Source organism: Bifidobacterium sp. LH_416 (genome assembly GCF_056357055.1).
Window position 1 is genome coordinate 287,893 of sequence record NZ_JBKEVJ010000001.1, and the last position, 57,671, is coordinate 345,563.

Here is a 57,671-nt window from a genome sequence, read left to right on the forward strand (position 1 = left end):
GACGGTCATATGCGTTTTCTTTCCTTCATTGGAACTGTGCTTACGCTGATGCTGGATGTATAAAACAGGCAATCAGACAGAGAAGACGCTTACGCTGATGAAGGGTGATGAGGGAGTCAAGACGGGAGAAGAGCGAGCTAATGGCTTGTTGCTCAGACAAAGATGGCACCATTAGGTTCGCATCACTTATTGCGGTTTTTGACAATGCAACAACCTTTATACCTTGCATCATGGGAATAAGTTGATCATGAAAAGCAGAAGCATTAAGGTAGTGTCCCAAGAAGCCCGACGCATACCTATTAATCGGTCTACAAGGAATCGTATGTAAACCTGCAAAAACCTCGTTATCGCCTATATTTCGTAGCTCTGTACACTTACCTGTCGTAAGGTCTTCAGCAGTATCAGCGATAACAACGTCACCATCTTGCAGATTGTCACATGTCAGCTTTTCAGTGGCGGCAGCATCTGCAATTCTCGGTAAATCGGAGTCTATAAAATTAAGAATCGCTCCATACTTAATCAGGACATCGCCATAGTGCACATCAAAAGCAGAGCCTTCCTCATTACTGAGTTCTGCGCGAGATAGCGTGTTGTTCTTCAGAAAAACAAACTCATCCGAGAACTTACGCTGTTCCCAAGCAGACGGGAATGCAGTAGTTTTTGAATGCGAAAGTTCTCCCTAATTGAAATAGAGAGGACTCTCCTCTGCTAGACCCCATAGTAAAAGCACTGCCAGCATTGGGCTACATCACCACGAGCATCATCCGAATCAATGTCATAACTGCCTCTCAGAAGACAATCCATCGTTCAACAGAAAGTGGTACACTTGCAAATATGCAATCTTCGGACATCCTCACTCAACTTCAGCGCATGACAGGCACAAATGCAGCGGAACTTGCTCGGCTCTCAGGCCTGAGTGAGTCGATGATTTCACGCACCTTGAACAACAAGAATGACCCATCATTCAACAAAATCGCACACGCTGCGGAAAAGTTAGGCTACACACTGACCCTTACTCCGCTTGAGGAAATTACTCTTTCGCTCCGTGATTTGCGCTTGGAGGATTTAATCAGCACCATTCAAACACATGCAAACCAAGACGATGCATGGTCAGCAATTTCTGCAAATCTGCGGCAGCTACTGGAATTCTCAGGAAAAAGCATTCCCAAAGATTCTCTTGCATCTGCAGTAAAGCAGATGCCTGATGAACGCTGGAAAGCATTCATGGGAGGGCTCTATCAGTATCAAAACTGGCCAAACGACGGTCTCACGAGCACAGACTTGAAACTATCTAATCAGTGGACCCCACTGCGTAAAATCTATGCTTCCGCCACTGAACCCAACCCAGTTTTCCTGGAATACAACGTTTATCTGCCACAGGGAGAGTTGCAATGGAAATGAACCACCAAGAACTCTTGTCCATCATTGATGAACTGGCCACCGCATGCGTGAAGGCCAACATCATGGAAGATATCGAGAAGAGAGCCGCAGAATTACTCCACAACAAGTAGATTGCTGATTCGAAACGACGACTCAAGATAAGAAAGAGTCCTCTCTGCCATAGGCAGAGAGGACTCTATGCTATGCGCTCCCCTCAGTCAGCTTTGCTGACAGCGTCCTGCAATTATTGACGGGCTACGCCCGCGTCTTGCTGGCTCGACTGTCGTCTCGCACATTGCCTGCAAACAGCTCTGCTGTTTGCTTAACGGCAATGTCCCCTCAGCGAGGGGGAGCCGAAATGTGGATTACTCCACGGTGTTGGTGGGGACTTCGATGCCGTTGCCGAACTTGACGTCGCGGGCTGCGGCCACGCGGGACGGCAGGCCGTAGATGTCGATGAAGCCGTTGGAGGACTTGGAATCGAAGCTATCGCCGGAATCGTAGGTGGCCAGCTTGTAGTCGTACAGAGAGGAGTCGGAACGACGACCAGTCACCACGGCGCGGCCACCGTGCAGGGTCATGCGAATCTCGCCGGAGACGTACTTCTGGGTGTCTTCGATGAAGGCGTTCAGGGACTGGGTTGCCGGGGAGAACCACTGCGCATCGTAGACCAGCTCGGCCCAACGCTTGTCGATATCGCGCTTGATGCGGTGCTGCTCACGTTCGAGGCAGCAGTTCTCAAGCTCCTGATGAGCAGTGATCAGAGCCACAGCGCCCGGAGCCTCGTACAGCTCGCGGGACTTGATGCCGACCAGACGATCCTCAATCAGATCGATACGGCCAATGCCCTGGGCACCGGCACGACGGTTCATCTCTTCGATGGCCTGCAGCGGGGTGACGTCACGACCGTCAATCTTGACCGGAATACCCTGCTTGAATTCGATGACCACTTCATCCTCGACCGGCGGGAAGGCCGGATCATCGGTGTAAGAGTAGCAGTCCTTGGTTGGGCCGTTCCACGGATCCTCGAGGAAACCGGTCTCAATGGCGCGGCCCCACACGTTCTGATCGATGGAGTACGGGGACTTCTCGGTCTGGGTGATCGGCAGCTTGTGTTCCTTGGCGAAGGCGATCTCCACGTCACGGGTCAGTGCGAGATCACGAATCGGGCTGATGGCCTTCAGCGTCGGATCGATAGCGGCGATGGAGACTTCGAAACGCACCTGATCGTTGCCCTTGCCGGTGCAACCGTGGGAGATGGTGTCGGCACCGAACTGGTGAGCGGCACGTACCAGATGCTTGGAAATCAGCGGACGAGAGATGGCGGAAACCAGCGGGTAAACGCCTTCATACATGGCATTGGCCTTCAGAGCCTTCATGCAGTATTCGTTGGCAAACTCGTCACGGGCATCAACCACATAGGATTCCACAGCACCGCAGGCGAGAGCACGCTGCTTAATGGTTTCCAGGCTTTCGCCGCCCTGACCGACATCGAGGGACACGGCGACAACATCCTTGCCGGTGCGCTCCTTCAGATAAGAAATGGCGACGGAGGTATCCAAACCACCGGAATAGGCCAGAACAATGCGCTTGTTATCTGCCATTGGTTCCCTTTCTAGAAGGTCAAAAAAAAACAAACTGATGTAAGTATATACAGAGCTATGCATATTTATGCATGGGCGTGTTGGGAAGAATGAATCACATGGTGATGCATTTCTTTTTCGGCCGTTCGGCCGGCTTCTCTCCCTCAGTCTCACTGCGTTCGACAGCTCCCTCATCAGAGGGAGCCAATCATCAGAGGAGTCTATTGCACGTAGCTATTTGGAGGCGAGGGCGAGGAGCCATTCGGAGCGGGTGGCGGCGGTGTCGTCATCCGTGCAGATTACTAGTACTGTATCGTCGCCGGCAATGGTGCCGAGCACGCCGTCAATCGGCTGCTTATCCACCACGGAAGCTACATATTGTGCAGCTCCTGAAGGCGTATGCACCACGATAAGGTTGCGGGCGGCGGCCACCGAAGTGACCAATCCACTCAACACACGAGCCATTTGTGCCTCTGTGCGCTCCCCCACCAGGCTCTCGCCTTCACCGGCCACAGTACCGCGCTCAACCGCGTACGCCACCGTGCCATCTTTAAGGCGCGTTTTCACCGCATGCATTTCGTCCAAATCGCGGCTTAGCGTTGCCTGAGTCACCACAATGCCCTCATCAATCAGAATCTTGGACAGTTGCGACTGCGAAGTGACGATATGCGTGGCCAGCGCCTGCTCAATGGCGCTGAGTCGAGCGGCCCTAGTAGCGGGCCGCTGCAACGACGGAGAGGATTCACTCATGCCAGCAGGCTTTCGTCTCCACGTGCCTTACCGGCCAGCCAAGTCATCAAAGCCTTCTGCGCATGCAGACGGTTCTCTGCCTCATCCCACACCACGGACTGCGGACCATCAATCACCTCAGAGGTGACTTCCTTGCCGCGATACGCAGGCAGGCAGTGCTGGAACAGTGCGTCCGGCTTGGCCAGAGCCATGAGTTCGGCGTTGACCTGGTAGTTCCAGAACGGCTTGGAGCGAATCGCGTATTCGGCTTCCTCACCCATGGAAACCCAAGTATCGGTGAAGATGCAGTCGGCGTCCTTCACTGCTTCCTTGGCGTCGGTAGTTACCAGAATGGAACCGCCATTCTCGGCAGCGATGCGCTCGGCATCAGCCACGATATCCGGGCGAGGCAGGTAGCCTTGCGGGCCGGCAACGCGCACGTTCATACCAGCCACGGCACCACCGAGCAGGTAGGAGTTGGACATGTTGTTGGCGGCATCACCCACGTAGGCAATGGTCTGATTCTTCAGGTTCTCCACACCACCGCGATGCTCAGCAATGGTCTGGAAGTCTGCGAGAATCTGGCAAGGATGGAAGTCGTCGGTCAGCGCGTTGATAACCGGATGGGTGGAGTACTTGGCCATTTCCTCCACACGATCCTGGCCGAAGGTGCGCCATACCACACCGTATGCCATGCGGTCCAGCACGCGAGCAGTGTCAGCGACCGGCTCGCCACGGCCCAGCTGGGAGCCGGACTTGTCGATGACCAGCGGGTAGCCGCCCAGTTCGGCCACGCCGATGGAGAAGCTGGAGCGGGTGCGGGTGGAAGGCTTGTCGAACAGCACGGCAACGGCCTGCGGGCCAGCGAACGGCTGCTTGTAGAAGCGATCATGATGGAACTTGATGGCAAGCTCCAAAACCTGCTTCTGCTCCTCATGGTTGAGATCATCATCGCGCAGCATGTGGCGAAGTTCTGGTGTCATATCGGTCTCCTTTAGTCGTTGGGCAGGTCGGCGGGAACGGTCTTGAGGATGGCAAGAGCTTGGTCGACGTCCTCGGCGGTGACGACCAGCGGCGGGGCGAAGCGCAGTGCATCAGGTGCAACAGCATTGACAATCAGACCGCGTTCAAGGCAGTAGTTCATGACTGCGTGGGAGCATGGGTGCTGAAGTTCAACGGCATCGAGCAGACCGCGTCCGCGAACGGATACATACAGCGGGTTGCCGGTAGCCATGATGCCTTCGCGCAGCTGCTTACCACGCTCTTCGGCATTAGCGATCAGATTATCGTTCTCAATCACTCCCAGTGTGGCCAATCCTGCTGCCGCACCCAATGGATTACCTGCAAACGTGGAGCCATGCGAGCCAGGAGTGAACAGAGATGCAAGCTTGGCACCGAAAGCAATCATGCCACCCATCGGGAAGCCGCCAGCTACACCCTTGGCGAACGTGACCATATCCGGAGTCACGCCACCAGACAAGTCCTCACGCTGGAAAGCGAACCATGCACCGGTACGGCCAATACCGGTTTGCACTTCATCAATGATGAGCAGCGCATGATTGATATCGCACATCTCACGGACGAACTTCACGTAATCGGCGCCCAAAGGCTTCACGCCAGCTTCGCCTTGAATAAGTTCCAGAATCACTGCGGCAACAGGTCCCTTGCCGTAATGTCCCTGACCGGTCTGGGCAAAGGCATCATGCAGCGCGAACTTATCTCCTGGACGTACGAATTCGATGTTTGGTACCAGCGGCTCGTACTGCTTGCGGATGCCCGGCTTCCATGTAGCAGACAACGCGCCCATCGTACGGCCATGGAAGCCATGTGTCATCGCAATAATGCGAGCGGGCTTGCCACCGACGGAAGGCAATGCGCCCGGAAGTGTGCGGCCATACAGCTTGGCCAACTTCAGCGCAGCCTCATTGCCTTCGGCACCGGAATTGCCGAAGTACACTTTGGAGCCTTCTGGAGCGCCAGCCAGCTTAACCAGCTTGGCAGCGAGCTCAATCTGTGGCTCGGAGGCAAAGTAGTTGCTGATATGCGCGGCCTTCGCAGCCTGCTGGGAAACCGCCTCAACCCACTTGGGATGCGCATAGCCAAGTGAATTCACTGCGATGCCAGCCAGGAAGTCGAGGTACTCATTGCCGTCAACATCCCAGACATGAGTGCCTTGACCATGGTCCATCACACGAAGCGGCGTACCGAATACGTTCATGTGAACCTGGGAGTACTCCCCCAGCCACTTGCTATCTTCAGCACCCAGTGTTTCCTTATGCTCAGTAGACATAGGAGCTCCTCATTTCCAGTCCGTCCTCAGGAACGACCATAGTGCCGATACCTGCGGAAGTGAATATCTCGTTCAGGATGGAGTGTGGTTTACGACCGTCAATAATGTGTGCTTGCGGTACGCCACCGTCAATGGCGCGCACGCAGGCTTCCATCTTCGGACGCATGCCGGATTCAAGATCAGGTAGCATATCGCGCAGGTTTTCCACGCCAATGCGGCCAATCAACGAATTCTTATCCGGCCAATCGGCATACAGACCGTCAACATCGGTCAGAATCACCAGCTTGTGAGCTCCAACCGCGGACGCAAGTGCTGCGGCTGCAGAATCAGCATTGACGTTCAGTACTTCAGTGGCATCTTCCTCATTTGGAGCCACAGAAGAGACCACAGGAATACGACCGGCCGAAACCAGATCTTCCACGGCGGAAGCATCCACGGATACCACGTCTCCCACAAGACCGATATCCGTAGGAGTGCCGTCGATGACCGGCTTGCGCTGGGTGGCGGAGAACAGGCCGCCATCCTCACCGGACAGGCCAACGGCCAACGGTCCATGAGCGTTGATCAAACCCACGAGTTCACGTGACACCTTGCCGGTCAGCACCATACGCACCACATCCATGGCTTCAGGCGTGGTGACACGCAAACCGCCCTTAAATTCTGACTTGATGCCCAAGGCCTTCAGCATGTGGGAAATCTGCGGACCGCCACCATGCACCACGATGGGATGAATGCCCACCTGACGCAGGAAGACCATATCTTCAGCAAAACACTGCTTCAAATGCTCGTCCACCATGGCATTGCCGCCGTATTTGACCACAATGCGCTGGCCGGCGAACTCTTCCAGCCACGGCAATGCCTCGATAAGCACTTCCGCCTTCTGATCGGCGCGCAAATCGGTATGCACGTCGAAATGGAATCCAGGTCCCTTTAATTCCGTAGCCATAAAACTATTGTTTCCCCTCACATATGTGAATAGGTAAGAAGTTGATGAAGATGTTCGTTGTCAGACCGTAGGCTTGGCCGAACGGCCTTGAGTGTGTCGGACAACGAACATCTTCATCAACTGTGAATACCCGATATTGTCAGCTTTCGTAGTCGGCGTTGATGTGTACGTATTCGTGGGTGAGGTCATCAGTCCAGACGGTGGCTTCAGCGTGTGAACCGGTGTTCAGATCGATGTCGATGTGCACTTCGCGCGGGGTCATGTCGACTTCGCTACGGTCACGACCGGCTCCGCCGTTTTCGCAAATGCGCACACCGTTGACATCCACGGTCACCTTGTTGGAGTCGTATGGCGCAACCTCTTCGGGCACAGTGCCCAAGGAGCTGACGATACGGCCCCAGTTCGGATCGTTGCCGGAGATGGCGCACTTCAGCAGATTCGAGGCGGCCACCGCGCGGCCGCAAGCAAGTGCCGCTTCCTCGCTGGTGGCTCCGGTCACGCTGATGCGGATATCGTGGGAGGCACCTTCACCGTCACCGATGATTTGGCGGGACAAGCTGGCGCAGGCTTCGCACACGAGCTTGTTGAACTCGTCCTTATCTGGCTCGATGCCGGAAGCACCGGAAGCAAGCAGCAGCACCGTATCGTTGGTGGACATGCAGCCGTCCACATCGATGCGGTTGAAGGAGTGCTCGGCTGCAACGGTCAGCGCCGCCTGCAACTGGCCAGCAGACACCACGGCATCCGTGGTGATGACGCACAGCATGGTGGCCAGCTGCGGGGCGATCATGCCAGAGCCCTTGACCATGCCGCCAATCTTCCAACCGTTGGAACCAGTTAATTCAACCGTCTTCGGCTTGGTATCAGTGGTCATAATGGCGTGCGATGCATCCGAACCGGCCTCAAGAGTATCGGCAAGCTGCTCATATGCCTTGGCAGCACCGTCCAGTACATGGTCAAGCGGCAACAGTTCGCCAATAAGACCGGTGGAACACACCGCAATATCACTGGGGTTAGTGCCAACGAGTGCCGCAACCTTCTCTGCAGTGGCTTTGGATTGGGCGTAGCCTTCCTCACCGGTGCAGGCGTTGGCTCCACCGGAGTTCAGAATCACAGCCTTGATATGGCCGTCTGCCACCATCTTGCGGCTCCACTGCACTGGTGCAGCGCAGAATCGATTCGACGTGAATACGCCTGCCGCAGCATCCAGCGGGCCGTTGTTAACGACCAACGCCAGATCTTTTTTGCCTTCTACTGCAGAAATGCCGGCTTCTACGCCTGCTGCGGTAAAGCCTTGTGCAAAGGTAACGCTCACGGTGCTACTCCAATCTTGGTCAGGCCCGCATCTTCAGGCAGGCCCAAAGCGACGTTCAATGACTGCACTGCTTGGCCGGCGGTGCCACGGTTCAGATTATCGATGGCTGCAAAAGCGTAGATGCGAGAGGACTTGCGATCAACTACCACTTGCAGATGAGCGGCGTTCGAGCCAATCACATTGCCGGTTGCCGGCAGCATGCCTTCGGGCAGCAATACCATGAAGTCCTGGTCTTCGTAGGCCTTGGCCCACACTGCACGAATCTCCTCATCGCTTAAATCTAGTGCTTTCTCGCTCATACGAGCAGAAACAGTGGCTAGAATACCGCGAGACATGGGAGCCAGAATCGGCGTGAAACCAAGCGTGAAATCGCTGGCGGCCGCAGCATTCTTGCCTGCAGCATGCGCGAAGTTTTGCAGAATCTCAGGAATATGGCGATGTGTGCCGCCTACGGAATACGGCAATGCGGATTGCAGTGCTTCAGAGGCGAGCAGATTCGTGCGCTTCAGATTCTTGCCTGCCCCGGAATATCCCACAACCAAATCAGCCACGATATCCTTAGGCTCGATCAGGCCTTCGGCGATACCCGGCTGCAGGGCCAATGTGGTTGCAGTGACGTTGCAACCCGGGCCAGCGATGCGCTTGGTGCCTGGCAATGCTTCGCGCTGACGGGCATATGAGCCATCAGTATTCTTGCCGGTGATGAGTTCCGGCATGCCGTAAGTCCAGTGTTCGTAGAAGTCACCGCCGTAGAACTCATCCCATGCGCCGCGTTCTTCAAGACGATGGTCGGCACCCAGATCCACGACCACTGCATTCAGGTCAAGCTGAGAGGCCAGCTTACCGGACGCACCATGCGGCAACGCAAGGATAATAACGTCATGGCCATTAAGCACTTCTGGCGTGGTGTCTTCAACCGTCAGCCCGGCCAATTGCGGAATGTGCGGCATGTGCTTGGCCATGGAATCCCCCACCGAGGAATGGCCAGCCACACAGGTGACTTCAAAGTCGGGGTGCGCGGCGAGAATGCGCAGCGCTTCACCTCCGGCGTATCCCGTGGCACCGGCCACAGCCACTGAATATTTCGGCATACTCATCTCTTTTCAAAACTGATGTAACCGAAATGAGTATACATGATTATGCAAACTTATGCATAGTTATGCATGGTGTGTTGGGATGAGAAGTCCTTAATTGACTTCGCCGGCACTCCCTTTTTCAGAGAGCACCGGCGAAGCAGCAAAGAATTGAGCTTATGCAGAAATGGAATCGCTCGACGGGGAACCAGCACCGCCAGTCAGCTGCTGAAGCGCTTCCTGGTACAGGCTCATAGCGTCATAACCGTTCAAAGCCATCCAAATCACAGCCAACGTGTACAGCACATTCAATATTACGGCGGCTACGGCAAGCCCGAATCCCTTCATATGGAAGGTGCGTGTACGCCACATAGCCACAATGCCCATAAGCGCTGACAGCACAGGCACCGGGAAGAACAATGCCAGTACAAACGCGATAATCGCGTATGAATCCCAGTGACCATACAGTGGGTTCTGGGACGGGTCGTTCAGATCGATGCCGTTGTAGTAATGCGGCTGGTAAGGCTTGCCGTTGGCTTGAGGCTGATTGTTCTGCCCTGCTTGGCCGTACGGCTGACCTTGTGCACCCGGATATCCGCCCGGGTAATATCCCGGTGCGTTTTGCGGCTGCGCAGTGCCAGTCGTTTGCTGTGATGCTGCGGACTGTTCAGCATCAGGTTCAGGAGCACCATAAAGATATGGATTGTAGTTGGGACCATACTGGCCAGCCATTGCACCGTATTCAGGCTGCTTGTACTGCCCGTATTGCGGTTGCTGTTGTTCTGGCTGGCTCATAGTGCTCCTTGTACTAATGATTGATGGCTCCCCTCAGTCAGCTTTGCTGACAGCTCCCCTCAAAGAGGGGAGCCGAGGGATAGGTTAGGCGCGCAGTTGTGCGCCGATCTTTTCTGCTGCGGTCACGATGGACTGGCGAATGGCGTCGCTATCCTCTGCGGAGAGCGTCTTGCTCGGGGAGCGGAAGACCACAGCGTATGCCAGGGACTTCTTGCCTTCGCCGACCTGCTCGCCAGTGAATACATCGAACAGTTCGATGGATTCGAGGTTGGCGCCTGCGGCCTCGCGAATCACAGCTTCCAGCTGACCGGCGCTGACCGTCTCGTCAACGGTGAAGGCCAAATCCTGCTTGACCGGCGGGAAGGTGGAAATCGGCTTGGCTTGAACCGGCTTGCCCGTCAGCGTGGCGAACAGGTCAGTCAGGTTCAGTTCAAAGGCTGCAGAATGCTCCGGGAAGCCCAGTGCTTCGTTGACGCGCGGGTGCAGTTCGCCAACCCAGCCGGCGAACACATCGCCGACCATCACGCGGGCAGCGCGACCCGGGTGCCACTGTGCCGGCACATCGTCGGCAGCAGGCTGATCAAGGGTGATGTTCGCACCGATACGACCGGCAATGCGGCGCACGGCTTCCACAGCATCAGACCAATCAACCGGACGCTTGCCACCAAGCCAGCCGGCATCTTCAGCAAGACCGGTCAGGATACCTGCCACATGATCGGGCTGGTCCGGCAGACCTGCGTCAAGTGCGGCAAGCTGCTCATCGGTCGGGCGAACGCCGCCAGGCAGTGCCGGGATAGCCGGAGCTTCAGGATCCCACAGGTATACGTGACCCAGCTCATAGAGAGAGACGTTTTCGATACCGCGGCGGATGTTGCGCTGCACAGTGGTGGCCAAGGTCGGCAGAATCTCACGACGCAGGTACGGGCGATCGCCATACAGCGGGTTGGCGATTTCCACGCTCACCTTCTTGGTGCTTTCCGGATCGTAACCGAAGGCCTTGTAATCCTCGTCGCCTACGAACGGGTAGCTCAATGCTTCCACCATGCCGTACTCGGCCAGTTCGTCGGCCACACGACGACGACGCAGCTGGTTCGGAGTCAGGCCAACAAGACCCTCCACCGGAGCCGGAGGCACGGTGATCGGAATCTGATCGTAGCCGACCAGTCGGGCGATTTCCTCGACCAGATCGCAAGGAGCGCCGAGATCTGGACGCCAGGTCGGCGGAGTCACGGAGAATTCGCCGTTGCCGCCACCAGCAACCGTGCAGCCGATGTCGGTGAGAATATCGGAAATACGGTTGATGTCTACGTTGAGGCCGGCTACGCGAGCCACCTCGGAAGCCTTGAAGTGAATAACCTTACGACGTGGCGTGTTGTTCACGTCGTTCGGGAATTCGCTGGGCTCACCATTGCCGTACTTGGCCAGCAGTTCGGCGGCCATCTGGGCGGCAGCCGGCTGCAGAGCGGTATCCACACCGCGCTCGAAGCGGCGGGAAGCCTCGGACGGAATCTTGTGGCGACGCGCGGATCGGGCGATAGTCACCTGATCGAAGTGAGCAGCCTCAAGCAGAATGTTCTTGGTATCAGCAGTCACTTCGCCGTAGAGGCCACCCATCACACCGGCAAGACCGAGGATGCGGGAGCCGCGCTCACCATTCGGGGAATCGGTGATCAGCAGGTCTTCGACGCTCAGATCATGTTCCTTGCCGTCCAGCGTGGTGAGCTTTTCACCCTCGTTGGCACGACGGACCACAATCGGGCCTTCAAGCTTGTCGAGATCGTAGGCGTGCATCGGCTGACCAAGATCCAGCATCACGTAGTTGGTCACGTCCACAGCCAGAGACAGGGAGCGCATGCCTGCACGAGTCAGGCGGCGACGCATCCAGTTCGGGGTCTTGGCGGTGGGGTCGAAGTTCTTCACAATGCGAGCGTAGTAACGGTCGCAACCGGGAACACCGTGAATCGGGTTCTTATCATCGATTTCAATATCGATGTCCACCTTGGTACCAGGCTGGTAGTCAGCCGGTTCCGGAGCCTTATCGTTCAGTGCGATGGCCGGGTCGGTGTACGGAGCACCGGTGGAGTGATGGTATTCGCGAGCCACGCCACGGTAGGACAGTGTGTAGCCGCGATCCGGGGTGATATTGATTTCGAGCAGCGGCTGGTCGAGGTGCAGCAGGTGCATGGCATCCTGACCGGGCTTCAATGCTTCGTACTCAGCCTCGGTGAAGCCGTATTCACGCAGCAGAATGATGCCGTTGTGGTTATCGCCCAGACCCAGCTCACGCTCGGAAGCGCACATGCCGTTGGAAATATGGCCGTAGGTCTTGCGCGGTTCGATCTTGAAATCACCCGGCAGCACAGCACCCGGCAGAGTCACGACGACTTTTTCGCCGGCCTTCATGTTCGGAGCGCCGCAAATGATGCCACGCGGCACCTTGTTACCGTTCTCGTCGGTTTCATTCCACTCATCACCGCAGTCCACATGGCACCAGTTGATGATCTTGCCGTTCTTCTGCGGTTCCGGGGTTGCGTCCACCACGTAACCGACCACAATCGGGCCAGTCACCTGGGAGGAGTGAATCTCCTCTTCCTCAAGGCCCACCTTGACAAGGTCCTTGGCGAGCTGCTCGTATGTCAGGCCTTCAGGAACCTCAACATGGTCCTTGAGCCAATCGATATCGATCATAGGCATGGCTTAAATCACTCCCCCATCACAAACTGTTCGGCGAAACGCACGTCACCTTCAACCAGGTCGTGCATATCGTTGATATCGCTACGCAGCAGCAGCGTACGTTCCATACCCACGCCGAAAGCGAAACCGGTGTACACGTCCGGGTCAATGCCAGCGGAGCGCAGCACATTCGGGTTCACCATGCCGCAGCCGCCCCATTCGAGCCAGCCCGGGCCGCCCTTCTTATCAGGGAACCACAGGTCGAGCTCAGCACTCGGCTCAGTGAACGGGAAGTAGCTCGGGCGCAGACGGGTCTTGGCCTCCGGGCCGAACATGGCCACAGCGAGCTTATCGAGCACACCCTTCAAATCGGCCATAGTCAGGTGCTTATCCACGGCGAGGGCTTCGCACTGGTGGAAGACCGGAGTATGGGTAGCATCCAGCTCATCGGTACGGAACACACGGCCCGGGCTGGCGATATACAGCGGCACACCACGGGTGAGCAGTGCACGAACCTGATCGGACGAGGTCTGTGTGCGCACCACCATGTTGGAGCCCACGAAACCGGCGGCATCCTTGGCCTGATTGCCCTTAACGTAGAAGGTATCCTGCATCTGGCGAGCCGGATGGTCAGGGCCGAAGTTCAAGGAGTCGAAGTTGTACCATTCCGCTTCGATTTCCGGACCGGAAGAAATCTGCCAACCCATGGAGATGAAGAAGTCCTCCACATCTTCCATCAGCTTGGCCAGCGGGTGACGAGCACCCAACGGCTTGCGATTCACCGGCAGAGTCATATCCACGGTTTCAGCTGCAAGCGCGGCCTTCTCGGCGGCTTCCTTGAGTTCAGTCTCCTTAGGACCGTAAGCGCGGCCAAAGTCGGCGCGCAACTTGCTCATCAGCTTGCCGGCGTCCTTCTTCTTATCTACCGGGAGTGAACCGATGGCCTTGCTGGCACGAGTCATCGCAGAATCAGCTCCTGCGTACTGTGTCTTGATGGCCTTCAGCTCCTCCAGATTGGAGGCGTTCTGGATTTTCTCGATGCCTTCGGCAACAGCAGCGGTTACCTGGTCGGCGTCGAACACCATTTGTTCTGCCACGAGAACCCTTTCGTTCGATGATTCCTCAACGCGGTTTTCTAATGTTTGCAGCGTATTTTCCAAGGTCACATTGTTTCAATATGACCCGACATAGCCAAGCTCATCAACATAACTGCAGCCGAGGTGCCAAGGTTCAATGATTCAGCTTTGCCATAAAGCGGGATGGATACGATTCGCTCGCAACGTTCGAGTATTTCCGGCTCTAAACCGCGCGCTTCATTGCCGAACAGCACGGCTTTGCTGCCGGCTACTGCAGCGGCATCAGCCAAAACCTGCGGCAGACTTTCCGGCTTGCGCTGTTCAGTACCATATACATCTGCCGCCCAAACGTCCATATTGTGGTCGCTTGCCCAGCTGAAGAATTCATCGGTTCCCATCGTGAGCACAGGAATATGGAATAGGGAGCCGACTGTGGAACGGATGACCTTGGGATTCAAGGTGTCCACACAGTCGTCCACGAAGATGACGGCATCGCAGCCGGCGGCGTCAGCAGCACGAATCACTGTGCCTGCATTGCCTGGGTCTCGCACCTGCCAGAACGCGGCAATCTGCGGATTATTGCCCAGCTCAAGATCTTCGGGCTTCACGCTCATACCGCGCACGTTGCCCACGGCAAGAATGCCCTGCGCATCCTTGCTGATATGGCGGATGACTTCGCCGGTGCAACGGTGAACGTAAATTGTGGCGTCCTGCGATTTGTCCACGATTTTTTCCAGCGTGGACGAGATGATGCGCGGATGTTCCAACGCTTGGGAGACCTCTACATATAAGTCCTGCACCACGTCCGGTCGCCACATGACAGCTTCGCGCACCGCCTGCGGACCTTCAATAAGAAAACGACCGGAGCGTTCGCGGCCTTTGGCGCGCGCAAGATCGGCGATGCGGCGCACGCGATCAGACTTGGGATTATCAAGAATCTGGGCATTAATCGGCATAGGCTTTAGCCTACCGCAAGACGTACATGGCGATTGTTATCACACGTTTTCTGAGATGCTTTAAGCCCCCTGAAAAGCGAAGTGCCAATTTCCAGTGGCGAGGGCTATGGCGAGGGCGGTGAAAGGGATGGCCAAGCAGATGGCGTAGAAAACCCAGTCAATGGCATGGAGGCTGGAGACTCGAGCCTGGGAGCGTGGGGCTTCGGAACCGAACCCGCGGGCTTCCATAGCGGTGGCAAGTTTCGTGGCACGGCGAATGGAAAGCACCAGCAAACCGAATGCCTGCGAGAGTGCACGCATAATGGCGTTGCCATCGCCTAGACCGCGGGAACGCTGAGAAAGGCCAAGCGCACGCCAATCGTCCTGCAACAGCGTGAACATACGTAATCCAGCCAGACCGCCGTACACGAATCGCGGTGAGAAATGCAGAATTTCCACCAAACCGTCAGCCAAATCAGTGGGGTCAAGACCAAGCGCCAGAATCACGCCGGGCACTGCAATAGCCGCAACACGAATCGCCGTGGCAAGAGCCAGCGGGAAGGACCCCTCGGAAATCACAATCCAGCCAACAGACCAGAGGATCTCACCGGAAACTCGCGCATACAGAAAGACGGAAATAAAACTGCCCAAAGCAGCGATCCATACCGGCCAAGTCTTGCGGCAAACGGTCCATGGAGCCACGCCACCAATCCACAGCAGCACAAATTCAATACCCAGCGCGGTAGATGCGGACACCAAATCCAAGCTGAAGAACATCGGAATGCACAGCAACAGCGCGCCAATAATACGGCTCACCGGATTAATCCGCGCCACAAACCACGATGGAGAAGCCGGTTTGACCGGTTCTACACGGGTGTCCTGCGGACTAACCGTGACGATATCCGAAACAGTATCGATTTGCTGAATTGAAGCGTCAGAATGGCTGCCGCGCTCACCTTGAACAGTAATCTGTAATGGTTCGCTCATGCTCGGCTCCCCTCTTGGAACATCACGCGACGCGCGCCCAAAGCGTTCACCAATGCCTCATCATGCGTCACCATAATCACGCATGAACCCTGATCTCGAATAGCGGCGATAAGTTTGACCATTTCAGTCCATGTGGTGAAGTCCTGGCCAAACGTCGGCTCATCCATAACCAATACCTGAGGAGCTGCGGCAAGCATGGAAGCCACCGACAGACGGCGCTTCTCGCCGCCAGACAACGTGTACGGATTAGCCTGCGCAAATCGAGTCAGATTCATGCGTTCCAGCATGGAATCAGCAATTGCGTAGGCCTCCTCCTGGCTTTTGCCCATTGATTTCGGGCCTACGGCCACTTCATCGCGTACAAAATTCGCAGCAAACTGATGCTCTGGCTCCTGGAAAACCATGCCGATACGGCCCAAAAGCTCACGGCTTTTCCAGTGAATTGGCTCGCGGCGGTCTGCACGCGGCGCAAGTTTTTCAGCAATCAGCACTTGGCCATCAACGGGGGGCAATAATCCCGCCAAAGTCAATGCAAACGTTGACTTACCCGCACCATTCGGCCCCATCAATGCGGTGACTTCACCGGGGTAAAAATCAAGATTGATACCACTGCCCAGCGCACTGCCGCGGCCAAAGCTCAAGTTCCGGCAACTCAACACCGGCGTATCGGAATCCACATCAGCAGATTGCGCGGATACATTATTGACATTCACGGCATTGGCAGCCTTAGAGCCCGGCCGATAATCAGGAATCGCACGTCCTGGCACCCAAGCGCCACCGGAAGCCAGCACATCCCCCATTGCCGCAAAAACTTCTTCTGGCTTACCGTCAGCAATCACTGCGCCCGCAGGAGAGCCTGGTTCGGGGCGGCCAAGTACGATTACGCGGTCAACCAAATCCAGCCATACATCAATATGATGCTCGACCACAACCATGGTTTGACCGGTTGCTTCCACTACTTTTTTGACCGCATCGTGGACTTCGATTACGCCCTCTGGGTCAAGATTTGCGGTCGGTTCATCCAGTAGCAGCAGACCCGGCTTCATGGCCAGTACGCCGGCCAATGCGAGACGCTGACGCTGGCCGCCAGACAAATGGCGAGTGGAGCGATTCAGATCAAGATCTCCCAGACCTACTAAGCCTAGGGATTCACGTACACGCTGCCAGATTTCCTCGCGCGGCACGTCAAGGTTTTCACAACCGAATGCGGCGTCATCGCCCAATCGTTCAAGAATAATCTGCGAGTCCGGGTCTTGGAGCACCAAGCCCACACGGCCTCGCGCTTCGCGGGCGTCCACGCCGTCGATGGTGAGCGAACCTTCCTGTTCGCCTTCCTCATCGCCGCCGAGCACGCCTGCGAGTCCAGCCATCATCGTGCTTTTTCCAGCGCCCGAAGCGCCAAGCAATAGAACACGTTCACCTGGCTGGATAGTGAAATCAACGGCACGCAACGCGAAATCCTTACGCGTTGCGTGCCTCCAGCCCCAGCCGTTGGCTTCAACGGCGGCCGGTTGTACCTGCATCAGACGCGAGCCTGAGCGCGGCCGGACTCGAAGCGGTCAAGCACGCCGGTGGCGGCAATCGCACGGGAGAGGAACCAGACCACAATGCCAGCAATCACGATGCCGGAGATGATGGAGCCCACCAGGTACCAGGTGACGCGCAGACCGTTCCAGCCCGGGTTGGTAGCCCAGTAGTAAGCCCAGCAGCCCACGCCAGCCAGAGCACCGGACAGCAGGGTGGTGCCGATGTTCCACTTCTTGTAAGCGAATACAGCGAAGGCGATTTCAGCGCCAAGGCCCTGAATGATGCCGACGATCAGGGAGCCACCGACGCCCCACTGGTTGCCCAGGGTCAGCTCAAGGAAGGCAGCGAGGGTTTCAGCGAACAGAGCAGCACCCGGCTTACGCACGATGATGGCAGCCAGCGGGCCAGCGAACAGCCAGAAGCCGTTCAGCAGACCTTCGAAGCCCGGGGTAACGCCTTCGAACAGGGTCAGCGGGACAGCGCAGACGATGTCCCAACCCCAGAAAATAACGCCGGATGCGACGGCGATAATAGCGGCGACGACAATATCGACAACGCGCCACTTGTAGTTGGCCTTAGCCACAGCCTGAGTCATGATTGTGCCTTTTCTTCTCTTCTCATGCGGCTTGGGATGTAAAACACCAAGTCACATTGGGTTCAGGCACGGGTATGTAAGAGCGACAATTCCGTGACGAACGGCATTACCCGGTCACGTTCCATCGGTCGAGACTTATGCGTCTCCTCTCAGCCGCCCAACCGGCAGCTCCCGTGTCAACTCCCCGACTATAAAACAAACCACGGTCAAAGGCAATAGAAGCGTCTGAAGATTGAGGGTTGTTTGCTTATTTTGCGGACTCCCCTCAGTCCTCTTTGCGGACAGCTCCCCTCAGAGAGGGGAGCCGGAAAGGGCCTACTTGCCGAGCTTGGCGAGCAGGAGGGCCTCGGTGATCACATTGTTCTTGAGGCCATAGAGTGAAATGGACTCGTTGGGGCTGTGGGCATTGGCCTTCGGATCTTCAGGGCCGGTGACCAGCACCTGAGCGGCAGGGAACAGTCGCTGCAATTCAGGAATGAACGGAATGGAACCGCCCTGACCCTGGTTGATCGGCTTGACGCCGAAGGCTTCTTCCATAGCTTCCAGTGCATCCTTGGTGGCCACGGCATTCGGATCCATAGCCCAGCCCATGCCGTTATCCAGCTTGGTGACCTCAACCTCGGCGCCAAACGGCGGATTGGCCACCAAGAATGCAGCCAAGGCATCCTGAGCCTCCTCCGGACGCTGGTTCGGCGCGGTACGCAGTGACAAACGGAAACGGGTCTCTGGGGAAATCACATTGAACGAGCCTTCCACCGGCTGCGCATCGAAGCCAATCACCGTCAGGCTCGGCTTGGTCCACAAGCGAGAAGCCAACGAATCCGAGCCGGCGAGCACATAAGAATCCACCACACCGGCATCAGCGCGCACGCCAGCTTCATCAACATCCTGCTGCAGACCACCAATCGGCTGTTCAGCGGCAATACCTGGCACAGCCAAGTCGCCGTTGTCGTCATACAGCGAGGAAATCAGCATGGCAGCCAGCGTATTGGAATCCAGAATCGGGCCACCATACTGGCCGGAATGCACCGGATGCTTCAAGCCGCGCACAGTCACGTCCACGCAAGTGTTGCCGCGCAGTGAGGTGGTCAGCGACGGAATCTCAGCGGACCAGTTGCCGGAATCGGCCACGATAATCACATCGGAATCAAACTCATCCTTGTGCGCGCTGATGAACGGAATGAAGCTCGGAGAACCCATCTCCTCCTCGCCTTCGATGAACACCTTGATATTCACCGGCAGATCATCGCCCAGAGCCTTCAGCGCACCGGAGTGAATGGCAATGCCGCCGCCATCATCAGCAGAACCACGGCCATACAGTCGCCCATCAATCTCAGTACCGACGAACGGCTCAGTATTCCATTCAGCAGGATCCGGCACCGGCTGCACATCGTGGTGAGCATACAGCAGCACTGTGGGAGCCTCCGGGTTCACGATGCGGGAACCGATAACTTCCCAAGCACCCGAAGTACCGTCTTCATTCGTGGCCTGCACTACCTTGGCATCAATACCGACCAGCTTCAGCTCATCGGCCACAAACTCAGCCGAACGCTTCATATGTTCTGCAGTAATGCCCTTGGCGGAAACAGACTGCAACGCAATTTTTCGATTTAGTAGGTCAACAATGCGATTCCAATCGGATTCGACGCGCGCACGCACCTGGTCCACACTCAGTTCTGCCATGTGTTCTCCTTATATATAAAGGGCGTCATTGCAATGGTTACGCCTACACAACATGTGTCTGAACGTCACCGTAACCTCAAAGCATGACATGGAACCCGTTCAAAAAAGAAGAGGCCCAAGCTCCGGTGGAGCCGGCCGAAGAGAAGAAAACCGATCCGTCCGCCAGTAAGGGCCGCCCGACCCCGAAGATGAAGAAGGCTCAGGCCGCTGGCATCCGCCCGCTGGTTCCCGCCGACCGTAAGGCGAGCGCCAAGGCTGCCAAGGCTCGTATGCGTGAGCGTGAGAACGCCGAGTATGAGGCCATGCAGAAGGGCGATTTGAACCATATGCCGAAGTCCGAGCGACTGCCGTGGCGTATTTACATCCGCGATTACGTGGACGCCCGCTTCAACTTGGGTGAATGGTTCATTCCGGTCGCTTTTGCCATTCTGATCGTGTCCATGATCGTTACTTCCACCGTGCAGAGCGCTTGGGCATCGCTGATCATGATGATTTTCATGTACGGCTATCTGGTTGCCGTCATCATCGATGTTTGGCTGATGTGGCGCAAGCTCAAGGCTAAGCTCATCGCCAAGTATGGCGAGGCATCCGTTGCCAAGGGCTCCCGCTCCTTCTCCTACGCTTGGAGCCGCTCCATTCAGATGCGTCGCTGGCGTCTGCCCAAGCCGCGTTACGACAAGCGTGGTCACTGGCCTGAGGACTAGTGTTCGCACGGCAGTCAATTAGTATGACTCTGCATGTCTTGGCATGACTGCCGATTCCTGCTGTTTTTATGATTATGGCTCCCTATGATGGGAGCCATAATTGTTATCAGGGAGGATTCATGAGCGAACAGTTCGATGTGGTGATTATTGGCGCTGGCCCGGGAGGGTATTCCACGGCCTTGCGCGCTGCAGAACTTGGATTATCAGTAGCGCTTATTGAACGAGACGCCACGGTTGGCGGCACTTGTCTGAATCGTGGATGTATTCCTTCCAAAGCGTTGATCACCGCCACGCACACTATTGATACTGTGCATCGTGCGGCAGAGCTTGGCGTCAACGCTTCGGTTGATGGCATTGATTTCGGCACTTTGCGCGATTACAAGCTCCGCATTGTGGACACGATGGTACGAGGGCTTTCCGGGTTGCTTGCGCATCGTGGGATTACGGTGTACCGAGCTTTTGCCACGTTTAACGCAGACCAAGTGGATGATAACGACCATCACCTGGTCCATTTGGCTCCCGCTTCTGGCCAGTCCGAGATTGTTCTGTATCACAAGGCCGATGTGCCTGAGCCAGCCGGTACAAGCGTGGATCTCACTGCTTCTAATGTGGTGATTGCCACTGGAGCCAAGCCCCGTCCATTGCCTAATAATCCGTTCGCCGGCGCTCTTATTGATTCCACGCAGGCACTGGAATTAAACGAGTTCCCGTCTTCCGCCGTGATTATTGGAGCCGGCGCTGTGGCCTTGGAATTCGCCTCAATGTGGAATGCGGCCGGCTGCAATGTAACACTGTTGATTCGCAAGGATCGAGTACTTTCCAGTTGGGATCGACGTGCTTCCATGACGCTGACCCGCGAGCTCAAGCGCCACGGCGTTACCATCATTCCTCATACCGGCGTGACACATGTGGATGTGGGCGCGAATCTTGGCGCAACTGTGCATTACACGCGCGACGGCGTGGACGGCGAGCAAAGCGTGTGGGGCGAAATCGCCTTGGCCGCCATTGGCCGTGACCCGATCACCGACCCGGCGTGGGGAGTTTCCATCGATAACAGTGGTCATGTCACCACCGACGCCTTCGGACGTGCCAGCAAGCCGGGAATCTGGGCCGTGGGAGATGTGACGCAAGGTCATGCATTGGCACATCGCGCATTCGAACAAGGCCTGGTTATTGCCGAAACCATTGCCGGGCAAACGGTGAAGCCGGTAGATGAGACCACCGTGCCGCAAGTCGTATTCTCCTCCCCCGAAGCCGCATGCGTGGGCCTTACCATCGACCAAGCGCAGGCGCGAGAGGATTTGGTCGAGGTTCAGGAAACCGTGTACCCGATGATGGCCAATGCGCGCATGCTGATGCGCGGTACCGCAGGCTCACTAACCGTCGTTTCCGGCTGCTTTGCCGCAGATCCGGATACACCACGTGTGCTCGGCGTGCACATGGTCTCCCCGCTGGCCTCGGATATTATCGCGGAAGCGGAACAGCTTGTAGGCAATCATGTGCCGCTCTGCGATGCGGCTCGCTTGATTCATCCTCACCCCACATTCAGCGAAACATTGGGCGAGGCTCTGCTGAAGGCAGACGGCAGACCGTTACACACGCGCTAAGCGCGGACCAGCACACCTGATACAGTTATTTGCCAGTGTGTTCATTGCAATAACATGCAGTAAAGGAAAGAGTGATGGCGGACAAGGAAGCAAAGCCCAAGAAGCAAAGCACAATCAAGCAGGTTATCCAGATCTACAAGTACACGGCCAAGGAAGATAAGGCCCTGCCGTGGCTTGAAGCTGGCTCCTTCCTGCTGCCGGTTGTCGTTATGGTCATTATTGGCCTGATTTTCAAGTGGTCTTGGCTCACTTGGATTTTCCTGATGATCACGGCTGTGATGCTGGGCCTGCTCCTCGCCACGATGATGCTGACCCGTCGTGCTGACGCTGTGGGATACAAGCAGATCGACGGCAAGCCGGGTGCTGCCATTGGCGTGCTGAGCAATATGAGCAAGGCTGGCTTCGATTTCCCGCAGGAACCGGTGTGGATCGACCCGAAGACCAAGGATGCCATTTGGCGCGGTACTTCGATGAACGGCATTTACCTGATTGGTGAAGGCGATTACGGTCGCATCATGAAGGCTATGGACCGTCAGGAACGTGAGATCAAGGGCGTTACCGCTGGCTCCTCCATTCCGGTCTACCGTATTTCCGTGGGCCACGGCCCCAAGCAGGTTCCGCTGGAGAAGCTGCGCACCACGGTGACTCGTTCCAAGAGCTATGAGCCGACCAACCATAAGAATGCGCTGATCGCCAAGATTCACCCACGCCGCCGCTTCCTGCTGACCAAGGCTGAAATGGCTACGCTGAACGATCGTTTGCGTACGCTGCAGGCCAAGAAGGGTTACAACGTGCCGAAGGGCATCGACCCCTACCATCCGCAGAAGGTTTCTCGTCGCGCTATGCGCGGCCGCTGATAACAAGCGCTGCTGATACGAATACTGGACCCGCCTCTCCTCTATTGGATTGGCGGGTTTTCTTATATCGCTTTATATCACTGCAGCTATGCTGCACCTGCCGCTCTTCCTCTGCCGTTTCATGCCATCAGTCATTCATTGTCCACGTTGCGGACGGACTGAAGCTGCCTACATTTTCTAGCTGAAATATCAATTCCTTGAAATTCCGCGGTTTGTGCATTTTCATCAACCATCATGAAACATTCTCGTAACCCAAGTTTCGAGCTGGCGAAACGCGCGATTTTACGATGGGTACTGTTAAATTTCACACGAAAGGAGCGGTCCCGTGACCGAACTCAAGTCCAAGGAAGACGCCGAGGCCCTTATCAATAAGGAAGGCATCGAGTATGTCTCCGTTCGTTTCACCGATCTTATCGGCGTTCAGCAGCACTTCACCGTGCCGGCTAGCGAGTTCCTGAAGGACGCCTTCACCGACGGCATGCCGTTCGATGGTTCCTCCGTCCAGGGCTTCCAGGCCATCAACGAGTCTGACATGAAGCTGGTGCCGGATGTTGCCACCGCATTCGTCGACCCGTTCCGTAAGCACAAGACCCTCGACGTGGCCTTCTCCATCGTCGACCCGCTGACCGACGAGCCGTACTCCCGCGATCCTCGTCAGGTTGCTGGCAAGGCTGAGGCTTACCTGAAGTCCACCGGCATCGCTGACACCGCATCCTTCGCTCCTGAAGCTGAGTTCTTCATCTTCGACAAGGTCCGCTTCGAGAACGGCATGAACCGTTCCTTCTACGAGGTCGACTCCATCGAAGCTCCGTGGAACTCCGGCGTTGACGTTGAAGAAGACGGCACCCCGAACATCGGTTTCAAGAACCGCGTCAAGCGCGGCTACTTCCCGGTTCCGCCGATTGACCACACTCAGGATCTGCGCGACGACATGGTCGCCAACCTGCAGAAGGTCGGCCTGATCCTCGAGCGTTCCCACCACGAGGTGGCCGGCGCTGGTCAGCAGGAGATCAACTACCGCTTCAACACCCTGCAGCACGCAGGCGACGACCTGATGAAGTACAAGTACGTCGTCCACGAGACCGCTGCTCTGGCTGGCAAGTCCGCCACCTTCATGCCGAAGCCGATCGCCGGCGATAACGGCACTGGTATGCACTGCCACCAGTCCCTGTGGAAGGACGGCAAGCCGCTGTTCTACGATGAGAAGGGCTACGCCGGCCTGTCCGACCTGGCTCGCTGGTACATCGGCGGCCTGATCAAGCACTCCTCCTCCGTGCTGGCCTTCACCAACCCGTCCCTGAACTCCTACCACCGTCTGGTTCCGGGCTTCGAGGCTCCGGTCAACCTGGTGTACTCCGCTCGTAACCGTTCTGCCGCCATCCGTATCCCGCTGGCTGGCACCTCCCCGGCTGCAAAGCGTATCGAGTTCCGCGCTCCGGATCCGTCCTGCAACCCGTTCCTCGCCTTCTCCGCTCAGCTGATGGCTGGCCTGGACGGCATCCTGAACCACATCGAGCCTCCGGAGCCGGTCGACAAGGACCTCTACGAGCTGCCGCCGGAAGAGCACGCTGGCATCAAGCAGGTTCCGAGCTCCCTGGGTGAAGCTATGGACGCTCTGGAAGAGGATCACGACTTCCTCACCGCTGGCGATGTCTTCACCGACGATCTCATTGAGACCTGGATTGGCCTCAAGCGCGACGAGATCGATCAGGCTCGCCTGACCCCGACCCCGCTCGAGTACGAGCTCTACTACCACATCTGATAGGTAGTTTGGTCGTATAAATAATCCCCAACCATTTCGGTGGTTGGGGATTATTTTGTTGCGCATGTATTAATGCTTACATTGAACATGTATTGAGCATATTGAGCACTGATATACGGGTCAGAACAACGGTTCCATTCCCTCGCCCTGCGGTTTGCGCGCTTTCGTGGGCCGGCCAGCATGACGCGCATAAACCAGCCAACGGCCATCTTGATTTTCCATGCGTGCCTCAAATTTGCCGCTCTCAAAGCCTCGTCGTTCGCCGTTACGAATTTTCAGTACTGCCTTATTGGCAGCCGCGCGATTGACGGACTCCCCCACCTTATACCAGCCGGGATGTTCCTTAAGCCATGCAGCCAAAGCCGGCCCGTTCCTCTTGATTTGCGGGCGCGAATCCTCCAGCTGCGCATCATAACCTTTTCTACGGCATTGTTGCAGGAAATGCGCCGCCTCTAGCGGGTCATCAAAAGCTACCCTAATCGTCGTTTTTCCCATGAAAAGTCAGTATACCGCGCGGTAAACAGCCTTTAGCGCAATGCAGCATGAAGAAACGACCATATCCCAAACGTTCTTGCATGAACATACCTATAATGCTCGCAGGAAAGAGGGATATATCATGTCTGATCAAAAGAACGCGGGAGCTGCGGTCAAAGCCGCACTGCTTGCCAATGTCGGAGTGGCATGCGCCAAATTTGCTGCGGCAGCCTTCACCGGCTCGTCGTCTATGTTCTCAGAATCCGTGCACTCAGTGGCTGATTGTGCCAACGAATTAGTACTGATGCTGGGCGATAAGGCTTCCGATCATAAATCTCGCGGCGATCATCCGTTCGGCTTGCATCGTGTGAAGTATTTGGCGAGCTTCATCGTGGCCACGCTACTGTTCTTTGTCGGTGGCGTGTTCGCTGTATCTCAGGCAGCCGGCAAGCTTGCAGGACTCATTGAGGGGACTGTGCCACGTGAGACAGAATCCGTAGAGCTTATCGCCGCGCTCGTGGTGGTTGGTATTTCCGCTTGTCTTGAAGGATATGGCTTGCATACTTCCATTCATGAGGCTCACGGGCGTATGAAGCGTGTCAAGGTTGAGGATGATTCCCTGATTGGTTTCTGGCGTCGTACCAAATCCGCCGAACTGGCTTCGGTCATGATGGAAGATACGCTGGCGTTGATTGGCTTGGCATTTGCTGGTCTCGGCATTGGACTGTCCATTGTTACCGGCGACGAACTCTACGATGCCATCGGCGGTATGCTCGTCGGTCTGGTACTGGTATGCGGCTCAGCTGCGCTGGCCTTTAAGTCCGGCTCGCTTCTGGTAGGCGAAAGCCTTGATCCCAGCACGCGCAGCCTTGTAGTCAAGGCCGTGGAAAGCACTGATGGCGTGGATCGCCTGATCAATATGCAGGCGATCCACATGGATGAGGATTCCGTGCTGCTCTGTTTGAAAGTCGAAACATCCAAGCTTGACCGCGATTTCGACGTGCAAACAGTCGATAAGATCGAGACCAATATTCGCGGCGCATTGCCGTGGTATGAATGGGAGATCTACGTCGAGCCGGATATCTGGCGGGCTAACGCGTAGCCATCAGCTGTTCGGCAAGCGCACGGAAGGTCTGCCCGAGTGCGTCGGTGCGCATCGCACCATCAGCATCCAAGACTGCAGGGCGACCGGATTCGCCTATTTCCCGCACTTCAGGCTCCAACGGCAGCTGGGTCATCAGCGGCACATCATAACCAAGGGCTTCGGTCAATTGTTCAGAAACACGCTGGCCTCCGCCTTCGCCGAAGATGCGCAGCTTCTCCCCCTTGTGCTCGTAGTAGCTCATATTCTCTACTACGCCACGCACCTTCATCGGCACTTGCAAGGCGACCAGGCCGGAGCGTACAGCGATATCGGAAGCGGACGGCTGCGGCGTAGTGACCACCACGAGTTCCGCATTCGGCAATGCCTGAGCTACGGAAATCGCCATATCTCCCGTGCCCGGCGCCAAGTCCAGCAAGAGCACATCCGGCTCGCCCCACCAGACATCCGAAAGGAATTGTTCCAGCGAGCGCTGCAGACGCGGGCCACGCCAGAGAATCGCACGATCAGCGCCGGCAAACATACCAATGGAAATCAACTTAACGCCCCATGCAGTGACGGGCATCAGCATGCCGTTCAAATTGGTAGGCTGCGTGTGCACGCCAAAAAGTCGCGGCAACGAGAAACCGTAAATGTCAGCGTCGATGGCAGCGGTGTCATAGCCCAGCGCCGCAAACGTCGCCGCCAGGTTTGCAGTAACCGAAGACTTGCCGACGCCGCCCTTACCGGAAGCGATGGCAAAGATGCGGGTTTTGACGCCCGGCTTATTAAACGGATTCTGCTTGCGTTCGGCCTTCAGATCGGCGACTAGATCATCCAACTTGTCCCGACTCATCGAGGACACTTCAATATGTGGAGTGAGCTTGGCATCCGGATAGGAAGCGACGGCACCATTGATTTGGTTAGTGATGGTTTCCGAAAGCGGGCAGCCTTCCACCGTCAGTTCCACGTGCACGGTGACGTCATAATCGCTGCTTGTTCCATCTGCAGTGGGTACCGCGTTAATGGCGGCAATCATACCTAAATCAGTTACTGATCGGCCTAATTCCGGGTCAATCACACGACTCAAACGCTCGTAGATTGCTGCTTCGATCTCGCGGGTTTCGCTCATCAATCCTCCTTATTGCCGCCCACTAGCGTACCGTGCAATTCGCCGGCATGCCAGAGCTATCGTGGGATTACTCCGACCGAGAAGGAGATGACGTTGTTCGTCTTGGAATCATTGTTCAGCGAGGCAACACGTATCACCTGGCCTATTGACTGTAGGTTTTCCGACAGAAACTGTCGGGTTTCCAACATCGACTGTAGGAAAACTAACGTTGACTGTAGGAAAACCAACGAAAAACGTCGGAATCCCTACAGTCGGTGTTGAAAACCCGACAGTCAGTGTCGAATATCCTACAGTCAGTGTTGGTTTCCCTACAGTCACGCTTCAGAAGACGGCTCTCACACTTCGCCGGTTTCCAATAATTGCGCGAATTGAGCTTCATTGAGCATTGGAATGCCCAACTCCTCAGCTTTGGAAGCCTTGGAACCCGCGTTTGCACCAACCACCACATAGTCGGTTTTCTTACTGACCGAGCCGGCGGCCTTGCCTCCGCGCTCGAGAATCGCTTCCTTCGCGGAGTCACGCGAATAGCCCTCCAACGAGCCGGTGACCACCACGGTTTTGCCGGCCAACGTCTGCGGCAGCGTGCTTTTCTCCGCTGCGGCAACGCCCACGCCGGCAGCAGTCCATGCACGCAAGGTTTCGCCACGCCAATCCCCCGGCTCGCGGGCGGCGGCGAACCAGTTCACCACGGATTCAGCAATTTCCGGACCGACGCCATCAATTTGCGTCAAATCCTCCACACTGGCCGATGCAATGGCATCCAGCGAGCCCATTGCCGAAGCAATCAGGCGCGCGGTTGGCGGGCCAAGACGGCGGATAGAGAGCGCCACCAACACGCGCCACAGGTCGGCATGGCGGGCCTTGTCCATTTCCTCGAACATCTTACGTGTATTCTCACCGGGGCGAATGTACACCGGCACATCGGTTTCGCCAGTGCGAGTCTTCTTATGATCCACGCGCACAATCACCGCGTCGGCCGGTACATCGTAATCCGGATATGCGGTCACGGTAATGTCTGATGAGGCAGCCGCTCCCCTAGCCGACAACTGCTTAGCAGTAAGCTTTTTCGCAGGAGTCGGCGCGGTCCAGAACGCCGGCACCTGATGCCACAGGCCCGACCCGCCCACACGTTTACGGCTCTTATGCTTCTTACCGTGCTCATCCACGGTTTCACGCACTTCGATGATTGCCGCTTCACGCCAGACGCGCACGTCCTTCAAATCATTGGCGTTCAGTGCGAACAGGCCCGCTTCGCTAGACAACACTGGCGTCTGTTCAGCCGGCAATTCCAAACCGTCCACTGGCTCATACGGTTCCGGCTCCTCGCCCGGCTGAACCAATATCTCTGTAATGTTCGGCGCATAGGTATCCACCGAGCCAGGGCGATTCTCTTCGGGATTGGTCAACGCCAACGCCGACTGGTCACCCAAATGCTCAATATCAAACGCCTTACGCGAGGCCAAGGAAATCACGCGCTCGGTCAACTGCGCAGGACAGCTTTCCACATTCGGGCAGCGAATATCCTTATCGCCTTCCTTCGCAGGAGCCAGTTTGGCACCGCACGATGGGCAATATTCCGGCATCACGAATTCACGAAGCTGATCTTCGCGGCCCTTACGCCGCTCCAGAACCGGCCCAACCAGTTCCGGAATCACATCGCCGGCCTTGCGCACCACAACAGTATCGCCAATCAGGATGCCCTTGCGCTTGACTTCAAACGCATTGTGCAATGTGGTTCGTGCAACGGTGGAACCCGCCACATACACGGGCTTCAGGATGGCGACTGGCGTAACTCTGCCGGTGCGCCCCACCTGGACTCGAATATCCAACAGTTCGGTATTGACTTCCTCAGGCGGATATTTGTATGCGATAGCCCAGCGCGGTGCACGCGAGGTTGCACCGAGAGTATGCTGCAATGCGAGATCATCGACTTTGACAACGATGCCGTCGAGCGCATGCTCGATATCGCCGCGATGCTCGCCGTAGTAGTCAATCATGTCCAGAATCTCTTGGAAGGAGGTTACGGAACGATTGTGTGGCGACACTGGAACGCCCCACTTTTGGTACAGCTCATATGCCTGTGATTGGTCGGCAATGACATCGTGGGTGCCGCGCGGATAATCGGCACCCCAAGTGAGCTGTCCTAAACCGTGAGCATAGAAGCTCAGGCGACGAGTAGCAGTAATGCGCGGATCTTTCTGACGCAAGGAACCGGCCGCCGCATTGCGCGGATTGGCGAATGGTGCACGGCCCGCGTCCTCCTGTTCAGCATTCAAAGTACGGAAATCATCCCAACGCATGAATACTTCACCGCGGATTTCTACAAAGTCGGGAATGTCTTCCTTGGGTCCGCCAAGGTTCGCTGGAATGGAACCGATGGTGCGCACATTCAGGGTGATGTCTTCGCCGGTGACGCCGTCGCCGCGGGTCAGGCCTTGTTCCAGCACGCCATTGCGGTAAATGAGATTCAATGCCAGACCATCGATTTTCACTTCGCAGCTCATCGGCAAGGGTTTGTCTTCAGGCCAATCGAGGTCGCGGATGACTGAGTCATACCAGTCTTTGAGTTCTTCGATGGAGAAGACATCGTCAAGGCTCATCATGCGGCTTGGATGGCGAACTGAGGCGAAATCGTTGGAGAAAGTACCACCGACGCGGTGGGTGGGCGACTGCGGATTATCCAGCGCGGGGAATGCAGCTTCCAGCCGTTCAAGGGTACGCATGCGAGCGTCATAAGCTGCGTCAGAACTGACTGGGGAATCGTCAATATAATAAGCGATTTGATCGGATTCAACCCATGCAGCTACGCGAGCCCACAGCCGGGCCGCAGCCTCCGCGCTGAGCGTGTTCACATCCAGCCGGTCAATGCGTACGGCATCGTCGTCGGTGGGCTGTAACGCCGCGATCCATTGCTCGGATCCTGGCGCAAATTTGGTTGCGCCTTCATTCGGCTTTACTTCAACGGTATCGCCATCGTCAAAATCCCATGCCAACTGTTCAATGCTCATAATCGCCTATCCTAGCCGAGTCATGGAATCGCGCTGGGATGTGATTTGTTATTGGCAGACTTGAGTCTGCCAAGCTTCTCTCCCTCAGTCAGCCTGTCGGCTGACAGCTCCCTCATCAGAGGGAGCCGAAAATGACGAATACGATGCATATCCAAATCACGTAGTCAGGGAACGCAGGTATTGGGCCTGGATAATGTCGATATCGCCGCCTTCACCATCGTTCATGCGCGCCACAGCCACAGACAACGTGCGAGCCGGCACGAACATGCCTTCGTCCACGCACACGCGAGCGGCATCGCGCACGATGTCGCCGACTTCGATATTCGGCCAGACCGGCAGATCATGCGATGCCAGCACATAGGCAGCAGCATCCACGGATTCAGGCACATGAATGCATTGCGAATCGGCACGAGCCACGAGCTCCTGCAATTCACCTTCCAAAGAGCCGATAGCACCGGGAGCGATATGGTCGCTCATAATGTAGGCTGCAGCAGCCGTTTCAAAATGATCGAGCATCCACTCGCAGTAGGCAAAACGGTAGTAAGCGAATGCGGCATCATCACGATCCAGTGCCACGCGCAGTGCATTCAAGCAGGCGGCACGAGCTGAATCCCAATCCTCATTGCGAGCCAGCTGAATAGCCAGCTTCAAGTGAGACAGCGGGTATGCGGGTGCGTACGACACCATGTGGTTCAGATGCGGTATTGCCGCTTTGGCACCTTTAATTTGACCAAGAACATCCGCCAATTCCATATGTGCATAGAACAGGTTGTCCGGAATCAGCAGCGTGTGCTCGTCACGGGTGGCGAACAGACGGTTATAGACCACACGTTCGGCATAGGAGTTGAAGTAACGTGGCACGCCCGGCCCAGCATCGAAAATCTGGTCCAATCGAGCAACTGCTGCTTCCGCCACTTCAATAGCCTGATCAGCCTGCCCTGAGAACAGCAGATCACGAGCGCGCAGTCGTTCCTTGTCAAGTTCATCGGCAAGCGTGAACTTGAAGTCCGGAGTATCTTTGCCGTCAATCAGCGCACTGGTCACTTCAGACGCCAGTCCGGTTAATTCCGGATCGCATATCGCATCAATGATGCTCATAGCCTGCTGCGCCTTTTCCACGGAATCAAGCTGATCATTGTGCGCGAGTCCGTGGAATTCAGCAACGGCTCGCTGCAACATGTCGACTCGCTGAATGGCAAGTCCACTGCTGCTTGAGGCACCAAGTATTGCTGCCGTGGCTGCGCTGAATGAGCGGTCTTCCAGTTCCGGCTCCTCTTGAGCGCCCAGTGGCGCGAAGCGACTGTCCGTCAGGTCGAAGTCCGCGCTGATGGGCTTCAATCCGCCTTCGCCATCCACGTCCATTACTGCACCGAACATGCGGTATGTGTCTTGCGGATGGTCGAGGCCATCCGTGTTGAGTCGGCGCAGGAATGCATCACGACTGAGCGTCACAGTCACCATATTGCGCACGGTGGGGTTGCTGCGCAATGCGTTCATTGGATCCGTATTGCTCACATCGTTGCTATCGTCAGCTGAGGCAGCATCATCCGGACCGAGGCTGAACGACATCGCATCAATATCGATGCCTTTCATCAAATCCTCGAACTGGGAGTCGATGGAAGCATTGTCAGCATTCTGCGAATCATCGCCTGACTGCCCGGCAGTATCCTGCCCATCCGACTGACTGCCTGACGTACTCTGCCCAGCGGAAGCAGAATCTGCAGCAGCGTTTTGACCGAAGGATTCCTCGCGTGCGATTGGGCGCGTGGGATCACCGTGGAAATCGCCATCCTTTGGGTCAGCCTTAGAACCGGATCGGCCTAAATCGCCACTGCGCAAATGTTCGAACGCGCGCAAGGCTTCGCTCATCATCTGTTCGATGGCACTGTCTTGCTCGGCAATGGCTTCTTCCAAACCGATGGAGTCGATGTGCAACCAAACCTGCTTGACGTCCGGGCTGGCGCCGAAGCTCATTGCGGCCATCATCAAACCGACGCGCAGATTGTAGGCCACGCTCATTGCGGCACGCTCCGTGCTGGATAGTGAACGCCATGTGTGGCTCACATCGTCGTATCGGCTATCCGGCATCATCGAAGTGCCAGCCGTGGTAAAGCCAATAGCCACTTCTCCGTTATCCAAGCAGGAGCGGAATTCCACATCGAAGCGGTATGGCAAACGCAGTCGGCGCAGCAGTGTAGACAGTGTCTGGCGATACACCCACTCACTTGAGGGAGCATCAGAACGCGCATCCGCGGCAGACGCCGCAGCCGCATCGCCGCCGCCCACCGCTGTACGCGGATCCGGGAATTCGGCACGAATCTGCTGTGCAGTCTGTTCGGCAATATTCACCAACCGCAGCACAGCTTCGCGCTCATCGTCGCCATCGTAGGGATCCAACGCCATAATCGCCGGGTTTTCGATAAGTTTCATATCGATTTGCGCAGCCTCGGCACGAGTCACCGTATCTTCGGTCAGCGTACGGCCCAGCGAGGAATTGCGCTCCAGCCATGCGCTTACTGCAGCAAAACGATTGAGATTGCCTTCAATCTTCAACGCCTTCAATGCCTGAGTGAACGCCAACGACTTATCCCAAGTAAAGAAGTAGCTGTTCGAGTAACTCGACGTGTACAAGTGCAATGCTTCCGCACCGTGCACGGCTTCCAAACCTTCGAGCTTGTCCAATGCGCCGGCTTCACGCATCAGATCGGCGAAATGATCTTCCAAACCGGAAGCACGCATCCCATGGGCGCGAGCCGCCAACGTGTCTCGCACCGAACGGCGAATCGCTCCAATTGGTGCCTCACGATTCAGACGGCGGAAAATATTGCCGGAGCCAAAGCCGATTAGCAGGCCATTCACCTGAGGCAGCATGTACGCGGCGAAGAATGCAATGGCAATGGCGTCACGGTATTCCAGATTATGCCGCATTTCGGCAGGCAGATTGGCGCGCATCTGCTCCAACGTGTACCGATTGCCGGTTTTCAGCCACGATGCCAACCAAGTCATACGCCCGGTATCATCACGGCCTACCACTCCACCGGCAATGGCTTTCACTGATTTACCAACATGACGGCGAAGCGCTTCTTCCACCGAGCGCACACGCCCGGAATGAGAATTCTCGTCCAATCCGAGCCGTTCGCCGTCCGGAAGCGTCACTTCCTTCTCTTTGCCGAACATGAATCGCGGTTGCATGTCCTGCACATCCATATCCGGGTCAGATCCTACGAACACACGACCATGCGCATCAGCAAAAGCCACTTGAGCAAAATGATCCCGATCCGGGAAAATGCCCAGCGAAAAACCACGTCCCCGAGTGGAGGGCAGCTGAGCCCATCCCAACACCAGTCCTTCTGGCACATTCTCAAGCGCTGGGAATGTGTGGCGCTTCACCACGGGGCTAATAGGCACAGCATGGCGAATCAGTTCATCAATAACGCCACCCTTACGCTCGCTGGTCTCGCGCAGCGCGTCACCAAAGGGATTCGTTTCCGCTTTTTTCGGCTTGGTCAGCCCTAAATCAGCAGCGAGTGCGTTCATCGAATCCTTGAGCCCGTCCAGTAGAGATGAGCGGCTGGGCTTATTCTTGTGATTCGACATACGTTTTGGCATGCTTCACATTCTCTACTGTTTGCCCGACATAAAGCTTATAGAATAATGGACGTGCATTCCAAAGATAGTTTTTTACCTGCTCGGCCCGCGATCATTCATATCGCCAAACGGCTCCGCCATGCGCTGATTATGCTGCTGGCCGCGGTGGCCGTCATCGCGTCAATGGAGTGCATTGTATTCAACATGCCGTTTTGGCGCACGCTTGGCGCGAGCACTGATACTAATGCCGTGCATAATTCGCTTGGCAGCGGTCTGAAACGCACTGATGACGGCATGCTGACCGTCACCGACCCAACTAATGCCTATTTGGAGCTCACAGCGGATGGTACTTCGGATTTTCTCCGCATAGATACAGTGAGCAACACGGTTATCGAACAGGCGAAGCAATCCGCGCACGAACAGTCGCAAGCCAATAATGATGCTGAAGTGTTCTCGCCGGTGCACGCTATTCATGTACGCATCGATATCGATGGCAATACCGGCAGCACCCAATCGTTAAGCCCGGCCTCTGAACGCAGTCATTATCTCAAAGCGTCCGGTGCCGGAATCGTCCGCGTATGGATTCAGGAGGAACGCGGAGCGATTGTGCCTATCAGTGATGCTCGCGCCAATGTCAAGGTGCCTTTTGCTGTGAATTGGATGCGTGTAGCTGCGATGGCACTGGTGCTTGTCTTGATTGCGCTCTGGCGGCCAGGGTCGAAACTGTGGCGCATTACGTTGAATCCGGCGAGTGCACGCCAGCGACTGGCATTCGCCGCAATCATGGCGATTCCCGTTGTGGCATTCGGTTCTTCTATCATCTGGCAGCTGTTGTATGCCACGCCTCTGGCATTCCATACGGCAGGCGGCTACACCTACGATTTTGACCAATACGCGCATGTTGCGGATTCGCTGATTGCCGGCCGCCCTTGGCTGGATCTTGAAGTGCCTAGCCAATTGACGCAGGTTGAGAATCCGTATGATGTGGCCACGCGTCTTCAGCTTTTGCAAGACGGAGTGAGCCCCATCTATTGGGATTACGCGTATTACAACGGTCACTGGTATTCCTATTTCGGCGTGGTTCCCGCAGCATTGTTGTACGCTCCGTACCGGCTCATCACCGGCCGCGTATTGCCCACCGGCGCTGCTGAACAGTTCCTGGTGCTGCTGTTTATCATCTTCTTCTCGATGCTGATGCTGCGTCTGATTCATCGTGTGATGCCGAAAACTTCCATTGCCGCCGCTTCGCTGACGGTGGTTTCTGGTCTGCTTGGCGCGCAGGTGGGTTATCTGGCGTATCGTACGAATTTCTATCAAGTGCCGTTTGCCGCATCATTGGCATTGACGTCGCTGGGCTTATGGTTCTGGCTCGGTGCTGATACTTCTTCCCGACCGCTGTTGGCCGCTGACCGCTGGCGTGCCGGCGATGCCGCACCGCTGTCTTTGCCTCGATTGGCGCTCGGCTCGGTATGTATTGCGGCGAACTTTGGCTGCCGTCCAACGTTCACTCTGGCCGCGCTACTGGCCTTCCCTCTGTTCTGGCCGCAAATTCGCGCGATGATCAGTGATTTGATTTGGCGCTCAGTCAAACCGGTTACAGCGTTGCGCGCTCCGGCTGCGCTGATTATTCCCGCAATTGTGGTTGTAGCGCCGCTGATGATGTGGAATAAGGTGCGGTTCGGTTCGGTGCTAAACTTCGGCAACGCCTACCAGTTCACCGTTTCCGATATGACGCAGTACGCTACACCTGCAGTAGATATGCCCTACATGATTTGGTATTACCTGCTCCTTCCCCTACGCTTCACACATCAATTCCCCTGGCTGGCGCTCTCCCCCGCGCCAATGCCCACTTGGGGCTATTACGAGGTAATGGTGGGCTCATTGTTCACCGCCACACCACTGATGTTGCTGGCATTGGTACTGCCATTCTTGAAAAATCTGGAAACGCACGGCATGCGCCCCTTGCTGTTGAGCTGCCTGGTACTGGCCGGCGCGCTTGTTATCTTCGATGGTTCTGTAGGAGGTCTCGGCTGGCGTTATCTTGCTGATTTCGGTTGGATTGCTGCTCTGGCCGCAGTGCCGGGAACCCTATGGCTGGTGAATGGCCGCGAGCCGAGCCGATCGCTGGCTGGAGCGAATGATGCCGCTTCCGGAGACGGCATTACTCATGTGACGCCCTGGCGCTGGCTGATGCGCTGGGTTCTGCTGCTCTCAGTTTTGTGCACGATAGCCATAACGCTGCTCAGCTGCTTCGTGTCAGGCCGCGACGATGCCCTAATCACCAACAATCCAGTGTTGTGGCATGATGTGCAGTCCTGGTTCTCACTGCTCTAAATTACTTGTGCTATCGAGCGATGATTCAGCTGATGAATCATCGCACGAATCATTTGAGACAACACAATGGCAGTCTCTACAGAACTATTGACGGCAAACTACGTACTTTATCAAGCCAATCTCAGGGCAGACTTCAGCGTCCGCCCAGCAATTTCCTTAGTTTTCTCCAAGTCTCGAGCCATAATGTAACCGATGTAATTCATTGCTGTATCGCCTTATCGTGAGGATTCCCATGTCCAGTACCATGCGCGCACGCATATTTAAAATTTCAGCCGCCGTTATAACTATCGCCATCGCACTGGGCTTATGTCTGTTCTACCGAGAGGATGTCAGCGCAGCCATCAAGCAGCAGCGCATTGAGCGATTGAACGCTCAGGTGGAAAACATCTACACCACCGACTACCAGTCCATGATGGACGAACAGCTCACCGAAGAGCGAGATAAAGAACAGCGTACGGTGGATAACATCTACACCAAGGTGAATCCGTACGGCACCAACACCACATCCATGTACGTGTATTTCACCACGGATCAGGCTTCTACCGTGAGCTATACGGTGTCTGCAGATGGCTACCCGGATTACACGGCCACTGCTGTGACCAGTGATGAAGCTGCAAATGCTATTCGCGCCGCTATTAATAGTTCGGAAAGCGAAACCGGCGATACGTTAAGCCCCAGTGCTTCGGATGAGGACTCTGTGGTCTCCATGGTGTCTGAGGATTCGTTGGCTTCCACCACGCATGAATTCCTCGTGCTGGGTCTGATTCCTCAGGTCAAGAACACGGTGACACTGACCATTACTGCTACGGATGGTACGAAGACGACCCGCACGATTACGCAGAATGGGCCGAAGCTGCTGGGCAGCGAGGAAGTTCAGCTTGAACAGACTACGGTGCCGGATTCCTCCACGCTGGGTGAGCTGGGCAATGGTCTGTACGCTATTTTGGGCAATGATTCCAATGAGCAGGACTTCATGTATTACTACGATGCGAACGGCGTACTGCGCGGCGAAGTGCCAGTGCTCTACTACCGTTCTCACCGTCTGCTGTTCGATAACAATGGCTTGATGTGGCTGTCTGCTTCGACGAAGAATTTCGTGGCGATGAACCGTCTCGGCAAGATTGTCAAGACATTGACTTGGGCGATCGCTTCATTCTGCATCACGATTATGCATTGGATTCCGATGGCAATATCGTGTCTTTGGCCACTGATTTGAAGCGTAGCGATCACGCTGTGCAGGATCAGGTGATTAAGGTCGACACCACTACCGGCAAGGTGACTCAGCTGGTGGACTTTGGTGAGCTGTTCGATGATTACAAGCAGTCCACCGATCACTCTGGTATTGATGAGTCTGATCCGACCGCCAAGAACCGTTGGGATTGGATTCACTTCAACACCATTCAGCTTATGGACGATGGCTCCGCACTGCTGTCCGCTCGTGAAACTTCCACAATGATCAAGATCAATGACATTGAGGGTACGCCGACGCTTGATTACATGATTGGTGAAAAGAGCGTATGGGATGGCATGAGCGAGCAGGATTCCTTCCTGACCAAGGTGGGCGACTTCGGTGATACCGGTGGCCAGCACTCCATTACCGTCCAGTATGATTCCTCGCTGGCTGATGGACAGTATTACATCTACATGTTCGATAATAACTTCGGCTATGCGATGACTCGTCCGGACTTCGATTGGACGGTTATCGACGGTATTTCTACCGCACAATCCTCCAAGGATAAGGATTCAAACTCCCAATTCCGCAAGTATCTGGTGGATGAGAATGCCGGAACCTACACCGAAGTGCAGTCCTTCGACGTGCCATACTCCCCGTATGTGTCTTCCGCTGAAGAGATTTCCGATGATCTCAACTTGGTGGATACCGGCATGCAGGGCGTATTCGGCGTCTACGATGACAGCGGCAATCTGAAGGCCCAGTACACGATGGCCCTGAGCACCGCATACATCTACCGCGTCTACCAATACGGTTTCCGAGGCTTCTACTTCGCGTAGTTCATATTCTGCCTCCCTCTGACGAGGGAGGTGGCATCGCGCAGCGATGACGGAGGGAGAGACAGCATATACTACTGCCCTTTCGCCTCCTCATACTTGCGGCGAATCAAATCCTCATAAAACGCCACAGCATCCTTCGGGCTGCCATCAAACACGACCGTGTGCTCGTCCAGTACGAGTGCACGGTCGATTGCATATTCAGGCTTGCGAATCATATCCGTATCATGCGTGGCAAAAATCACCTGCTTGTCGTAGCTGAACAATGCTTTCGCCACATGCGCCGTGCCGATTTCATCCAAGCCTTTGCTGGGCTCATCTGCCACAATCGCACTGGGTTCGAAGCTCAACGCCGCTGCAATAGCCAACAAATGACGCTTCAATGAGTCAAGCTCACTGGCCTTAGCTCGAGAAACCTGCGCCAAATCGAAATGCGCAAAAAGATTCCCGATGCGAGCCTGACGCTCACCTTCCGGAATCTTATGCTTCTTCAACGCCTCGGAAACCGCTTCAGAAATATTCTCCGCCCTGTAGAACGAGTTCGGAATCTCCTCGCGGCGAACGATACCCACCAAATCATTGATGCGCTTCACATCATGCTTGGAGGCAGGGTCTAGCTGTTCTTCGCCGCCCGTAATGGTCACTGATCCAGTCGAAGCTTTGAGGCTGCCGTCCAACAGCCCGAGCAACGTGGATTTGCCAGCTCCGTTCAGCCCGATAATCGCCACACGTTTTTCGCTAATGGCGAGCGTGGTGGGCGCGAGACCGAGTTGACCGTCATCATACGTATGCCCTGCCTGATTAAGCTGGAAGGTCAGCATGTGCGGGCGCGGTAGTTCCTTGGATTTGAAGAAGAATCCCATGGGCCTTATTGTATGCCGTGCAATCCCCTCGCTGAATCAGCAGCCGCAAAAATGTGCGGTGACGTCCAGTATTGCTCGCACATTATGCGCGAATTCTTCTGACTCGGGCAGCAGCGAAATGGCCAGATATCCATTGGAAGTCATGTCGAAGAAGTATCCGGGCTGTCCGCTGAGCTTATATCGATCGATCAGCGCAAGCACCAGCTCATTTTCATCAATAATCGACGGCACTCGCAGCAGTACATTCCAGCCACCTTCGGCGCGCAATACGCTGACCAAACCATTGGGGTCGGCGGCCAGCAGTTCATGCAGCTGGGTGAGATTGCCGCGCACACGCTCCCCTACTCGTGCGGTTTGTGCAGGAGCAGCCTGCAATAATGCGGGGATTTGTTCGGCGATGATATCGCTCATCGGCAGATAATCGTCAGCAATAACATCGAGTCGGCGTTTTGCCTCAGCCACATCCTCCGCTGGCCCCGACACTTGAATCCACCCCACTTTGGCGTGAGGAGCGGCAAGCATCTTGGAGAAGCCATCCAATGCGAAGGTGAGCACACCAGGCTCTCCTGCAAGACGCGCATTGCCTGCAAATGGTTCAAGACTGTAGTCATAAAACACTTCGTCGGCAATCAATGCGATGCCGTGACTGCTGCAGAGTTCCACGATGGCTTTGCGCTCATCAGGCTTTACATACGAGCCAGAAGGATTATTGGGATTGATCAGCACCAATGCACGAATGCGTTTACCTTCCGGCGAGTCGAGCAGTTCAGCAAGCGATGCGGTATCGATGAACCAGGAACCGTCGAATTGCAGCTGGTATTCCACGGTTTCCACGCCTTCAAGTCGGGCAATGGATTCAATCAGCGGGTATCCCGGCTTGGGAGCCAGTACCGCGTCGCCGGGGTCGCACAAGAGTTTAATCAGCCACGAATAGGCTTCGGATGTGGAACTCAGAATATAGAGATCATCCGCAGACACACTGGGAGCATGCTTCTGCGTTGACGAGTCTTCCACCGCTCCGCCATTGGTAAGGAATGCGGCCAGTGCTTCGCGCGCAGTCTTGGGGCCACGCGGATCAGCGGTATAGATGCTCGGCACCAATGCTGGAGCCAGACCATGCCGCGTAGGGTTGGAATCATTGAGCTTGCCTAGTGCGATGCCTTGTGCTTTCGCTTGAGCTTCGGCGGCAGCAATCGGATTCGGCGCGCTGATATCCACGCGGGAGGAAAAATGCACAGTCATAGCCTTTTACCTTAGAACCTAGCCCACCCTGATTGTGTGAATTGCGCGACGCATTCCGGGAAATGCGTCACAAACAGGCACCCCTCACGACGCAATTCCCGGAAAGAGGCGAAAATTGGCATAAATCACGCCCCAATACAGCACATTCCGGGGAATGCGTCGCAAATGAACCATATTTGCACTACATTCCGGGGAATGCGTCGCAAAGAGTATGGCTTTGTAAAAGCCCCAACAAAAAACTCCCCTCGGGGAGGGGAGTTGGAAAGCACATGCCGGCGAAATCACTGCTGCTTGGTGCTGGCGTAGTAGGCGGCGCCTACGATGCCAGCCTGGTTGCGCAGCTTTGCTGGCACAATCGGCGTCTTGATGTCCACGTACGGCAGGAACTTTTCGCTGACACGGCTCACGCCACCGCCAACAGTGAACAGGTCCGGGTTGAAGTACTTCTCCATCAGACCGTAGTACTTGGTCAGACGCTTGGCCCACTTCTTGTAGTCCAAGTCTTCGTTCTCGCGAACAGCGGAGGAAGCGTACTTTTCAGCATCCAGATGCTTAGCGCTCAAGATAATGTGGCCCAGCTCGGTGTTCGGAATCAGCTGGCCGTTGTAGATCAGAGCGGTGCCGATGCCGGTACCCAGCGTGGTGGCGATAACAAGACCTTCCTGGCCCTTTGCTGCACCATACTGCACTTCGGCAAGGCCAGCAGCGTCGGCGTCATTCACCACGACGACCGGGCGGCCGCATGCTTCGGAGAAGACTTCGGTAACATCCACGCCAATCCAGGACTGGTCAAGGTTGGCCATGAAGTCCAGCTTCTGACCGGGCTTAATCGGAGCAGGGAATGCAATGCCCACAGGAGCAGATTCCGGAACTTCGAAGTGATCGAGCTGCTGCTTGACGATAGCGGCCACAGCCTGCGGCGTAGAAACCTCCGGAGTCAGAATCTTCAGACGCGGTTCGGCAAAATCGCCCTTAACCAGATCGACTGGAGCGGCCTTGATACCGGAACCGCCAATGTCAACGCCAAAAGCCTGAGCAGTTTCAATCATCGTTGACCTTCCTTTCGTTGCGACGAGGAATCACTTTGCCCTAAGTGTAACGCCGCACAAAGCACAATCCAAAGATTGTGACCATGCTTTGCAACCGTATGCAGAAAGTACGTAGATAAATATTCGGCAACACACGCAGGAAAACGAGCGTTGCAGCTGCTCTTCAAACTTGAATCGAGTGATAATGAAGGCATGGCAGAACATAACCAACTTATTGATGCGATTAATATTCGTACCGCAGTGCGCGCCTATGATGACGAGCCTATCGATGATGATGCGGCACGACAGCTTGAAATGGCATTGCAGCCAGTTAACCTGCTCGGCAATGTGAATATTCAGCTGGTGCTGAATCAGCCTAAAGTATTCGAAGAAGCGAATGCTTCCGGTCATTTGACTGGTGCTGCAAATTATTTGGCTCTCGTTGTTCCCAAGGGTGATGAGCAGGCCAAGGAGCGTGCAGGATTCTATGCCGAGCGCGTGGTGCTGACTGCTACGCTTCGCGGTCTTGGCACATTGTGGGTGGCTGGTTCTTGGGATAAGGCTGAAGCTGCTAAGCATTGCCGTATCTCCAAGAACGAGGAGCTGTTGCTTGGTGTGGTGGTTGGTCATCCGAAGAATCATCTGGCTTATCAGTCGATGACGTATGAGGAGCTGTGTGAGCGTCAGCGTAATCACCGCTCCAGCAAAACGTATGAGCAGTTCACTGCCACGATGAGCAATGAGGCTCGTGCGCAGGCTCCGGATTGGTTCAAGGCTGGTGTTGAGGCTGCGATGAAGGCGCCAAGTGCTATGAATCGTCAGCCGATTACGTTCTCGTATAACCCGGATGATGATACAGCTGCCGCTCATATCGATACCACCGCAGGCGACGAGCATCATGCACTGAACGACTTGGGTATCGCCAAACTGCACTTCCAGATTGGTGCCGGCCAAGGCCAATGGGCCTGGGGCGATGGCGGCCTCTTTATTCATAAGTAAACGTATAGCTTGGCTCCCCTCTCTGAGGGGAGCCAATATTATGGCATTACTCCAGCGGAGGCATGGGCTTCCAGTTGGGATTATGCAGCAGCTTGCGCGAATCCCACCAGCCTTGGGCAATCTTGCCCAGACCAGTCTTCACGTGTTCGCGATCCACCATCACCAGGCGAATCACTTCCTTGACGGCGGTCAGGAATGTACCGAAGCCGAAAATCAGTGGGTGGAAATCGCCGTGCACCATGAAGTAGCGGGCCATGTAGCCACGGTTACGCATGATGTGGTATCGGTTCATATCCGAAGTGGAATTGAGCTGGCGCACGCCGGCAATATCCCAGTTGCCGATTTCGCGAGTACGGCGCAGAATCACATCCGGCACCACGATCGGGTTAGTCACCTTGCTCGCGCGGTAGCCGTAGATCGTGTCATCCCAGTAGATGAAGAATCGCGGATCCGGCAGACCAATGGCCTTGACCACACGACGATTGAACAGACCGCCTTCGAAGCACAGCGTATCCATCACACGGTAGCCGGCAGGGCCGAATGCAGCCGGAGCAATCGGATTCGGAATACCCAGCGGCACAATAAAGTCGTACTGCCAGTAGAACGGACCGCCATCATAGTCGTAGCGGGAACCCTGAATCACCTCATGCTTATCAGTCCACTTGGCAAGCTTGCCAATGGCATCCGGCAGTACTGCCACATCATCATCCATAACCCAGAACCATTCGGCACCGAGCTCGTAGGCCTTCTTCACACCTGCGGAGAAGCCGCCGGCACCGCCAAGATTATCAGTTTGCGGCGCGTACACCACACGTTCCTCGTTGCCGGAAAGATCGGCTACAGTAGTCCCCCACTGGCCAGTCACCTTAGCCGAGAACTCGTTAACCATATCCGCGGTCTGATCGGAATGTTCGTTATCGACGATAATGATGCGCCACGGCGCCTGTTCCAATGCCAGAATCGAGTCGAACAGCACTTCAAGCAGCTGCTGGCGCTTGTAAGTGGTGACGATCAGTGCAAGTTTGTTGATGGTTCGCTGTGCAGCGTGCTTTTCACTCATGGGTTCCATTCTATGCACACTTGTTCCCTAGAGAACACGGACGGTGTTCACTTGTCGATTTCACGGTGTCTGTATGCCCGAATCATTAGCGCGATAGTAGCCAATGCGATGGCGATGACAGCGAGCATGCTGACTGCGGAACCAGTGTTGGCTGGAGTTTCCGGCTTCGTTGTGGGCGTGCTGGGAGGAGTCACGTCTTCATGCTCGCCGAACTTGGGTTCCGCAATGACGTCTAGCTGAGCAATGCCATTATCGTTGCCAGGAATGGCAACAAGGAACGGGTCAGAATCATATTGGCTATTGGCTTGCGCCGATCCGGTTCGCTCCACCAGATACAACCCGATGGGCAGGCCGGCGAATAATGCTTTGCCGTTGGCATTGGTTACTGCTGATTCGGTATACAGGTTGTGCTGCTGCACATATGCGGCAATTGTGGCTGCCGCATCATGGTATTGCGATGATGTGATTTCAGTCCAGTTCTGGTTGAACTGTGTGAACGAGTCGAGCATGTGGAATGCTGCGATATTGCCGGCACCGTCTGTGTCTGCGGATGCTACGCGCACAATGGAATAGGTGTCGCCGGCGAGCGGTGTGGCATCGGTTTCACCGCGTTCCCATACGGCATCGATAGTGAGGCTGCCTACACTGGCTGCCTGCGCTTGCGGGATGATGATGGCGGCTGCGATTCCCGCCATTGCTGTTGCCAGGATGACGGTGAGTCCCAGCACCATGCTGAGCATATGCCTCGCTGCGGCAGTGTTCCAGCGATTATGCATGCTTGCCATGTCCGGTCCGTCCTTTCCTGCGTGAGAAGTCTGTGGTAGAGGCGCCTGCTTTGCGGCGCGTATGTCGTTGCCATATATTCCAGCCGATGAGCAACGTGATCAGGCCAAGTGATGGCAAGAGGTATTGCAGAGGAATGTCCACATGGAATGTGGGCTTGGCTTCCTCGGCCTGCTCAGGCGTGTAAGGGATACGATGAGCGCGCACAAGAAGACGATGCGTGTTAATCGCATACGGGGTGCAGGTGATTAAAGTCACCAAGTCTTTCCCCGGTTCGATGGCAAGTTCCTTGGTGTCTGTGGGCAACACCGTGGTGATTTTATCGACTTGATAAGCGTATGTGTCTTTGAGAATCTTGATGTAGAAACGGTCGCCTTTCTTCATCAGATTCAAATCAGTGAACAGTTTGGCCGTAGGCAATCCTCGGTGACCGGAGAGTGCCGCATGTGTGGATTCACCGCCTACTGGCAGTGAGGTTTGTTCCAAGTGACCAATGCCGACCTGCAGTACTTTCTCAGCAGTTCCATGGTAGATAGGCATGGTTTCTTTGAGCCGTGGAATGGTGATGTATCCCATCATGCCGTCGCCATCGAGATTGAGTAGGCTGTTGTATTCCTTACTCGTGGCTTCAGTGTTCACGGCTGCGGCTAGCGCATCTGTGGCACCAGCATTGTTTGAGGCCAATTGTTCGTTATAAGCGTGCGCGGCAGCCAGCATCTGTTGATACTGCTCATCTGAGATGGATTGCGTAGCGGCATCATAATTGGTGACCGCACGCGAAGCATTCTTCATGACGAGGAAATTACTAATCGTTGGATAGAACAGGACTGACAGTCCTATCACAATGACTAGTAGTGGCGCAATGCCGCGCAGTTTTTTCATAGGTGTTCCTATTTCCTCAGCTCCCCTCAGTCCGTTTCCGCGGACAGCTCCCCTCAACGAGGGGAGCCAGCGATATTCTCAACTTTCAGGGAGCCTGTAACTGACTCAGGCAGTGTGTTTGGAGGACTTGCGGTTGGACTTCACGTACCAGCCGGCACCCAGAGCCACGATCAACACACCGAACACAGTGAACAGAGCGGTACCCATGCCACCGGTGGAGGGCAGCTCAATACCCTTCTTGTTTTCGACGGTGATGGTGGTGTTGTTCTTGGAGTAAGTGTCGCCAGACTTGTAAACACCCCACTCAGTCAGCTGGCCGTCGGCACCATACTTTGCCTCAATCTTCACTTCAATCGGAGCAGTGAGCTTGTTATAGCCAGTAGGCGCCTTGGTTTCCACAACCTTGTAGGTGCCTTCCTTCAGACCGGTGAAGTTCAGAACGCCGCTGTCATTAGTCTTAACGTCAGTATCCTGGGCAGCGGAAGTATCCTGAGCGGTCTTCGGGCGGAAAGTGTTGGAAGTAGCATCAGACTGCACGAGGGTAATCTTGTGACCCTCAGCATCCTGCAGCTCAAACTGAGCGCCGCCGAGCTTCGTATCCGTGTTGTCAGCGTCAACCTTGTTGATACCGAAGTTGAAGTCGTAGGTGTAGGTCTTATTGGGCTGAGATTCACCGGTGTCGGTGTTGCTCGGATTGTTGCTATAGACGACCTTAGCGGTGTTGTCGTTGCCGTCCTTGCCCACAACAGCATTCTCATTCAAAGTTGCGGAGTATTCAACCGTAATGGCCTTGCCGGCGTACTCCTGCTTGCCCTTGAAGTTCAGCATCTCGACCGTCAGAGAAGTGGTACCATCCTGATTTTCCACAACGATAGCGTTGTAGTCAGTATCCTTAACCAAAGCACTGGTGACACCATCAATCTTTACGGTGGGAGCGAAGGTCTTAGTGTCATTGGCCGCATCGGTAACACCGTTCAGCGTAAGACCCTTGGACAGGGTATCGGTGAACTTGAAGGTGTAGTTGGTGTACTCAGTCATGTCTGGCACGGTGGATGCGAGCTTGAAGTTCACCGTGTCGCCAATCTGGGCGCTGTTGTGCTTGGAATCCTCGCCGCCATTCTTAACGGTCTTGGTGACGGTCGGATACGCGGTCTTCAAATCCTGTTCCACAGCAGTGCTGCTCTTCACATTAAGAAGGATTGCATCCGTACCACGCTTGTTATCGGTATCGGTGGAACCGCCCTGCGGGCTGACAACATAGTAACCATACGGCAAATTCTCAATCGTGGCAGTGTACTTGGCGCCATTCTCAGTTGCGTCAGCTGAATGAGTGATATCCGTAAGAGTCGTTTGGCTCTTGGCCCAATCGGAAGCCTGCTTGGCAAAGGTAACCACAGCAGCATCTTTCAGACCGGAAACGTAATCGTAAGCCTTCTGAGAAACATTCTCGTTAGTTGCGCCGTCCACTTTCACAGTGTTCAGGAAGAAGTCATCCCAGCTATCGATCAGCTTGTAACCGCCATTCGTGGCAGTACCGTTGTCCACAGCTTCCTTGTCGTAGGTGAACATCTGGTAGGCAGTGACAGTCTTGCCGTTGAATTCAGCGCTGGTGCTGTTTACCTTAATCACGCCATCAGAGGCATTTGCTGCATTGGCGGTGGTGGCGCCGAGGCCGGCGATGCTGAGCATCGTGGCTGCGGCGATTACACCCGCCGCGATCTTTTTGGTCAGTGAGTTCATCACTGGTTCCTTTCTTCTTGTGTTGCTTCCCGACCTTCTATTTCGAGAAACGACGTTGGTTGACATTGGTTAGCCCACAGCCGGAGCTGCGGAAAATCTTGGGATTATGCGGTTGCGTGGCGTCCACGTCTGCGAGGCGGTTTTGCCATGCCGTTCGAATTCGCACGCAGATACCATGCAGTACCGAGACCGAGCAACAGCAGACCGAACAGTACGAACCAAGCCGTGCCCTGGCCACCGGTTTCCGGCAGCGGTACAGAGTTCGTCACCGTGGCCACGTACTCCTTATTGCCTTCGCCTGTGGTGTTGTTCGGATCAGCGGCATACGCCACCGAGACTGAGTAGCCAGCATCGACAGGTGTCTTGCACCCTTCCTTGGCATCGGCTCCAGCAGAAGCAGTGCATTGGGTAACATCGCCCTTGCCGAGCATCATCCAAGTTTCGGAAACGGTGTACGTGTAGTAGTGCAGGTTGCCGGCATCGTCCTTGAAGGCCACCGGCAAGCCAGTGATCTTCTTACGCCACGTGCTGCTCCACAGAGCGCCATCGGAGGAATCCAGCACAACGGTCCAACCATTCTGCTGTTCCACAGCGTTGCAGTCACCGTCGAAGCACTGAATCGAGTCTGGAGTAACCTTCTCCCCCGCATCGTTGGTGTACGTCGCCGTAATCTTCAACGCGATGGAATCCGGTCGTGTCACGCGGCCGTAATCCTTCCACACCTTCTGCAATGTGAGGTCCACAGTCTGGCAGCCATCCTCACCACAGGGGTCCTGGCCATCATCTGGTTCGGGAGTGAATCCACCATTGTTGTCTTCAACTGCTGTATCCAGCATGAGCACAGCCTTCGCAGCGGAAGCGTACACGCCAAGGTCTTGCGCCTTGTTATCTACGCCCTGCTGAGACTGGCCAGTGTTCGAACCGCCAACATTGTTGGCAACAATTGCTCCCTCATAATCAGAGAACTGCTTGATGAACGGTTCAATAAGAGTTCCATCAGAATTCTTGCTGTACGCCAGATGCGCCACGTCATAGCGATTCAACGCCAATTGCAGCGCACCAGCCGTGTCGCTCACTGTTCCATCAGACTGAGTGGCGTTATCCATATGCGAGCCGTAGGTGAATTGCTTCTTATCCTTGGTCAGCGCATACGACCAGCTAGCCGGCACATTGCGGTAGATGTGGTAGGTATTACCGTTGCCTTCAAAGTCATATATTGATTTGAAATCATAATTGGATTCGAAGTTCGTTTTGCCAGAGAATGGACCGACCAATCCGGAAGTACCGCGAATAGTATCCGCATAAGTCATGTCGTTGTCGGTAAGCAAACCTTCGTCATTCACGGCAACGAATCCACCAGCGTATCCGGTGTTCAGATTTGCTGTACCATCTGAATCCTGCGTAGCTCCACCGCCAAATACGTCGTAACCATTAGCAATACCGCGCACAGAAGAGTTAGTAATCTTGGTGCGGTTCGCCTTAATGAGTTCAGCCTTCACGTTGTCGACGGAATCCGAATCAACGCCTTCCTTGGAGCAGCCGACACTGATCTTCGAGTCACCGATGAAGATATATGCGGTGTCCTGCGTATCAGTGCCGGTCTTATCGAGCGCAACACCGATCTTCAATCCGAGCAGATTCACATACAGCGCATTGCCATCAGTGAAGAGCTCCAAATCAATGTACTTGGTCAAAGATCCGAACAGTTGGTCTTTATAGTGGCTCAAATTGTTGCCAATATTTTCAATCTTCTGGACATACAGCAATTTGAGCAGTGGGTTCACAATCCACTGGAGCAGCAGGTTCACCAATTTTGAGTTCACGCCGGCATCCACTAGGTATGCCTTTGTGGTTTGGCCGACGAAGCCGCCTGCAAGCTCACCACTGGAAGCTTTCTTGAAGTTGGTCACCGAACTGCCGGAGATACGGGCAAGGTCAGCATATCCGGCAAAACCTGCCGCGATTTCCTCACCTTCACGGTGGTCGGCGTCGGTCAAAGACTCACCGCGGCCATACTCCTCGCCGTTATGCGTAGCCGTCACGGTGAAGCCTGCACTAATGCCAGTAACCGAGGAATCTTCAATATGGGAGCCCCAAATATCCAGCACACCAGCAGTCAATCCTGCAAGCGCAGAGTCCAGAACCGTGACCTTATCCGCGCTCACCGTACCGGACTTGCCCAGGTGGCCGATGAAACCACCGGTGTAGTTCACGCCGGTTACACTGTTCAGGTTCGTCACCGAAGATTTCTTGACGGAACCGTTAATCAGACCGCCGCCAAACCCACCGGCAGCACCAGTGAAGCGCGTGTTTTCAAGCAGACCATAGGTCTGAGCGGTGTTGGCCTTGACTTGAATACCGTCAGGCACACCGGCCACGCGGCCGTCATAAATAAACACGCGGAAGGCTTCCAGCACACCAACATTGCCGACCTTAAGGAGCTTTAGCACCAAGTTGGTGTCGTTCCCCGTACCGGCAGTGTTGCCACCAACCGATGCCACGCTGGACACGTCAGCCAAGCCGAAGAAGCCACCGGCATATTGGCCGCCTTCCACGGCTCGCAAATCAGACACGGTTACCGCAGCAGGATCCTTGGATACGTCCGCAGCGGTTCCAGTACCCTTGGCTGAATTCTTATCGCCGAGAATCGCGGCCTGCAATGAGCCAGCAAAACCACCAGCGTTAACGGCGTACTGCGTATCACCGTTCTCATCGGCGTAAGCGCCTTCAACGGTATAACCCCAGTCGCTGCTGTCCGCGCTCACATGTGCACCGCGGATGGTCACCACAGTGGCCTGCAACACGTTAATCAAACCGCCAGGGTTGGTGTCTTGAATAAGCTTGTCGATCACGCCCTGCAGGAATCCACTGGACGCATTGGTATTCACGTCAGCCACCGAGCCGGATGTGGCAACACCCACATAGCCGCCCACATTGTTACGGCCGGATACCTTACGCAGATTAATCACATTGGCACCGGCAGCTGCACTTGCTTCCGCACCATCAGCCAGAGTATTGCCGTCCGCATCACGGTCGCCCCAGATCTGAGCGCCAACCGCCAAGCCAACATAACCGCCAGCATTACCTGTGCCATGGGTGATATCCGTACCAGTGGCTTCAACCTTCATACCCTTGCGGTAACCATTCACGCTGGAAGACTTAACAACCGGCACAAAGACCTCAGCCACACCAAGCAGCTGGGCCACGCTCAAGTTCAAGCCCTTCTCCCCCAGCAACTGCACAGAACCGAACTGAGCCGCCGTGCCGGATTCCAAAGTGCCTGCATAGCCGCCAGCCGCACGCATGGCGGATACGGTTTTCGCATCCAGAGACTGGCCATCAGTGATGGTGCCCGTACGCATCAGACCAACATGGCCACCTGCCACACCGGAATCCAACAAATCAGCATCATTGGAGTATTCGCTGCGGCCAGCCACCACGTTGAAACCGTAGATGTATCCGTCAAGCTGATCAGTGGACGTAATCGTGCCAGAGTTCTTAATCAGCCCTGCAAATTCCTTACCATACGCACCATTGATGCCCACGGCTTTCACCCACGCCTGCCAAGTGGCAGAGTCGAGATTACGCAAGGGGCCGGTGACTTCCGAATGCTCTTCGGTGGGGTACGCCATCTTCAGGGCACCGAGCAGATTATTGACCTTAATCAAGCCGAACAACAGACTGAGATTACCAGTTTCAGCGGTATCAGCCGATTCCATAAATCCAGTGAAACCACCGGCAAGTTCTGCGCCGTACACTGAACGAATACGTGCGGCATACGCCTTGCGCTTGGGGCCAGTGTAGCCATTGTCGTCGTTCTCATTCTTCCAATTGGAGCTATTGTTGCCCCAAATATGGCCGCCTTCATTGTGCCCCACGTAACCGCCAGCCATACCACGGCGAATACCCGCTTCCGAAACGGCTTGCGCACGAATCGCAGCACCACATGGCACCGCGTCCGTGGAAGAGTTGCGAATCGTCGGCACAAAGTCCTGCAATACGGAGGCGAGCGCCTCATCAGTATTGACCAGTCCGGACAAAATTGAGGAATGGTCTCCCAGAATGTCTGCCGCATTGCCCGGTGCAATACCACCAGCATATCCACCTGCCGTAATTTGGCCGATGATATAAGCGAAGTTATGGGAACTGGAATCCTGAATATGGCCACCCATCACGCGGCCGGCAAAACCGCCAGCTTCACCAAGCGGATTATCCGCACTACCTGGAGTAGCGGTACCGCTGCCAACAACCGTGTTTTCTTCGCCCGTATCGCTGGCGATAACCGAATAGCCAGCTGCAGCACCAGTCACATCAGAATGTTCAATGGTAGATACCACTACCGAGAGCACACTAGCCACACCGTCGAGCGTCAGGTTCTGGCCGAGCAAGCTCAGGCCATTGCCCACGGAAGCAGCAGAACCGATGTCCATCTTGCCGATGTAGCCGCCTGCATAACGCTTACCGTTAACCGCATATGCACTCTTGGTCGTATCAAAGTATGAAGAGCCATCAGTGCCTTCAAGAGCTTTCGGCTCAGTGACCTTGGTGTAGCGCAATTGCGTCACATTGGAATGAGAAACCTGCACGCCAGAGCCATAGCCGATAAAGCCGCCAGCAGAACCCGACTGTGCATCAGTCTGGTCAAGACGGTCAGCGGAAACAACAAGGCCAGGATTCTTCGGATCGCTGATGGTATTGCCACTGGTGTCGGCAGCTACCGTTGACGCGTCGGTTTTCACCGAAGCATACGAGATGTATGGCACATAACCTTGCACCAAATCCACCAGATTGCTCAGTTGCACAGTGCCGAATTTGCCGAGCAGGCTGATGCCGCCCTTGCCAGCAGAGGCAAGTGCACCGGATACTACTTTGCCGCCGAAGCCGCCTGCATATGCGCCACCGGTAACATGGTCAAGATTGATGACCGCAGCGTAATCAGCCGCAGCAACGCGTGCCTGAATAGTCTGCATTGCAGTATCTTCCAGTTCTGTACTGGAGAATTGGTTGACTTTACCGCTCTGGAAGTTGCCTGCAAAACCACCTGCCATATCGGCTTCCACAAAGCCACCGTTCACATAAGACACTGTGGTGTCCTTGTAATCCGGAATCAGATACGGCACTGCACCAATCAAATCATCAATGGAGATGAGCGAGCCGGTGAGCGGATTATTCAGTACATCTGAATCATCGGAATCACTAACGGCTTCAGCCAAACCGCCGGTCGTCGAATAGCCGACGAAACCGCCAGCCATACCGTCCGACATGGTGCTGTCTGCACTAACAGATTTAAGGTTCGCTACATGGCTTTCGCGAGTTTTCGTACTGTTCGCCTGACCGTAGAAGCCTCCTGCTGCATAGCTGTTGGTTTCACCGCTGGTGTTGCTACCGGTTGCCTGAACGGTGAAGCCGTTTGCAACACCGGTCACATTGGATTGCGTCACTTCAACAGAGGAATATTCGGCAACTGAAAGTAGACCGGACAGTTTGACCAGGCCAAGCAGATTCAGACTGTTTGCGCCAACAGTGTCTCCAGGGCCAGAGAAACCGATAAAGCCGCCAGCTTCGCCTCGCGCTTCCACGCTGGCCAATGCGCCCAGATTCGTGTTGGTAATATCGCCACCGGTTGCGCAACCAATTGCACCGCCAGCCCGATATTTGCCGGCTTTCACCGACCATCCGTTTTGAATGCCTTGCACGGTCACGTTGTCAACCGTGAAGGTAGCGAACTGATCAAACTTCTGGAGCATCACCAAATCGCCAATTTTCACGACGCTGTTCAGCAAGCCGGCGACTGTAGTTGGCTGAAGATTTCCAGCAATACCGCCAGCATATGAACCATCAGCCTGAACCGAGCGCAAACCCTTAACAGTAGTCGAGCGCTGCTGTGGAACGGCACGTGAACTGTTGTATTTCCAGAAGGAGAGATTTTCGATACGTTCCGAAGACGAATCGGCAATAACGGTGCCCGAACCATCGCCTACAAGACCACCGGCATAATCGCCCTGAGCGGTGACGGCAATGTCGCCGTCCATCTGCGCGCCAAGAATAACGGACGGATTAACACCGGCAATGGTCAGCAGAGCACCAGCACCATCTGGATTAGTGCCCAACAATTTGGTCAGAATACTCGTGAGTTTCTTCACCAAAGAGGTATCAGAGAGCTTCTCATCCGAATCGGTGCCCGCTTCCAAACCCCAGCCGGCTGAAGCTCGACCAGTAAAACCGCCAGCATGAGACACCGTTGCAGTGATATTCGTAGATGCGCTTAAGGAATCATTAATCGCATATGCATTGGCCAGACGTCCGGCAAATCCACCTGCATAGTTTTCCGCGGTGATATCTACCTGACCACCGGTCACAGTAAGCGAGGATTCTTCAGTAAGGCTTTGCGGGCGCAACGCGGAAAGAATCGTAATGCCCAACGATCCAAGTAGACCACCAACTTCGCCATTGCGGCTCACACCGACGAATCCACCGGCATATTTCCCAGCTTTCACGGAGAACGCGTTCTCACTGGTTACCGAAGACTGTTCGATAATTGCGCCAATCTGTGCGCCAATAAAACCGCCCGCATAATCCGAATCAGTATTGCCGAGCACAGTGTTTTGCTTGAAGTTCGTCACATGCGAATCGGAAATCACCGGATTGTAATAACCGACCGGAACGAGCGCCTTCAGGCCCAGCGTGCTACCGAGCAGCCAGTCAACCAAATCACCCAAACCTAAGAATGGAATGTCGTTCAGAATATAGGTCAGAGCGTTGATGATCGTTCCCAAAGATTCCGATGCAATATCGTACTTGGTGGCACCCTCGGTATAGCCGGCAAAACCACCGGTCATACCTTTAACATTTGATACGGTTGCATTAACGACTTCGCAGCCGCTTACCTTAACGTCACCATAAATACGGCCAGCAAATGCACCGGTAGCGAAATTCGACGGGTTGTTCTTGTGTACCGTCAGCAATTCATCAAGGCCGAGGTGCAATGGTTCTAGCAAGGTACCAACGAGGAGCAATAGGGCTGATACTAACGTCTTCTTCACATGAGCATTCGTTGCCTTATTGCTCACGGTTACATCGTTGAGCTTCAGATTGGCAACCGTGACCGTGCCTACACTTTGCACACCACCTTTGTTGTTGCCTTCATTGGTGATGATTGATTGACTCGTAATAGAAGCGAAGAATCCAATACCCTGCTGCTTATCCACCTCAAGATCGCCTTCAGGCTGGTCCACTACAACATGAGAAATAACCGGCTTGGTGGGGTTGTTTTTTACACCGGGGGTGTCTGCATCAATCGCATCGAACAACGTGCCCGCTGCCGTGGCGTCGGCGGCTACCGCGCCAAGCATAGTGCCGGAGAACATCAGCGGCGACCAATCAGTGTTGGTTTGGTCTGCCGCATTCTGGGACAGATCAATATCGCGGAAAATAATGTAGTTGGCCGTGCTGGTATATGTCTGGCCGGTATTCGGGCCATACGTGCTGTCCGTCACGTCTAAACGATTGCCTTTTGCATCTTTGACGAAGTACTTGGTTCGCTTGGAGCCAAGGACGAGGCTGAGACCACCCTCATGGTCACTGAAATTCTCGTCGCGCAAAGTAGCGTTATCAGCTACATCAGCATCGCCGGCATAGGCTATCGACTCATCGCCGTCATCCTGCCATTCAAGCTTTGGTAGCAGTGTATTTCCTGTATTGACTACCTTCTGCTGAATCTGATATACAGTACCGCCAATGACCTTCTTGCCGGAGCCGATAGCGCGTAACTGCTGCTCATTGCCAATCAGGATGTAGGTCTTGCCATTGATTGTTTTCGTGACCTGCCCGGCGAAGTCGCGGCCGCCTAATGTATCAGCGGTTGCTCGCGTCTGCTTGCTCGCGTTGGTGGAATCGGCGGAATCATCATTGTTTGCATTATCAGACTGGGTGTTATCGGACTGAGCATTATCAGCTTGAGCATTATCCGCAGAACCAGTGGAGGATTCAGCATTGTTGGATGATTCGTCTGCCTGTGCCGTATCCATATTAGAATTTGCGGCATCAGATGATTGCGTATCAGCGGAATTATCGCTGGCATCCAGGATGGTTCTTGTTGTGAATGCGGAGTGCGCGTCAGAGGAGAACTGCTCGATCGCAGATGTTTGCGCAGTTGAAGTATCACTGCTGTTCCCTGATGTGCGTCGCAGTGTTTCCGTAGCAGATACAACGGTGGGATCCGTGACCACAGCACCGTTGGAGATTACGGTCACTCCTGAAGAAGAACCGGAAACCACAGTGCCAGTGGAGGTCTGACCATAAGCGGCCGGAATTGCGCAGGTGAGCGTCATTGCGGAAACCAATACACTGGCAATGACTCGAATGCCCTTTGGGGTACGCTTCGCACCTTCCGCCTTTGCGGAATTCGTGGACCTAGAAACAACCGGTCCTCTGCGCATCTTCTCACCTCTCCCTATGGTGGAGTGAACGATTCGTGGAATCGCATTGATTATTACCCCCCCCCCGACGGGATAATTAGGCAAAAAGCCGCAATCTGCCCTTTATTACCAACTGTTAACTGAACACAAATTCCAGATACGTATAATGTGGGAAATTAGGCATTATTTGACGTTTCAAGCATTAACGCTGTTAATTCAAACATTTTTGTTAACGCTCACAGCGTAAAAAGTGCACATAATGAAACAGTGCTCACAACGTAGACACGCCGGCATTTCGGGGGTAAGTTTTCCCCGTTTTCGCAATGTTTTCTACCCAAAATGAAACACGACTTGCATCTGTACGGACCATGGCGTATGAATATGCCTGTTAGTTTCAGGGAAGGTGAAATTCCTTACTGGCGGTAACTCTGCATCCGAGATTCATAACGGAAGCGCAGTCAAGCCCGCGACCCGCGAAAGCGGCTGATTCGGTGTGATTCCGAGGCCAACGGTATAGTCCGGATGGAAGAAACGAGGGCTCATATGAGCATTTCTTCGCGTATTCGCATGCAAGTTATTCGTTCTGTTGCACCCGAAGCAGAGGGCGCAGCTAGCTCAGCTGCCGGTGTTGCTACCGGTTCCGTTGCCGCTACACAGAACACCAAGCTCGGTTCGCACTCCACTGGCGTGGCCGATTCGGGCCGCTGGTCCACCCGCCGTATCGCCATGTATGCACTGTTCGTGGCATTGGCCATGGTCACCAGCTTCATCGAATTCCCTATCACCCCAGTGGCATGGCTGAAGTATGACCCGTCTGGCATTGTGTGCCTGATTGCAGGCTTCGCCTACGGTCCTTCCGCTGCGATCATCGTCTCCGTGCTGGGCTTCGTGCCTCACATGTTCGCTGACCCGTGGGGTTCGCTGATGGCGGTGCTCGTGGCACTGTGCCTGTCCGTGCCGGCTTCGCTCATCTACCGTAAGATTCGCTCCCGTAAGGGCGCTGCCTTGGGCATTCTGGTTGGTGCAGTTCTGGCTATTGTGGCCGCACTGCTCGGCAACCTGGTGATCACCCCGATTTACGCGCACATGTCATACGCTGCGGTTGCCGCGATGATTCTGCCGATTCTGTTGCCGTTCAACCTGGCCAAGATGGCGATTCATGCGGTGGTGACCTTCTTGATCTACAAGCCGATTTCTAACCTGCTCGCCAAGCAGCAGTGATTCGGCGGCGAGTAGGGTTCATCACTCGCCATTCAATGCTCAACGCTCATTATGTTTGCGGCTCAACCAAGCACCCGCGTACATAATGAGCGTTTTCCCACTTGAAACGTCATTATGTTTGCGGATCAACGTAGTAGCCGCGTACATAATGACGATTTAAGGCCTAAAACCATCATTATGTTTGCGCCAGCCTCGTTGAGCCGCAAACATAATGACAGAAATGCACCTGCACATCACCGATTCACACCAGAATGAACCTTATGCCAGTCGAAACACCACCCGCCCAGGTTGCAATTCCCGCCGCCGAACTGCATCACATCCGATTCAGCTACGATCACGGCGCAACATGGGCATTGGATGACGTGTCACTGACCGTGAAGGCCGGCGAACGGCTGTGCCTTGTGGGGCCGAACGGCTCTGGAAAATCCACATTGGCCCGCTTGATTGCCGGCTTGACCGCACCAGATGACGGTTCAGTAGTGTTGCTGGGCCACACCGTATATCAACCGGGAGCTGGCCCAGACCCTGACGCCTATCGTGAGGCCCGTCGCAGCATCGGCATCGTGTTCCAGAATCCCGAAGATCAGCTGGTTACCACGGTTGTGGAAGATGACGTTGCATTTGGGCCTGAGAATCTTGGCATCGCCCGCGAGCATATCGGCGAGCGCATCAACGATTCGCTGCAATCGGTAGGCTTAGCCGATCACCGTAGTTCCGACCCCACGCGCATGAGTGGCGGCCAACAGCAGCGCACGGCAATTGCCGGTATGTTGGCTATGAATCCTGCCATGCTGGTGCTCGATGAGCCTACTGCCATGCTTGATGAAACAGCTCGGACGGAAGTCATGGCAGTGCTTGACGAATTGCAGTCGCGCGGCACCACCATCGTGCATGTAACGCATCATCCGGATGAAGCCCTGCACGCCGACCGTGTGGCGCATATGGAAGCCGGGCATATTACCGAGATTGCCGCCAACACCACCGCCAACGGCAACTCCACCGTCAACGGCGAGGCATGCCCCATTCCCCTCACAAAACCAGATTCAACAACACAGCGCCACGTCACATTGCCGTTGCTGAGTGAATCCGGTAACAGCACAGACTCTCCTGCAATCCGCGTGGAGCATCTCAGCTACCGCTACGGTTCAGAACGCACAGTTATTCACGATCTTTCATTCCACATTGAGCAGGGCGAAACCGTAGCTCTTATGGGTGCCAACGGTTCAGGAAAATCCACGTTGGCAAGACTGCTGTGCGCATTAGGCAAACCCACCTCAGGAACCATCGAGGTAGCC

Annotated in this window: 38 protein-coding genes, 2 pseudogenes and 1 riboswitch (2 of these 41 only partly in view); of the genes and pseudogenes, 11 read left to right on the forward strand and 29 right to left on the reverse strand. The window is 55.3% G+C overall.

What is annotated here, in order from left to right; genetic code table 11:
* Positions 1 to 9: the 5' portion of a site-specific integrase gene (locus AC1AY0_RS01375; RefSeq protein WP_476523432.1), read on the reverse strand. The gene continues 915 nt to the left of window position 1, outside the view; the window shows 9 of its 924 coding nt (coding positions 1-9); it begins with the start codon at positions 7 to 9; the stop codon falls past the left edge of the window.
* Positions 10 to 40: 31 nt separating this feature from the next.
* Positions 41 to 541: a restriction endonuclease subunit S gene (locus tag AC1AY0_RS01380; protein WP_476525594.1), complete on the reverse strand. Its 501-nt coding sequence runs from the start codon at positions 539 to 541 to the stop codon at positions 41 to 43.
* A 293-nt stretch (positions 542 to 834) separates the two neighbouring features.
* Here AC1AY0_RS01380 and AC1AY0_RS01385 point away from each other — a divergent pair, with 293 nt between their 5' ends.
* Entirely contained in the window at positions 835 to 1,401 is a 567-nt protein-coding gene (locus tag AC1AY0_RS01385; protein WP_476525596.1) for a helix-turn-helix domain-containing protein, read from the forward strand.
* Positions 1,402 to 1,745: 344 nt separating this feature from the next.
* Here the strand turns inward: AC1AY0_RS01385 and AC1AY0_RS01390 are convergent, their stop codons facing one another.
* The 15 genes from AC1AY0_RS01390 to AC1AY0_RS01460 all read right to left on the reverse strand — a co-directional run bounded on the left by AC1AY0_RS01390 (position 1,746) and on the right by AC1AY0_RS01460 (position 19,587).
* Positions 1,746 to 2,984 carry an argininosuccinate synthase gene (locus AC1AY0_RS01390; protein ID WP_033890316.1) on the reverse strand — a complete coding sequence of 413 codons (1,239 nt, stop codon included), beginning with the start codon at positions 2,982 to 2,984 and terminating at the stop codon, positions 1,746 to 1,748.
* 213 nt (positions 2,985 to 3,197) lie between these two features.
* Positions 3,198 to 3,713 carry an arginine repressor gene (locus tag AC1AY0_RS01395; protein ID WP_476523429.1) on the reverse strand — a complete coding sequence of 172 codons (516 nt, stop codon included), beginning with the start codon at positions 3,711 to 3,713 and terminating at the stop codon, positions 3,198 to 3,200.
* A complete protein-coding gene (gene argF, locus AC1AY0_RS01400) occupies positions 3,710 to 4,675 on the reverse strand; it encodes an ornithine carbamoyltransferase (protein WP_476523428.1) in 966 nt (321 codons plus the stop codon). Before argF ends, AC1AY0_RS01395 begins: the two co-directional genes overlap by 4 nt.
* An 11-nt stretch (positions 4,676 to 4,686) precedes the next feature.
* A complete protein-coding gene (locus tag AC1AY0_RS01405; protein ID WP_476525598.1) occupies positions 4,687 to 5,982 on the reverse strand; it encodes an acetylornithine transaminase in 1,296 nt (431 codons plus the stop codon).
* A complete protein-coding gene (gene argB / locus AC1AY0_RS01410) occupies positions 5,972 to 6,928 on the reverse strand; it encodes an acetylglutamate kinase (RefSeq protein WP_476523425.1) in 957 nt (318 codons plus the stop codon). Before argB ends, AC1AY0_RS01405 begins: the two co-directional genes overlap by 11 nt.
* Positions 6,929 to 7,067: 139 nt before the next feature.
* Positions 7,068 to 8,243 (reverse strand): bifunctional glutamate N-acetyltransferase/amino-acid acetyltransferase ArgJ, encoded by a 1,176-nt coding sequence (gene argJ / locus AC1AY0_RS01415; protein ID WP_476523424.1) that lies wholly within the window; start codon positions 8,241 to 8,243, stop codon positions 7,068 to 7,070.
* Positions 8,240 to 9,334, reverse strand: coding sequence for an N-acetyl-gamma-glutamyl-phosphate reductase (gene argC / locus AC1AY0_RS01420; RefSeq protein ID WP_476523422.1), 1,095 nt, complete (start codon positions 9,332 to 9,334; stop codon positions 8,240 to 8,242). The genes argJ and argC overlap by 4 nt, the downstream gene beginning before the upstream one ends.
* Before the next feature lie 159 nt (positions 9,335 to 9,493).
* Positions 9,494 to 10,111, reverse strand: coding sequence for a hypothetical protein (locus tag AC1AY0_RS01425; RefSeq protein WP_476523421.1), 618 nt, complete (start codon positions 10,109 to 10,111; stop codon positions 9,494 to 9,496).
* A gap of 84 nt (positions 10,112 to 10,195) precedes the next feature.
* The gene (gene pheT, locus AC1AY0_RS01430) at positions 10,196 to 12,805 is read right to left on the reverse strand and encodes a phenylalanine--tRNA ligase subunit beta (protein ID WP_476523419.1); all 2,610 of its coding nucleotides are present in this window, start codon (positions 12,803 to 12,805) and stop codon (positions 10,196 to 10,198) included.
* An 8-nt stretch (positions 12,806 to 12,813) separates the two neighbouring features.
* Positions 12,814 to 13,869 (reverse strand): phenylalanine--tRNA ligase subunit alpha, encoded by a 1,056-nt coding sequence (pheS, locus tag AC1AY0_RS01435; RefSeq protein ID WP_476523582.1) that lies wholly within the window; start codon positions 13,867 to 13,869, stop codon positions 12,814 to 12,816.
* Positions 13,870 to 13,946: 77 nt separating this feature from the next.
* The gene (locus AC1AY0_RS01440; RefSeq protein WP_476523418.1) at positions 13,947 to 14,816 is read right to left on the reverse strand and encodes a TrmH family RNA methyltransferase; all 870 of its coding nucleotides are present in this window, start codon (positions 14,814 to 14,816) and stop codon (positions 13,947 to 13,949) included.
* Between the two features lie 60 nt (positions 14,817 to 14,876).
* Positions 14,877 to 15,782 (reverse strand): energy-coupling factor transporter transmembrane component T family protein, encoded by a 906-nt coding sequence (locus tag AC1AY0_RS01445; protein WP_476523416.1) that lies wholly within the window; start codon positions 15,780 to 15,782, stop codon positions 14,877 to 14,879.
* Positions 15,779 to 17,305 carry an ABC transporter ATP-binding protein gene (locus tag AC1AY0_RS01450; protein ID WP_476523415.1) on the reverse strand — a complete coding sequence of 509 codons (1,527 nt, stop codon included), beginning with the start codon at positions 17,303 to 17,305 and terminating at the stop codon, positions 15,779 to 15,781. Before AC1AY0_RS01450 ends, AC1AY0_RS01445 begins: the two co-directional genes overlap by 4 nt.
* Entirely contained in the window at positions 17,305 to 17,904 is a 600-nt protein-coding gene (locus tag AC1AY0_RS01455; RefSeq protein ID WP_476523414.1) for an ECF transporter S component, read from the reverse strand. The genes AC1AY0_RS01450 and AC1AY0_RS01455 overlap by 1 nt, the downstream gene beginning before the upstream one ends.
* A 315-nt stretch (positions 17,905 to 18,219) precedes the next feature.
* Positions 18,220 to 19,587 carry a M20/M25/M40 family metallo-hydrolase gene (locus tag AC1AY0_RS01460; RefSeq protein WP_476523413.1) on the reverse strand — a complete coding sequence of 456 codons (1,368 nt, stop codon included), beginning with the start codon at positions 19,585 to 19,587 and terminating at the stop codon, positions 18,220 to 18,222.
* A gap of 83 nt (positions 19,588 to 19,670) precedes the next feature.
* On the opposite strand from AC1AY0_RS01460, the gene AC1AY0_RS01465 reads away from it, so the two are divergent.
* The 4 genes from AC1AY0_RS01465 to glnA all read left to right on the forward strand — a co-directional run bounded on the left by AC1AY0_RS01465 (position 19,671) and on the right by glnA (position 24,517).
* The gene (locus AC1AY0_RS01465; protein ID WP_476523412.1) at positions 19,671 to 20,291 is read left to right on the forward strand and encodes a DUF3043 domain-containing protein; all 621 of its coding nucleotides are present in this window, start codon (positions 19,671 to 19,673) and stop codon (positions 20,289 to 20,291) included.
* Positions 20,292 to 20,410: 119 nt separating this feature from the next.
* A complete protein-coding gene (locus AC1AY0_RS01470) occupies positions 20,411 to 21,898 on the forward strand; it encodes a dihydrolipoyl dehydrogenase family protein (protein WP_476523411.1) in 1,488 nt (495 codons plus the stop codon).
* A gap of 74 nt (positions 21,899 to 21,972) precedes the next feature.
* Positions 21,973 to 22,755 (forward strand): DUF4191 domain-containing protein, encoded by a 783-nt coding sequence (locus tag AC1AY0_RS01475; protein ID WP_476523409.1) that lies wholly within the window; start codon positions 21,973 to 21,975, stop codon positions 22,753 to 22,755.
* Positions 22,756 to 23,080: 325 nt separating this feature from the next.
* A complete protein-coding gene (gene glnA, locus AC1AY0_RS01480) occupies positions 23,081 to 24,517 on the forward strand; it encodes a type I glutamate--ammonia ligase (RefSeq protein WP_476523408.1) in 1,437 nt (478 codons plus the stop codon).
* A 120-nt stretch (positions 24,518 to 24,637) separates the two neighbouring features.
* Here glnA and AC1AY0_RS01485 read toward each other — a convergent pair whose 3' ends face one another.
* Entirely contained in the window at positions 24,638 to 25,012 is a 375-nt protein-coding gene (locus AC1AY0_RS01485) for a hypothetical protein (protein ID WP_476523406.1), read from the reverse strand.
* Between the two features lie 121 nt (positions 25,013 to 25,133).
* Here AC1AY0_RS01485 and AC1AY0_RS01490 point away from each other — a divergent pair, with 121 nt between their 5' ends.
* Positions 25,134 to 26,093: a cation diffusion facilitator family transporter gene (locus tag AC1AY0_RS01490; RefSeq protein ID WP_476525600.1), complete on the forward strand. Its 960-nt coding sequence runs from the start codon at positions 25,134 to 25,136 to the stop codon at positions 26,091 to 26,093.
* On the opposite strand, the gene AC1AY0_RS01495 is transcribed toward AC1AY0_RS01490, so the two are convergent.
* The 3 genes from AC1AY0_RS01495 to AC1AY0_RS01505 all read right to left on the reverse strand — a co-directional run bounded on the left by AC1AY0_RS01495 (position 26,083) and on the right by AC1AY0_RS01505 (position 33,749).
* Entirely contained in the window at positions 26,083 to 27,204 is a 1,122-nt protein-coding gene (locus AC1AY0_RS01495) for an Mrp/NBP35 family ATP-binding protein (protein WP_476523402.1), read from the reverse strand. The genes AC1AY0_RS01490 and AC1AY0_RS01495 overlap by 11 nt on opposite strands.
* 335 nt (positions 27,205 to 27,539) lie before the next feature.
* Positions 27,540 to 30,215: an NAD-dependent DNA ligase LigA gene (ligA, locus tag AC1AY0_RS01500; protein WP_476525932.1), complete on the reverse strand. Its 2,676-nt coding sequence runs from the start codon at positions 30,213 to 30,215 to the stop codon at positions 27,540 to 27,542.
* Positions 30,216 to 30,368: 153 nt separating this feature from the next.
* Positions 30,369 to 33,749 carry a tetratricopeptide repeat protein gene (locus AC1AY0_RS01505; protein ID WP_476523579.1) on the reverse strand — a complete coding sequence of 1,127 codons (3,381 nt, stop codon included), beginning with the start codon at positions 33,747 to 33,749 and terminating at the stop codon, positions 30,369 to 30,371.
* Between the two features lie 201 nt (positions 33,750 to 33,950).
* On the opposite strand from AC1AY0_RS01505, the gene AC1AY0_RS01510 reads away from it, so the two are divergent.
* Both AC1AY0_RS01510 and AC1AY0_RS01515 read left to right on the forward strand, forming a co-directional pair.
* Positions 33,951 to 36,134, forward strand: coding sequence for a hypothetical protein (locus AC1AY0_RS01510; RefSeq protein ID WP_476523577.1), 2,184 nt, complete (start codon positions 33,951 to 33,953; stop codon positions 36,132 to 36,134).
* A gap of 232 nt (positions 36,135 to 36,366) precedes the next feature.
* A pseudogene (locus tag AC1AY0_RS01515) lies at positions 36,367 to 38,144 on the forward strand (aryl-sulfate sulfotransferase).
* Between the two features lie 71 nt (positions 38,145 to 38,215).
* Here the strand turns inward: AC1AY0_RS01515 and AC1AY0_RS01520 are convergent.
* From AC1AY0_RS01520 to ppgK, 3 genes are all read right to left on the reverse strand, one after another.
* Positions 38,216 to 39,004 carry an ATP-binding cassette domain-containing protein gene (locus AC1AY0_RS01520; protein WP_476523400.1) on the reverse strand — a complete coding sequence of 263 codons (789 nt, stop codon included), beginning with the start codon at positions 39,002 to 39,004 and terminating at the stop codon, positions 38,216 to 38,218.
* A 36-nt stretch (positions 39,005 to 39,040) separates the two neighbouring features.
* Positions 39,041 to 40,246, reverse strand: coding sequence for a pyridoxal phosphate-dependent aminotransferase (locus tag AC1AY0_RS01525; RefSeq protein ID WP_476523399.1), 1,206 nt, complete (start codon positions 40,244 to 40,246; stop codon positions 39,041 to 39,043).
* A gap of 281 nt (positions 40,247 to 40,527) precedes the next feature.
* The gene (gene ppgK, locus AC1AY0_RS01530) at positions 40,528 to 41,295 is read right to left on the reverse strand and encodes a polyphosphate--glucose phosphotransferase (protein ID WP_476525601.1); all 768 of its coding nucleotides are present in this window, start codon (positions 41,293 to 41,295) and stop codon (positions 40,528 to 40,530) included.
* Between the two features lie 192 nt (positions 41,296 to 41,487).
* On the opposite strand from ppgK, the gene AC1AY0_RS01535 reads away from it, so the two are divergent.
* On the forward strand, positions 41,488 to 42,273 hold the full coding sequence (locus tag AC1AY0_RS01535; protein WP_476525602.1) for a nitroreductase family protein: 786 nt from the start codon (positions 41,488 to 41,490) through the stop codon (positions 42,271 to 42,273).
* Between the two features lie 46 nt (positions 42,274 to 42,319).
* Here the strand turns inward: AC1AY0_RS01535 and AC1AY0_RS01540 are convergent, their stop codons facing one another.
* The 5 genes and pseudogenes from AC1AY0_RS01540 to AC1AY0_RS01560 form a co-directional block, all read right to left on the reverse strand.
* Entirely contained in the window at positions 42,320 to 43,333 is a 1,014-nt protein-coding gene (locus AC1AY0_RS01540) for a glycosyltransferase family 2 protein (protein ID WP_476523395.1), read from the reverse strand.
* Positions 43,334 to 43,380: 47 nt separating this feature from the next.
* A complete protein-coding gene (locus AC1AY0_RS01545; protein WP_476525604.1) occupies positions 43,381 to 44,118 on the reverse strand; it encodes a cell surface protein in 738 nt (245 codons plus the stop codon).
* A gap of 49 nt (positions 44,119 to 44,167) precedes the next feature.
* Positions 44,168 to 44,998: pseudogene (locus tag AC1AY0_RS01550) on the reverse strand (class C sortase); the annotation flags it as partial.
* 105 nt (positions 44,999 to 45,103) lie between these two features.
* On the reverse strand, positions 45,104 to 46,738 hold the full coding sequence (locus AC1AY0_RS01555) for a SpaH/EbpB family LPXTG-anchored major pilin (protein WP_476523393.1): 1,635 nt from the start codon (positions 46,736 to 46,738) through the stop codon (positions 45,104 to 45,106).
* 104 nt (positions 46,739 to 46,842) lie between these two features.
* Positions 46,843 to 55,176 (reverse strand): LPXTG cell wall anchor domain-containing protein, encoded by an 8,334-nt coding sequence (locus AC1AY0_RS01560; protein WP_476525605.1) that lies wholly within the window; start codon positions 55,174 to 55,176, stop codon positions 46,843 to 46,845.
* A gap of 365 nt (positions 55,177 to 55,541) precedes the next feature.
* A riboswitch (FMN riboswitch) is annotated at positions 55,542 to 55,693 on the forward strand.
* Positions 55,694 to 55,698: 5 nt separating this feature from the next.
* Here AC1AY0_RS01560 and AC1AY0_RS01565 point away from each other — a divergent pair.
* Positions 55,699 to 56,376, forward strand: a complete 678-nt coding sequence (locus AC1AY0_RS01565; protein ID WP_476523390.1) for an ECF transporter S component — start codon at positions 55,699 to 55,701, stop codon at positions 56,374 to 56,376.
* Between the two features lie 260 nt (positions 56,377 to 56,636).
* Positions 56,637 to 57,671, forward strand: the 5' end (the start) of a protein-coding gene (locus AC1AY0_RS01570; protein WP_476523388.1) for an energy-coupling factor transporter ATPase. 1,350 nt of this gene lie beyond the right edge of the window; 1,035 of the gene's 2,385 nt are visible here — the first part of the coding sequence; it begins with the start codon at positions 56,637 to 56,639; its stop codon lies beyond the right edge, outside the window.

Excerpts from the sequence above, each read along its gene's own strand:
- AC1AY0_RS01495 (WP_476523402.1), bottom strand. The coding sequence starts at position 27,204 with ATGAGCGAAACCCGCGAGATCGAAGCAGCAATCTACGAGCGTTTGAGT.
- AC1AY0_RS01445 (WP_476523416.1), bottom strand. The coding sequence starts at position 15,782 with ATGAGCGAACCATTACAGATTACTGTTCAAGGTGAGCGCGGCAGCCAT.
- AC1AY0_RS01510 (WP_476523577.1), top strand. The coding sequence starts at position 33,951 with ATGCTGCTGGCCGCGGTGGCCGTCATCGCGTCAATGGAGTGCATTGTA.
- AC1AY0_RS01565 (WP_476523390.1), top strand. The coding sequence starts at position 55,699 with ATGAGCATTTCTTCGCGTATTCGCATGCAAGTTATTCGTTCTGTTGCA.
- argF (WP_476523428.1), bottom strand. The coding sequence starts at position 4,675 with ATGACACCAGAACTTCGCCACATGCTGCGCGATGATGATCTCAACCAT.
- AC1AY0_RS01485 (WP_476523406.1), bottom strand. The coding sequence starts at position 25,012 with ATGGGAAAAACGACGATTAGGGTAGCTTTTGATGACCCGCTAGAGGCG.
- AC1AY0_RS01390 (WP_033890316.1), bottom strand. The coding sequence starts at position 2,984 with ATGGCAGATAACAAGCGCATTGTTCTGGCCTATTCCGGTGGTTTGGAT.
- AC1AY0_RS01450 (WP_476523415.1), bottom strand. The coding sequence starts at position 17,305 with ATGCAGGTACAACCGGCCGCCGTTGAAGCCAACGGCTGGGGCTGGAGG.
- AC1AY0_RS01520 (WP_476523400.1), bottom strand. The coding sequence starts at position 39,004 with ATGGGATTCTTCTTCAAATCCAAGGAACTACCGCGCCCGCACATGCTG.
- AC1AY0_RS01465 (WP_476523412.1), top strand. The coding sequence starts at position 19,671 with ATGACATGGAACCCGTTCAAAAAAGAAGAGGCCCAAGCTCCGGTGGAG.
- AC1AY0_RS01395 (WP_476523429.1), bottom strand. The coding sequence starts at position 3,713 with ATGAGTGAATCCTCTCCGTCGTTGCAGCGGCCCGCTACTAGGGCCGCT.
- pheT (WP_476523419.1), bottom strand. The coding sequence starts at position 12,805 with ATGCCTATGATCGATATCGATTGGCTCAAGGACCATGTTGAGGTTCCT.
- AC1AY0_RS01525 (WP_476523399.1), bottom strand. The coding sequence starts at position 40,246 with ATGACTGTGCATTTTTCCTCCCGCGTGGATATCAGCGCGCCGAATCCG.
- pheS (WP_476523582.1), bottom strand. The coding sequence starts at position 13,869 with ATGGTGTTCGACGCCGACCAGGTAACCGCTGCTGTTGCCGAAGGCATC.
- AC1AY0_RS01385 (WP_476525596.1), top strand. The coding sequence starts at position 835 with ATGCAATCTTCGGACATCCTCACTCAACTTCAGCGCATGACAGGCACA.
- AC1AY0_RS01455 (WP_476523414.1), bottom strand. The coding sequence starts at position 17,904 with ATGACTCAGGCTGTGGCTAAGGCCAACTACAAGTGGCGCGTTGTCGAT.
- argB (WP_476523425.1), bottom strand. The coding sequence starts at position 6,928 with ATGGCTACGGAATTAAAGGGACCTGGATTCCATTTCGACGTGCATACC.
- AC1AY0_RS01545 (WP_476525604.1), bottom strand. The coding sequence starts at position 44,118 with ATGGCAAGCATGCATAATCGCTGGAACACTGCCGCAGCGAGGCATATG.
- AC1AY0_RS01555 (WP_476523393.1), bottom strand. The coding sequence starts at position 46,738 with ATGAACTCACTGACCAAAAAGATCGCGGCGGGTGTAATCGCCGCAGCC.
- AC1AY0_RS01460 (WP_476523413.1), bottom strand. The coding sequence starts at position 19,587 with ATGGCAGAACTGAGTGTGGACCAGGTGCGTGCGCGCGTCGAATCCGAT.
- argC (WP_476523422.1), bottom strand. The coding sequence starts at position 9,334 with ATGCCGAAATATTCAGTGGCTGTGGCCGGTGCCACGGGATACGCCGGA.
- AC1AY0_RS01440 (WP_476523418.1), bottom strand. The coding sequence starts at position 14,816 with ATGCCGATTAATGCCCAGATTCTTGATAATCCCAAGTCTGATCGCGTG.
- AC1AY0_RS01470 (WP_476523411.1), top strand. The coding sequence starts at position 20,411 with ATGAGCGAACAGTTCGATGTGGTGATTATTGGCGCTGGCCCGGGAGGG.
- ppgK (WP_476525601.1), bottom strand. The coding sequence starts at position 41,295 with ATGATTGAAACTGCTCAGGCTTTTGGCGTTGACATTGGCGGTTCCGGT.
- AC1AY0_RS01425 (WP_476523421.1), bottom strand. The coding sequence starts at position 10,111 with ATGAGCCAGCCAGAACAACAGCAACCGCAATACGGGCAGTACAAGCAG.
- AC1AY0_RS01535 (WP_476525602.1), top strand. The coding sequence starts at position 41,488 with ATGGCAGAACATAACCAACTTATTGATGCGATTAATATTCGTACCGCA.
- AC1AY0_RS01475 (WP_476523409.1), top strand. The coding sequence starts at position 21,973 with ATGGCGGACAAGGAAGCAAAGCCCAAGAAGCAAAGCACAATCAAGCAG.
- AC1AY0_RS01405 (WP_476525598.1), bottom strand. The coding sequence starts at position 5,982 with ATGTCTACTGAGCATAAGGAAACACTGGGTGCTGAAGATAGCAAGTGG.
- AC1AY0_RS01505 (WP_476523579.1), bottom strand. The coding sequence starts at position 33,749 with ATGAACGCACTCGCTGCTGATTTAGGGCTGACCAAGCCGAAAAAAGCG.
- AC1AY0_RS01490 (WP_476525600.1), top strand. The coding sequence starts at position 25,134 with ATGTCTGATCAAAAGAACGCGGGAGCTGCGGTCAAAGCCGCACTGCTT.
- AC1AY0_RS01540 (WP_476523395.1), bottom strand. The coding sequence starts at position 43,333 with ATGAGTGAAAAGCACGCTGCACAGCGAACCATCAACAAACTTGCACTG.
- AC1AY0_RS01560 (WP_476525605.1), bottom strand. The coding sequence starts at position 55,176 with ATGCGCAGAGGACCGGTTGTTTCTAGGTCCACGAATTCCGCAAAGGCG.